Consider the following 57,671-nt stretch of genomic DNA (forward strand, 5'->3'; position numbering starts at 1 on the left):
GGAGCATTCCCTCGTAACGTTGACTTTGGAATTTAGTTAGAAAGTCATCTATGACAATTTCAACAAATTCTGTATTCTTGGGATTGGTATATCCACTAATTTTGACTTTCTTTAAGTAAGCTTTTTGGATAGCTTCTTGTAAGCCAAAAGCATAAACAACTTCTGGGAGAACTGTTTTACCCACATAGGGAGTACCCGTGTAGTTATAGCAAGCAACGACTCGGGTACCTGAGTGCTTAAGGCTAGCTGCTAGCTCGTCTACAGTACGACGGAGGCTGCTAAGCTTTGTCTTTTTGATACCCATGTCGTTAGCTAGCTTGGAACCAAAGGCATGATGGGCTTCATCAATATAAATACCAAGCTGACCAATACGACGGAGGTTATCAAAGCGTTGATTAGTAATCAGAGAGTCTTCATCATCCGGTTCATCTAAAGCATAGAGATCTTCAAATTGGCTATAGACATCACCTCGTTGATAAACCTGCTTACCACTGCCCAATAGCCGTTCTACATGAGTCTTGTCCTTATTTTGGCGTTTGAGAATAATCTTTTGAGTATTGGAAATAATGATATTAAAGCGTGAGCGATCAAGGATGTTGAGGGTAGCTCCTGCTTCATCAAGAAAGTGAAATTTAATGTTACTGGCAAGGAAGTTAACGTACTCAGGAGGAACAACCTGACGCATATCAAAGGTTTGAATCTCACGCAAGGACTGTAGAACAGTCTTATCTGGGGCAAAAACTAGAGCGTTATGGCAGTACTTCTCATCTCTGGGGAATTTATTGGCCAAAATAAATTCATAGAAAATGCATGTGGCCATGAGAATTGTTTTACCAGTTCCCATCGTTAAAGCAAAGATATAGTTGGAATAGGCACGAGCATTACTACGCATCTGCCTATAGAGCGTGTCGTACTGCTCCTTAGTCGCTGTCTGAAAGATATCTAGTTGGGTTTGACCAATACGATCGCTAACAGTTCGCCCTTCAAATCGGCCACTGCTCTCAGCCCAATCCTTGAAAAGCTGATGAACTTGCGCATTTTCTAGAAACTCTTTGAGACAAACATAAATCTCTAATGCCTCGAATTGAGGCTGACGCAAGAAGGTATCACCATTAGTTGGATCATTAAAGTCAAGAAATTTCTTAGTAAGGCCACGGTAATAGGTACGAATTCGCCCTCGATTAGCACTGTAAAACTGCCAGAGCTGGGTAAAAAACGCAAAATCAATATTAACTGCCTGAGACTTCCGCTTTGCTTTAGCCATAAACAATCGCCATCTCTAAAGATTCTGAAAGTAGATCAGTTATTTTGATACGGATAGTACCTGCATCGTCAGGAATAGAATAGTGGCCTTCAACCAACTCACTCTTATCGGGGATATCTACCGTCTTAGGCTCCAAAACCGCCCCATCATAGTTCCAGTCAATCATTACCGACTCCACTAACTCTCGCCAATCTTCAACATTTTCTTGTTGAAGACTAAGCTTTCCAAGTAAGTTCATCGGGTAGAACTGCTTAATAACTAACTCGCCATTTTCAATTTCGATTTGGCCCTCAGAATCACGTTTGAACAGAAGGTCCTGGCGATCTCGCAATACATCAATCACCTCAACATCTATCTCATAGGGCTGTACCTCTCTCTGAAGCACCGCCTTCAAATCCGATTCATGCCCCATACAAACCAGAGTAATAGACTCTACTGGCTTTTTAGGATGCTCCGCCTGACGCTGCTCAAATGCTTTATAGTCAAACCCAGCAATTAACTCATTCAAATCCACCCGCGTAGCAATTCGGTTAATCGGCATAATCTTTACCATCCGACCATCCTTCTCACCATCAAAGAGACGACCTTTCTCCAATCGGTTGATCTCAAAAGCTTCAATAAGAATATCTTTCGCTTCTAAAGGATTGCGAAAGATATCGTAGTGATTAACGTTGTAGACCTCAATTCCTGTAAAATATGGTCTTTTGGAGGATGTATTGACCTGAATTTCTTGTTGAATAGTTTTGGGCCTAAGTTCTTTAGCGATAGACAATAAGCGCTTCGTCGTAATTTGAACTGCCCCAAGATTAATATCTGAGCCAATAAATCGACGCCCCAACTTCATTGCTGCTACTTGAGTGGTTCCACTTCCCATAAAACAATCAAAAACCAAATCACCAGGATTTGATGAAGCTTTTATAATTCGTTCCAACAATTTCTCCGGTTTTTGAGTAGGATAGCCCTCACGTTCTATTGCTTGGCTATTTACAGGATTAATATCAGTCCAAATACTTTGCAATGGACGGCCTTTCAACTCATCCAAAAATTTCTTAATTTGAGGCCTCCTCGATTTACTTTCTGGATACCAAATCCTATTTTCATCGTGAAGCTTCTGCATTGTTTCTTTCTGATATCGCCATCCATTCTCTGGCGGTAAAAACCCCATCCATTCATACTTCATATTCGGTCTAGGGTTAGGACTAGTCATATCAGCTAAACGATAGACTCTCCCATTCTCATCCTTATGTATATATTTACTTTTTATATATTCATCACTATGCTTTTCATATTGTGGGAACCAGGTATGCTCAGAACTCTTTAGACAAAAATAGATTACGTCATGAATATGATTAAAAGTCTTTGAGTCACTTCTTGCAAACGTGCGTTGCCAAACAATTTCATTTTTTATATTTTCAGCGCCAAATACTTCTTCTAATATACAGCGAATATAGTGTCCCTTATGCCAATCACAGTGAATATAAATACTTCCATTTATTGCTAAAAGCTCTTTCAATAATATCAATCTTTCATAAAAGAACTGCAAGTATTCATCATTAGTCCAAATATCTGTATATTGCTTTTCTTCAAAGCTATTCATGTCATTTAAGACATTAGCTCCTTTTAATTTTATTTTTTTCTTATAATCCGCTTTCGAATCAAATGGAGGATCAATATAAATCAGATCAATCTTGCCGCGATAATCCTTCAATAAATGACTCATCACCTGAAGATTATCACCCCAATAAATCTTATTCAGCCAACCATCAGTTTCCTCTCCATGAATTTCTCTCAATTGAGCTGGATAGTAAGACGTTGAAGCAAATGGCCGCTTCCCACGCCAGTTCAACATCGGATAGCCCTTAATTGGCTCAAACTCAAAAGCCTCAACCCGCTCCATCTCACGGGTCTTTGGCAAATCCATCCCCAACTGTTGACTATCGTTCATTCACCACCTCTAAAATTCCAGTTTTTAGCATCACAATAAGGCTGCATATCACATTCCTTACAAGCCTTCTCAGGTCGTTCAGGAATACTAAAGTCTTTCTCCTCGATCCGACGCACAACCTCACCAAACGTCTGAATCGTAGTATCAATTAATCGCCGATCCTTCGTAAAGCTGATGTAGGGATTACCATTTTCCTCGCTCGTATAATAGAGGTGCATTCTGCTTACTGGGGAGCCTGTGCGCTCTTCAACAATATGAGCATAGACTTCAAGCTGACGCCGATAGCGGTCTAGCTTATCCCGATCCTTAGGATCATTCACATCAAGTTTCTTTTCCGACTTGAAATCAACAATCTCAACCGTATTACCCTCCCCCTGAATTAAGTCCACACTCCCGGACAAAATATATTCATCCTTCACCAAAGACACATCTACCTCAGCCTCTTTAACCCGGTTCCAATCATTACCATTGCGGCGGTAATAGCGCAGAACATGCTCTAGAGCAATCTTCTTAACTACAGGTGACAGATATACCCGCTCCCGCTTAGTGAGATAGGCATAATTCGTATCAAACCAAGACTCAATCTGCTCCACCGATAATTTATGCTCCTGGCCCCGGAGAACCGTCTTATGGATATCCTCAATCGTTTGGTGAACCAACGTCCCGAATAAGATTGGACTCTTACGTACTGGAGCAAACTCCAATTCTTTAAAGAATCGATACTGTTCAGCACAGTTCTCAAACAACACCAAATGTGAAGTAAAAGAATAATCTCGCTTAAGATTCACATCCTTAACTCGTGCCAAAGGCAGTGATGTTACATCAAAGCTGAGATCGCGCCAAGCAGGTAGCTCATTGTAGTAGTCAGCAAAATACTTAGAGGGAGTACGCCCACGCCCTGCCTTCTCTACACAAGAGAGCACCAGAAGATTTTGGGCACGGGAGTAGGCCGTGTAATACAGTCGATAAAAATCAAAAAACTTAGTATGGTTCAACGGCTCAAAAACAGGCCGGGAAAGATACCCCTCTTCTAAGATTTCATCCAACTTCGAATGTTGCCTACGCGGAGCAGCATTGAGCGATCCCACAATCACAACAGGGAACTCCAACCCCTTGGATTGGTGAATAGTCAGGAAGGAGACACAACCACTCGGCGCATATTCAGAATCATCCTCATACTCATTAATCCCCCCCTCTGACAGGAATCGAAAAAATTGGTTGAACAGATTACGAAGACTCTTATCAAGGGACTGAGGAGACAGAACACTAAGATGCTGCAAATACTCAAACTTAACTAAAAGCTGAGAAAAAATCGCCAGGTTTCTCATGGAACGGCCATCCTGGACCCCACCCACCATCAAACTCTCATCTAAATAGCGGCTAAATAACGGAAAGCGTAATAACTGATAAAACAGCCCAGAGAAGGCATAGTTAGTGTTGTCCGTTAAATACAGGTGTTGCTTGGCCAGCGATCTCGCCCATTTGAGCAAGTCTTCATTCTCCGGCTTGCGCAGTTCTTGGGCAAATAGGGGAACACATTCTTGGTCATAGTATTGCCAAATACCTAGCTGAGCATCTTCAGCCCACTTTCTGGCCTGGGGAAATTGGGGGAATAGAAAGATAAGCGCCCCTATCATTAACCTAATCTCTTCACGATCAAAGAACTGATTCGAGCGCGGTGAATAGACGGGAATACCATTGGCCTCTAGGAACTGGGCCAGGGCAACAACTTTGTCATTCTTGACCGACCGGAAAAGAAATGCAACTTGGTTCCAGTCAGTAAGATGCCCTTGATTGCGAAGATGAGATAGAAAGTCCAGCATTTCTCGATGCCAGTCTTCTGGTGTGGGACCCGCAACCTTAATCACACAAGGGACATCAGTAAAATCATCATCACGAGCCTCTATTTGCTTATCAAAGCGAAAATCCTGGCCATCAACACTCCAAACCTGATCATTCATCCAGTGGTTATAGAAACGGACAATATCAGGGTGGGAACGATAATTGGTTTTGAGCGTAACTTGTTCACACTGGCCAGGGGAGAACTTATTTTTGAACTGCAAGATATTGCGAATAGTAGCTCCTCTAAAGCGATACAGCCCTTGATCATCATCTCCAACAACGCAGAGATTCGGCTGATCTCCAGCTAAAAGATTGAGCAATTGCTCTTGAACCGTATTGGTATCTTGATATTCATCAACCATGAGATAGGTAATGGTCTGACGCAGCTTTGCTAACACCTGCGGATGGCTCTTCAAGAGTTTTAAAGCTTCATATTGAATAGTTGAAAAATCCAGAGCGTTTTCTTCATCAAGCTGCTGTTGGTAAAGAGTATAGGCATGGCCCAACGCTTTGATCTCACTATGTTCAGCCTGCACTAGAGTTTGAGGATCAAGCGCCTCTTCACTGACTACATTCAGCCATCGCAAAAGGTGAGCTGTTCTATCCCAAGTTTTCTGTCTGGAGTCAGGGTCAATGATATGTTCAATACCAGGTAAATTCTGATAGTGCGAAACACGTTGATAGAGAAAATACTGCTGATCAAACTGATCCATCAACGTGAAGTTCCGTTTGAGACGAGTAAACTCTCGGTATTCTTCTAGCCAACGTAAACAGATTGAGTGGAAGGTGCCTAAATACATCTCATTGAGATTGAAGCGAATATTCAGCTTCAATAAGCGACTCGCAATTCGAGTAGTTAGTTCTTGAGCAGCCTTATCCGTGAACGTGACCACAAAAAGATTTTCAGGTGCAACCTGCCGATGAGTAATCAGGTAAACAATGCGTTCAACCAGGGTGAAGGTTTTCCCAGAACCAGGGCCAGCAATAATCAAAAGTGGCCCATCCGTTTTCTGAATCGCCTCAAGTTGTCGAGGATTCGCTTGACTAGAAAATACAGATTTCTGTACAGCCTCAACCATAATTACCCCCTTGCACTCAGATTCAGCTATTTTGAACTATTTATTTACTTCAAAAAGCCTTGGACACAAAATACACAGCTATTCGCCACAAAATAGAATTATTCACTCTATTTTTATCTATTCAGTCAGAAGTACTCATAGAGGGCTTCAGCCTCTGATGGCTCTGAAGTTTTATAGCTTTGGGGAATGCAATCCAGAAAGCGGCTTGGTGATTTCGGATATCCGCGATCGCAAACTTGGTAGCCGGAGAGATACAACGCCTTCTTAGCTCTCGTCATTGCCACATAGAAGGCACGCTTTTCTTCCTCTAATTTTGGCCCCTTTAAATTTCGAAAATCGGGGAACTCTCCTTCTACTGCTCCAGCAATGAAAACGGTATCAAATTCCAGCCCTTTAGATTGATGCACTGTAATGATCGGGACCAAATTATCCTCTTCAGACATCATGTCAACATTAGTGGAGCAGGCCGAAAGCACCAATAACTCTCTCAAGGCTGTCTCAGAATCAAGAGTGATTGGATCGTGATCGCGAAAGAATTTCACTAACTTCCATAAATTTACGATTCGGTGAGGTTCTCGCTGATAATACGCATCTATCCCAGCCTCCCTAATGATTTGTCGTAGGAATTCAGGAGGGCGAGTGACCGACAATGCACTTTTCCATCGATTCATGTCTAAGGCCAAGTCATCAAACAAAGGCGCATAGGCTTGAACAACTTGGCAACGTTCTGCAATATCATGCTGCACCAAGGGAATCAAACGAACGAGTAAATCGGTTGTAGTTTTCGTATCTTCAAGCGCACTATGAGCCCGCCTTTTTTGCAGCTCAAAAACCTTCGCTAAGGTTTCTAACTTGAAATTTCTTGTTCCTTTAACAAACCGTCGGGCAATCTCGCAGGTGTCAGCATACGGAGGGATAGGAATATCAATATCCAAACGTCGAGCATGAGACCTCAACATTTTGATATCGAAGCCGACATTATGTCCCACCCACACAGCATCTTGTGCAAAGTCGATAAATTCTTCGAACACAACCACTGCGGAACGTCCTTTAAGCGCTAAGTCCTGCTCACTAATGCCATGGATGCGCTCTGATTCTCCTATGGGTACTGTATTTTTGAGGTAAGCATGAAAACACTGTGGCGAAGACTGGCCATTCTCCAACTTAATTGCAGCTAACTCAATCACCTCATCACTACTAGCCAACAATCCTGTCGTCTCAACATCAAAGACGATAACTGTGCCAGAGGACCATGCCTTCAATAACGGCGCAAATGGGTCTCCATCCTGCAACGTATGACATTGGATAAAATCCGTGAGTCTCAAGCCACAAGAGCTGCCAGACGCAATAATTTTGCCCACGGTTGCCGATCCAACCTTCTCGACAAAGCGAAGTAATATTCGTCGCAAACTACCAGTATCAAATGGGTTGCTTAGGAGTTTTAGATATGAGATCGCATCTTTCACTTCCTGACGTCGGAAAAATGCAAATTCCTCAACCGTGACGCAAGGCACCTGTGCTTGGCTAAGACACCTAAACACGGCACTCGCTCTTCTATGGGTACGGGCAAGGACTGCAACTCGGTAATAGGCGAAGTCAGGATCTACAGCGGCTAAGTCCTGAATTCTCTGGGCAATCCATTGGCCCTCGTCTCTTTCTGTATAGCCTTCATAAACCTGAATTTGGGTACCTAACGGGCGATCTTGGGCAGGTTGAGAATGCGTATAACGCTGCAAGAAACAGTCAGCAAAAGCGGAGGCAGCATTAACCAGGATCTGCGTTGCCCGGTAGTTTTTCGTCAAATGATAGGTTTGAGGGGAGAAGCAACTCTCAAAGGACTCCTTTAACTTGATGGGTTCAGATCCTCGCCACTCATAGATGGTTTGATCCAAATCGCCAATCATGGCCAGATTTCTCGAATGTTTGGCCAGCATCCATATCACTTCATACTCCGACCAATGAGTATCCTGAACTTCATCGACTTGAATGAACTCAAAACACTTACACCATCGCTCTCTAGCTTCAGGTTCACAGACCAACAGGGCACGCACGTAGTAGACTAAATCATCAAAATCAATCGCCTGCCGTTGTTGCAATTCATACTGATATTGGCAGGCAATTTTAAAGCCTTTTTCAGTCATCCTCTCATCAAATAAGACTCGTAATCCTTGAGGCCGTTCTAAAGAGCGCTCCATATTCTCCAGAGGTAAGCTCAGTTTACAGGCTTGGATTTTCTGAGTGAGTGGGGAGAGTCTTTTACTATCTGAAATTCCTGATAGTTCTTTGAGTAGATCTAATGAATCTTGCTCATCATAAATAACGAATTCCTGGCTTAAACCTATTTTTGATGCTTCTTGACGAAGAATATGAGCACATAATCCATGAAAGGTTTTGACCGTCAATTGGTTCAGTTGATCACAAGCTTTGAGACCATCTTGCATTTGCTGCGCTGCACGGTTTGTAAAAGTCAGGCACAGCAATTGTTGGGGATGCACTCCCATTCGGATAGCCTGATCGACTCGTGCTGCTAAAACAGAAGTTTTCCCAGTTCCCGCTGGAGCTAAAACTAAAACCGGACCATTTGTATGGCCAATAATTTTTTGCTGTTGGGAATTAGGAAAAACTCTAGCACTAGCAATCAAGATACGTCACCACACAGGCTATTTCTTCCAAAGGATTCCCTCTAAATTACTTATCAACAACTTATTCCATCGAAAAAGTGAAAAGAAAGAATAAAGTTAATATCTTCCTCAAAAAACAAATATTATGTTGCAGTCTTAATTGGTCTCCCAAGGATCACTATGGCCCTAAGTGGTTTAATCAAAGATGAACACAAAGACTATCTACACCTTCCTACTTCCACAGCTCAATAGTGCTAATTGCTAGTACGTTATAGCTATGCGTTTATGGCTTGAAAAGATCTACAACACTACGTTTTTTCCTGCGATCGCATCCCTACAGGACACACCAAAGGACCATGAAATAGCTGACCATTGGACAGCCTGGATGAAACAGCAATGGAAAACCCATGGGTTGGAAACCTTGAATCAGCAAAAGAATCTGATGGTCGAGGTCCGACAAGCTCTAAAGGAAGAGCTTGCAGAGAATCACGTCATTTTTGAGCATATGCGCTTCACCACTGACGAGTGGACGGAGATCAACCTTCAGGCAGGCTCTCAACCTCGTGAAGGCAGCATCCATCTCATCACCAATCCTGATGCCATCGTTGCTAAGGCATCACAACTGCTCAAGAGCTGCCAATGGGCAAATATCATCGCGGGACTTACAGTCATTACAGGCCGCAGATGCGCCGAACTGCTCAAAACAGCCACCTTTTCTTACCAATCTCCTTTCAGTCTTTGGTTTACAGGGACACCAAAACTTCATCCAACTAAACCTCATCCTGCTTTCGAGTTGCCGACTCTTGTACCTGCTGAACAGGTCATGGACTCAATTACACAGATCCGAGATCTGTTAGATACAAAGTTTATGGATAACCGGGAGATCAATCGTCATTATGGAAATGATGTTGCTCTAGCTTGCGATCTCAATTTCGCCGATCTCATCGATTACCAATCAGTAGAGGGAAACTTATACACCCAGCTCTCCAGAACCATCTATGCTCGCATTGCAACCCATTGGTATGCCCCTCCCCAAATTCTAGACATTGACTTTATGGCCGCCATTCAGGGACACTTCATCATCCTGCAAACGAAAGACGTGGAAACGAAGAAATCCCTCGCTAAGAAGCGGCATTATTTTGATTACTTCATTGGCAATGAAATAGGCAAAATCAATAGACAACAAGGGATTCGTTTGCACGATCCAAATGTAAGTGTGCTAGTAGGCTTACACCCGGATGATGGACCTCCACCCCAATCACTCCCGAGTGACCAAGCATCAGATTTTCCAGATCTAGAACAAAGGATCGAACCGTCTCCGAACCTCCAAGCAGCCATCCAACACTTCCTTTCTGCACTTGCAACGCTTGAAACTCCTGAAGATATCAGAGAATTAGTCAAAGGCGAGATTTCAAAATTCAAGCATTACTCTGATTTTTTTGGCGTTTATCAAAGTGCCATTCAAGCAGCAGTCCACTCTGGTGATTTACCTCTAATTGACAGTAAGACTGCATCCTGGAAGCGTTACACCAAAGAAGGGATAAGTTACGAGGAACGACAACATTATGCCTTGGTCTTTTTAACGAACCCAGACATACCTATTGCAACGCCATCTCCACCTCATCCGGTTTCAACTCCACCTCTAAAAAGCCACACTACACCCACCACCGCGAATCAGAGCTTAGACACCATTTCCCATACTCTCTCTGAGTTATGTCAGACTTTGCTCCAACCACAACAGTCTCATGACAATATCGTGCCCAGCCCCTTAGAGCAGAAAATAGATACCTTAATCGCTGCTCTCACTCAGCTATGTCTCGTTTTGCTTCAGCAACAGCAAATTTCTAAGCGCGTATCCAGCCCTTCACCGCCACAAGTTGCACCCCCTATCAAAAAGCGAGGCAGGGGGCGTCTAGATCCCGAAGAAGCAAACGCCAAGATTCACCGCGCCATAGATGCCATTATGGCCTTCAACAACACTCCCAACCGGTCTCATGAGGAAATGTGGCGCATTGGGATTTCTTCACTTAAAAGGCTGACTCATTCGTCACAATCTGTCATTCAAAGAGTACATAAGCAAAGGGAAAAGATATTGATGCCCATCATGAGAAGCATAATTTAGGAAAGTACCATAATCTCCCCATGGACATGCAGGCATAATGATCGATGAGGTTATCAAAGCTCCTGTGAATTCATAAACAGAGGGGCAAAGAGCACCTAATGTTTATCTCCAATACCCTCCAGACCTCTAGTACGTTGTTGAGGGCAGATGCGATCTCAGTGAAGCCTCCCATGCTCTCCACCCCTCATGTCGTAAGGTGGCTTCAGAACCATCATTTCTGGAGCAGCATTCATGGCGACAGATATCCCCAACCGACCGAAGTCATTCAGCAGATGATTGATTTACGGATTCAACTCGCCGAACTAGAAGACCAAATCGAAGCCCTCAAACCGGCTTTCTTTGCAGCCTGTGCAACACAAGGAGACGACAAGTTTGAGCAAGAAGGGGCAATTATCGCGCGACGACTCACACCTGGCAAATGGATATATCCTAACCACATCACTGTCCAAGAGAGACAGCTCAAAATTCTCAAGGAAGAGTTTCGGCAAACCCACGAACCCACAGCAGGCAGGGAGATTATTTGGAGCATCAAATTCCTCTAGAACCTCCCCTTTGATCTATGCGTTTTATCCAATAACACTGGAACCAATTGATATGCCAGACGCCACAATCCTATCCATCACTGAAGCAAGCCAAACGCTCTCCGATCTCGTCGATCAAGTGAACGAGTCTCATGAACCGATTATGATCGCAAGCGCGCAAGGCAATGCCGTTTTAGTCAGTGAACAGATTTGGAACGCATTGCAAGAAACCCTCTATCTCAACTCCATTCCAGGGGTGTGGGATTCTATTGAAGTGGGCATCCAGACTCCCCTTAAAGACTGCTCCGATACTTTAGCTTGGGCAGATCAATATTGAACGTCGCTGGGCCAATCAAGGCGATTTTGCCGCTACCGGTAGCTGATCAGAAGCCATTTCTGCAAACGGTAAATGACAGTATTCACACTCACCAACCTGCCAATGCACTGGCAATTGGAAAGCGTTCCCACATCGGGGACAAGCAGACAACAGTTGACGTTGATGACGATCGCAATGCGATATTTCAGCCATTTGCCAAGTCAATTGATGGGATGGAATTTCGGCATAACATAGCGCACAAAGGCGGGTCTGAAAATAAAGCTGGGTCTCCTCTGAAAACAGCATTAGGCACAGCCGAGCTACTTCCACCCCCGTCAAATCAGACAGGATATTGAGCGCAGCAGCATTCGGTATTCGACGACGAGAAGGCGTTTCCCAATAGGCAACCATATAGGATCTAAGTCTCAGCATGGTAGACAGGTGACCACTACTCAGACAATTGGCTCGACGAAAGCGGCCCAAAAAATGTCCAAAGCTTTCGTCTGGATAGGGTTGAACCTGAAACATCCAAGGTTGTAATGAGGCAATCGATGGGGGCATCACACTCGAACCACAGCGAAGGCCATCATAATGAACAGGATTTGACCACTTGCCTCAGGAGGCTATATTCAATGCGAGTTCGCCCCATCAGTAAAGTTTGAATGGCTGCTTCTCGGAGAATTTGATCTAAGAGCCCTATATATCCTTGGGTTTTCTGAAGGAGCAGATCTTGAGCTTTAGCACTGGTGAGTTTTGAGGGTTCAGGTAGTTGCAGGATATGCTCTTCCCAAAGGGCCGTGGTCTCTCGTAACTCTTCTGAATTTAGACGAGGCATATGATAGGTCAACAGAAATCGATATTTAACTTGCTCATCCCAGCTCAGTACAGCATTAAGACGATCGGTTCCCACTAACACAACTGATATTTCCAACTTGTCGGAAATATCACGGGCCTCAGATATGGCCCGTTCTGTCAGACGTTGCGCTTCATCCAGAATCAGCATCTCAACACCACAGTTGGAGAGAACGTTATACAGCCGTTCTCGTAATTCTGGAATCCGGCCCCCTGTTGCCCGATATTGGAGGAGTTGCAACAGACCTGTAAAAAGCCACTCACTGACAAGTTTTCTGGACAATGCCAATAGGCGACTGGAATGATGGGCGCATAGCCTGGGTTCTGCGTGACGGTATGTTTCAAGTGGTAGGTATCACAGCTAATCGTTTTTCCCGTTCGTGATTCTCCAACCACTCGGCAGGATTGACGGGTCAAACGCTTGGCATCTAGCCAGGTATGAAATCGCGTCATCTGAGGCAGCTCAAGAATACGGCGTTTACCTAATTGCCTAATTTGCTCTTCCACATCGATGGGTTCAGCTTGCTCTTCGATAGGGAGCGCTTTAGTGGACGACTCATTCAGATGCTCTGATGCCATAGGGGTCACTCCATATGTTCAGTGGACTTAGAGGCCATGTTCCCGACGTAGTGTGTCGTAGTCATACACCTGAATCTTAGGCAATGGCTGGGTAACAACGGGTTCATCAGGCGCTTCCTCTTCATTTTCGGTCGATGGTTGAGGGAGCAGGTCAGGTTGCTCTTCAGGCATGGGGAAAGGTTGCTCTAGCAAGTTGTCGATAAACTGGGTGCGATCTCGTACCTCAGCTAAGACGGATTTATTGGTGACTTCTTCTGAGGCTTGGCGCAGACGACGACTGATAGCTTTCGCTTCGGATAAAGACAGACGCTCCGTTTCTAAGTTTTGAGCGCGGGCTCGGGTCAGAAAAACGTCTCTGGGGCCTTCTTGCCGATAAATCAGCAAGCTGGTGATATCACGCGGGTCATAACGAAGAACGACTTGTTGTCCGGCATAGCCTGCTAGATATTCACCTCGATAAATAAGGTTGGAGAAGCGAATATACCCACCTCGATAGACTCGGCGACGATCCTGACGCATCAAGAGAAGGTCTAAGTCTCGCTCTTCAATCAACGGGGGTTGGGCAATACGGCCTTCTTCCCAACGGGCTAAACGACTTTGTTTACCTAGACGCGGATCTGGGAGTTGGTTATACCGATCCACGATGTAGCGCACGAGTAAACGCTCTAGTTGATGGAGGGTCAGACGGGCTTCACTTTCAGCCCGTTTGCGGTGGTTCTTGAGGCAATTAGTGGTGTAGCCGGGAAGGGTTGAGAAAACTCACTATTTAAGGTGCCAAAAGGCCGCTCAACGATCCCGCCATCTGAGGGTTTCCGACGTAAACATAAAACGATGCCTAAGCTGGCAGCGACTTGATCAATATGATGGGACGTAAAGTCACTGCCGCCATCGGTATAGAGGTATTGGGGGACGCCATAGGTGCCCCAGAGGTTCATTAGCTCATACTCAGCTCCGTACTGCTTGGGTAAGATGGCGTGGCGCAGGGCCAAGCAGGTGACGGCGGCACTAGGGTAGGACAGACCTAAGTGAATGCCCATGATGCACCGGGAATAGGTATCAACAATGGTAGTCAGGGTGGGACGACCCAGGATATCACCTTGCTGATCCACAACTAGGATGTCGGCAGGGGTATGGTCGCATTGCCACACCTGATTGCTATATTCGATGTTCAGCTCTATCCCTTTACGAGTGGTGAGCTTTAAGGTTTCTCCATTCCAACCAATCGCTCGACGTTTCTTCTTGAGCGATCGTGACTTCACTTCTGGCTCTAGAATACGGTAGACAGTAGCTCGACTGGGATATTCCGACTGACCGAGTTTTGCAGCCCTACTTTGCACAAGATTAGCAATTTGAGCAGGAGCTGTATGACGCATCCCACGGTTTCCTTTACGGTAGGTTTGCACAATAAACTGATGCCAATCTTCACTCACTTTGAGTTGCCCTTGATCTGAACGAGACTGACGAATGATTCCTTCTATACCTTGCTCACGGAATTGGTGTATCAGGCGACGCAGACTACGATCACTGAGGCTTAACTCTTGAGCGGCCTTTTTCGCTCTTGGACATATCTCTTGCACCCTTCGTAACTCTTTAACCGTTGCAATACCTCTAGACGGCGCTGCAAGTGATACGGAAGCGGTTCTGTATTGTTCAGAATCTTCTGTTCTACCCCGTCAGCTAATCCTTCTGACAAAGGAGTCTCCGATGTTTGTTCTATAGTTGGTAAAAAGTCAGACACGTCGCACTAAACCACTGACAATTTTCAAACATTTTTAGCCCGAGCACGTCTCACGCTATTTGTCCGAAACTCATTTTTAAGACTACGAGACAAAAAGCGGTGAAACCTTCATCGAAAAAGAAATAGATGCAGCTCAGACAAAGTATAAAACGTCTCACGCTATTTGTCCGAAATAGTTAAGCAAAGTGTCTCACGCTATTTGTCCACAATTCCTATAGCCTTTACCCAGAAATAAATACAGCAAAGTAAAGCTTGATTAAAGAAGAATACTTTTGATAAGAAATGAACAGATCAATCAATTAAAGATGTCGCTGTAATGCTTACTGTAAAATCTTTTTAGCTATATCTGGACAAATAGCGTGAGACGATAGGACAAATAGCGTGAGACATGACATAAATACTATTGCTTATGACACCTATAAATTCTTATGGCTTTACACCTATTTATTACACCTAAAATTAGACTTATCGCAGAGGCTATGTTTTTTGCTATAGAAAACAGCGCCTAAAAATAACATTCCTAAACTCTCTATAAATATTCGTATGTCAATAAGGCTAAATAAATACTTACAGGGCATTCCAGCTAAAACTCTTTCTATGAAAGGCTTACAAGTCTATATTTACCTTCAATAAGATATGTACAATAGATCTTTACTGAGAAAATTTTATATTTTAGAAGCAATTTATCTCCCTTTTAAAATACAAACTTGCATAGGATTGTCATAAATTAATGTACCTAAAATTAGGTCGTTTCCATGGAATTTATTTTAGGTGTGAAATCATATATTAAATCATATATTAGGTATACAATTAGCCATGCCATTCCGACAATATCGACATAGGAATATTGAGCAGAACAAGATGTACCATTATTAGCTTCTGGGTTGGCATAAGGGAATACAGGCAAAGACTTAAACCCATTCGCACTCCGTAGAGCTGGCTCAATATTCAAAAGAATAATAGACCTTATCGGAAATAGCTGAAAGCCTTACTGGGAAAGCGTTTTATTTTTGGAGAAAAATCGGCCTCAAAGACTTGCGACATAGGCGTTTGAAGTTATTCTCACCCATTTTATTTCCAATAAGGTCTAATGTCCCTCAATACAAGTATCAGAATAGAGATCGCGCTCTTTACACCTATTAAATACATCATCTAAAACAACTGCGTATTGTTCTATGCTCAAGCTATCTAGGCAAGCTCATTGACTAAAACAGTCTCTATCGAAATGTTCCAGCCCAACTCAATGCCGAGATAATACACCTATTAAATAAATTTCATACCTATAAATTCGAGATTCCCAGTAGCCTATTGGTGGCTACATCAATCAGGCAACGCCACCATGGCAAATATGCAGAGGGCAAGAAGGGCACAGGGCACAGGAGTCATCGGGACGCGAGAACAATACGAAAACCGAAGTAGTTGATCGTGCGGTCGGGATCGAAGTGGTCGCGCGCGGCAGACCGACAGCCCCTCGGATAGCTGATCCAAGACCCACCGCGTAGGATACGATTTGCTTTCTCGTCATTCGTCAACCAAGCACTACCATCCGTTGGAGCCTTGTCGTAGTTCTCATGCCAATGGTCTAGACACCATTCCCCAACATTGCCATGCATATCGATTAGACCAAAGGCGTTACCAATCTGAAAGTAATCAATAGGTGTTGTTTTCTCCCTGAATTCCCCAATTTCTCCAGGGCCGTATGTTTCTTTGGCATAGTAGTTAGAGTACTGGGCAGAGAGGGTGGCACCAAAGTGGAAAGGGGTTGCTGTTCTTGCTCGACAGGCATATTCCCATTCTGCTTCTGTGGGTAAGCGATAGATCTACTAGGACATCTACGAATAAAGGCTTTTAGAGATTTAGTGACACATAGCGTGAGACGTAGTGACAAATAGCGTGAGACACGACATTAATACTATTTATCTCATACCTAAAATACTTGCACTTAAAATCATGTATATTCTATATGCGATCGCAGATCCTTTGCCAAAGATCGCGGATCAGAACAATGCTTTCCTCAAAAACTTCATAAATAGAGTTCTAAACCCCTTTCTATATATAGCTTATAGAATTTAACGACTTGCACAACAAATTCCACATAACCATTCAGCTTTTTCTTATACCTATTCATGCACATATCATACCTATTTATATATATCACACCTAAAATTACTACACTTCACAATACCACTCCATTGCTTATACACCTAAAATGCAAGACCGTATTGCAGGGCTGTTTTAAGTTAGCAGCGAAAAAATAATATCGACCCGATTAGCAAGCTTAGTCATCGCGGTTTTGAGGGATTGATAGTCGTTTAGCCGCAGGATATTAATCCCAATAGTTCTAAGCACTGACCAATTGAGCAGTGCTTGTTCATCTTCGAGTCGATAATCATCTTCGCCAAAAACAACATCCTTCGGCCAATGCAACCGATTTTCAATGCCCCAATGTTCTCGGACCAGAGATTGCCAATGATGGGGTGAGGTGGCAGCTGAACTGATGTAATAGGCCGTATTGTGATACTCCTTTCCTTTGCGAGTACCCCATCGTTGGACACAAAGTACAGAGCGAATTGCTGTCCATTCTTGTAGGGCTATGCCGACAGGCTCATAAACCTGTATACACCGATGTTCATCTCGTCCTCTACTTTGGGCGGAGTGGATGTGCTCAGCCATGGGTTTAAGACACTCAAAGTAAGTCTGGAGGTGGTCGTAAAGTCTTCCCTGGTTGGATTTGACCGCCACGAGATAGTCATTACCCGAGGCCACAATCTTCTCAAGTGTTTTTTGGGCGTGTAAGGCATCCATGGTAATCAGTAAGCCATCGAGTTGAAGGGTTTCCAACAGTGCCTGCACGACTTTGATTTCGCTATTATCCTCCTGAGTGAGGGCTTCGAGCTTGAGGGTGATGCCTGCTTCCACCGCAAATAAACTCACCAAGCCCACAAAACGCTGCTTCCCCTTGGCATCTGTCAGCCCCTGACGAATCCGTTTGCCATCAATGGAGGCTGCATAATTATCGGGAGAGTGAGTCTGGGCTTTCGAGAGCATCCATGCTTCAAATTGGTGGCTCAACGCTTGGAAGTCAAGCCCCTTCATCACTCGACGAAAGGTACAGTGAGACGGAACTTCAAGGCTCTCAAGTCCCAATAGCTCACTTAAAGGCTGGCGATAATCGCTCGTAAAGGTTTCTAAGGGGCGATATCCCTGGTATCCAGCAAGCATACCCATCACCATCAACAGCAACAGAAGCCATAACGGATGAGTACGGCCATGGGCACTGCGGAAATCCGGGACTTGCTTCAAAGTATCAATTAGATGGCTCATCGGTCTCTCTACTGTTGGTCAGTAGAACCATCCTATTTTTTCTAGGAGGAACGTAAAACAACCCTGGACCGTATTGCGCTTTGGAATCACTTTGACATGCAAAACTACTGTTATATAAAGCTTTTAAGCTCTCAATCTTGCACCTATTTTATTTTCATTAGGTATGTATTTCTTGGGCATATCACTCAACGTTCAAGGGCTAAACAAGGCAGAGGTTGCCCTCCAAATGGGTGGAGAAGTTGCTAAGAATATGCCAGTATTCTATGCCGTAAGGTAGCGCCAGACGGACAATGGAACAGCCCATGGCTACAGATAGCCTCACATCAGTGGACGTGATCAATCAAATGATTAATCTGCGAATTCAACTCGCAGATCTAAAGCACCAAATCGATATCCTCAAACCTGCGTTCTTTGCTGCCTGTGCGGAACAGAGCAATAACCAAGTTGAACTGGAACGAGCAATCATCACACGACGGCTCACACCCGGTAAATGGGCCTATCCAGACCACATCACGCAACAAGAGAAACAGCTCAAGCTTCTTAAAGAGGAGTTTCGACAATCTCATGAACCCACTACGGGCCGAGAGATTATTTGGAGCGTCAAACTCGTCTAAGACACCCCCTGAAATCTATGAGTTTTATCCAACCAACTCATTTCGGGTTTTTAACCAGCTAACCTAAAATATTGACTTTTAAATCTAATATGAACAACTGAGAAAGTAGAAACTAGCAATTGAATCGCTTTACTTTGAGAATTCTCCCCATTATTCCATTTTATAGGCATGAAAAAATCGGTCACTGTATTAGAGACCTCTGGAATGATTAGATTTCAAATCGATCCTAACCTTGGCAAAAATGCCGAAGATTGATCATCGTATATGCCAAGCTTTTCAAGGCATAGTGCAGTTTGCTGATCCGTTCGAATCGCAGCAACAAGCGCTTGAATTTATCCTCCCAGGCAAAGACTCGCTCAATGGTATTGAATCTTTCTTGGCTCTCCGGGAATTAGCGTGGTAACCGCTAGATATAGTGTTTAGGTCACAGCAAATGTCTGATACCCATTGAGGTCAAGAGAAATCCTTTGGAAGAGTCTTTCAATATCGAAAATACCGTAGCATCGCCTTTTTAAGACCTTGACTCGGTTATTAAATCCTTCCACAAAGCCACTGGTCCACCCTTCCAGGAAATAGTTGGTCATCTCGTCCATCCAATTATTGATAGTAGTCAGAAAACTATCAAATTCCTTGATATCACTTTTGATTACTTGTTTACACCAGGCTCGGATGGCGCATTTAGCGCCGTGCTTGGTGTACCTGCCCTCAAATATCTACGTGAATTTCTCTCGGAGGTTGTACGCCTGCTTCAGCAGTGGAGAAAAAGCAAACAATCGCTCAAGGAGTTGTTGCTCTGACTCTTTCAGATTCTCTGGTCGTTTTCTAAAAGGCCACATCGCGCCTTTGATGCTGTCATACTCTTGCTTAGAGAGTTCTCGTCGTAGTCGTTTGACCTCACGTTTACGAACCGTATCAGCACAATTACGATAGGCTTTGGTCACATGAAACCGGTCAATGACAATTTTGGATTGTGGGAGATGTTCACGGACCGCACTAACAAATCCTTGGTACATGTCCGTACAGACGCGCTCAATGGTTTGGCGTAAATCGATGGGAATTGATTCAAGGAAATTGGCCACTGTCTGCTGTTTACGGTCGGATAGAACTGCCAATATGTCCACTCCATCCGTCGTAGGAATCGTGACCAAAACCACAAAATCACGATGGCCTCGTTGGAGAGAAATCTCATCAATTCCAATGACTTTGAGGTCTAAATATTCGTTCCAGTCAACTTGAGCGTCAATCCAACGATCAATGGTTCCACTGACGATATCCTCACTAACGCCTAGTTTTCTAGCAACATCTGAAACCGTTGAATTGATCAGGATTCGCAGAAGCCAATGCTCATATGCTTTTGTATTGGGACTGCGAGGTTCGTGCCATTCTAACTGTTGAGTGGTCGTGGGATGGTCATCGCAATACCTGCATCGATAACGCTTGGGCCGGATTTCTAAGTAAACGGGGACTTCAAATAATGGCAGGTGACGAATCCGAAAAGGCTGATCATGACAATGGAGGTCAGTAATCTCACGTCCGCATTGATGACAGGTTGTTCCTTGAAGCGTACTCTCAATCTTGATGAGCCAATCCCCTCTCTCAGTCTTCGTTAGCTCTAGAACTCGAACATCAGGAAGGTTGAGCGGGATGTGAATTGAGTTATCCATGACGCCATTGCTCTGAAGTACTACCTCAGATCATTCCATAGGGATGGAAAAGGACACACACTAAATGTAGGGCTGCTACACGCTAATTCCCAGAGAGCCTCTTTCTTGGAAGATGGATGAATCGAACAGCCTTTTTGGACCTGGCTTTGGCGTCTTTCTCCCACGTAGATTTTTATTGATATTCGGCACCATACCCCGATTAAAAATGGCCTTGCGATTCTCACGACTATCGTACACGCCATCCAAGCTGACGACAGTCCCAATCAAGTCTATGCCTACTGTTCGGGCCGTACTCATCACTTGCGTCAGTGCCGTTTTGAATAGAGGTGACTCGTTCCGGTTACCTGGGGCACTCACAAATGGAGAGATGATATTGCAGTTGCGATGACCGAAGGTCGGTCTTCGACCATCACAGAAAGCAACCACTTTGTCACCCTTCATGTGCTTGTGTCCACTAAATCCCAGATTGTCGCCCCCTTTTTGGCTGCAGTGGTCGTCCCATCCCCATGAATAACGCTGGCATCCAACTTCCCTTTTTCATTAAGCATTGAGACTGACGCTTTGAAAATGTCTTCAAAACACCCATGGGTTTCATAGCGTCGAAAGGCTCGATAAACACTGGAGTGGTGAATTTCCGGTCGCCCATTTTTGTCCTTTTCAATGGGTAACTCACTCCACTGACATCCCAAGTGCAGCAACTTCAAAATGTAGTTGAAGATGGCATGCAAAGAGAGCTTTGGTTGAGGTCCCCGAGTGCCGATGTGCAAATGGGGTAAGACAAATGTCTCAAACTGCTCAAGGGTTAAGAATGTTGGAATCCATTTATGGGACTTAGTTTGAGGCATCTGCACTCCTCACGAACGGTAAACTAAATGACGCCAGTCATTTTAGTCTGTAACGATGAAAGGCTATGCAGGGAATGGGTGTTAGCTGATCTGAACCATGGAATAAAACCCGAAATGAGTTGTAACTATGGTTTCAGGGGCATTTGAAGACGGCGTGAGGAATTACCTCAGTATTTACTGTGGCAATCGGTTTACTGCCTCCTTGTTCCGTCACTTGATAAGTGATGTTTAACAACCGATACGGGTCAGAAGAACTTGTATAATTGGCGGTTCGAGTAAGGGTATAGTATTTCCCACCTAATGCTCTCGGGCCAATGGTTGTGGAGGCTCCCCCTAACCCCGTGACCGAGTCATTGAGAAAGCCTGCTGCAAACCCATCACTGCTGAGGGTGGCTAGGCACCGAGAGGAGTAGGGCTGGGTCGTCATCTCATATTGCGCCGCTTGATTGACGACGGTTTCTAAATCTTCCTGGATCCAACTGACGGCTTCATCATATTGAGTGGCAACTACCCGAAAGGCCGCTGAAGTCACGATGGCCTGCATGGTCATGGACACAAACACAGCGGCAACAATCATCGCCACCAACACTTCGATTAAGGTAAACCCTCTATTAGCCATGGAGGAAGACTTTGAAGAATCTAGCCATGGGGAATTAGTAGGGCTATTTATGAACAGTCTTAACCACTGATGTATCATTACAACCTCACCCGTTGCCATTGCAATACACCACCGAATCGATAGCGGGCTGGCCAGTCCACATATTTGAGAATATCGATTAGACTACTCACATCTTCAGGAACAGCGATACCAGAGGTCGCATTGGGAGTAATGATGGTGTCATAGGGTTCCCCTACCTCCCCGATGAAGTTGACATCTCGATTGCTAGCAGCATTTTTAGAACTGAGGATATCCTCAACCCAGACAACCCCCTCAATATTGGTATTCTGACCGCCTGGACAACCTGGGCCAGAGGTGAGCAATTGAATTTCATCCCGAGCGGACCAAATAAAGGCATTTTGGATACAGGTTTGGTCATATAACAGAATCGTGTCCTCTCCTCCTCTTAAATTCAGACGTAAGCCTCCGACCCGAGGCGGTTCGCCATCGGTACGAATATTAAGGATTTTGGCTGAATCCCGTAAGCTAATGCTTTGTTTTGGGGCACTATTTTTGACAAAATCTAGAACAACTGGGCCATTGGTAGTGTCAATAGTCAACACATCATTACCGGCAAGATCTATTTGCTCAATCTGATATAGCGTTGGCGATGTGGCACTAACGCCATTGAGGGTCTGGCTAGTGGTGATTTTCCCGAAGTTAGTGCCCTTGATCCCATCCGGGATGTTAGGTCTCAACAAGCAGGCAAACAATGTGCCGGAAACAGTGTCACCACTAGCTCCGTCGGATACTGCTGAAGAGAATACTGCATTGAGATATTCCGAACGCGTTGAGTCTCCAGGTGCTGAACTGCCTGTCAAAGAGGGATCGGGTGAAGATGGGGGATAATAGTAGACATTACCTTTACTCCCAAGAATTTGTCTACCTCGAAGGGCTAGCACCCCAACTGCCCCTCCACTACCGGGATTCGGATCATGCAAGACAACCCCTGGAAAACCCTCTAAATCAGGTTTCACCGCAATGGTGATTAAAACCCCTGTGGTCTTCCCATCTCGACTTGCTTCAACAAATAGGGTGCCTTTCTGCTCTTGCGGATTAAAACGATAGGCCCTGAGGGTGTAGCTTCCCGTTGCACCCATAGCCCCTGTTGTAGCAAAATTGGGGCTTCCCCATCCTTTGGATTGGTGACAGGGTTGACTACTAGGGTCATAGCCTGTCCACTCATCAATGGCACTGGTTTCCTCATCTCCGTTGTTAAACATGCCATCTGGGCCAAGATAGGTCTTGCCCGTTTTGGGATTAATTGTATCGTAGTTACGATTGAGCAATACGGCATTATTGGGGATAGTTAATTGGGCTAAGGACCGGGCCATTCCTCCTTCAGCAATGGCTAAACTCGCCCCGGCTTCTTTGCGGTTAAAAGCAGAGATGCGATCGCTTTGGGCAATCATCATCGTCGATAATCCCAAAATGACCATTACAAAGCCCAAACCAAGGGCAAGGGGCAACGCAAACCCCTGTTCCTGTTGTTTGGACTTCAATCGTCGAGAACGATGGATAACTAAGTAATAGAGCAGTGTGGACAATGTCTTCCTTCCAATGTTGCGCCTGCCAAGAGTGAGCCTCCAAACAGCATCAGTATCAAGATTCCTGTCTTAACGGGTGCATAAAAGCCAAGCTTTATGAGAAAAAGCTATTTGCATAGTATGCCTCTTGCAATATTCGTTTCATGATGTGCTACTTACGTAAAAATGTCGCGATCTGACTCGAATTTTAAGTCCTCTACCATATCGTTAGTTGAATTATGCAAGAGGTCTAGTGATACTTGGAAAAAATCAATGCAAAGTAGGCTTATGGACCACGCAATACAAGACAACACTCTCTTAATCGTGGCTTTATCCGTTTGCCACTGGCGACCGGGAATACACTCAATTCCCGGTCAGTGAAGTATATAAGTCCTTGGATGATTCCGTGATCCTATGGAGAAATCAATTCACTGCTAATCAACGTTAGATACCACGAAGGTACCATCCAGCCTAAAGACCTGTAACCTTCCTTGTTACTTTGTATTCCCAACTCAAATTAGAGGGGCAAAATCATTATGCATCAACGATTCTGGACTTATACAAGCCCTATTCGGGCAGGGGCGAAAACTGTTTCAGTTTATAACGATGGCCTCACGGTCTTCCTGTATGATGCCGCTAATGAATCCAAAATCCAGTCAGCCAATCCACCCGTTTTGACCGAAGGCTGCGCTGAAGACACCCTCAACGAGGATTCTAAAGCCCTCGTTGAAGTCGATCTATCTCTATTAGAACCCAATCCTATTGCTGCGCCCCTTTGGACTCAAACTTGGTAAGTCAAAAGGGGATTGCTCAGCAAGCTTTTAATTCTGAGGTTCGCCACATCCTCCCGCCACCCTCGGCACACCCCTCGCGATCCCGTCGTCCTCCCCCCGCGCTCTCAGGGGGCTGCTCCAATCGTTGCGTTGCATCGGGCTGATCTTTTCCGTGCTCCGCACCGAGAAGGGGCATCATGGGTCTGATTGATACTCTCGTTCCCCCCTCGCACCTCTGCCCCTCGGGGGCCTGCTCCAGCAGTGCGCTCCGCGCGGCTACCAACAACAGCGCCGATAAAGGTACCACACAGCGGCTTTCTTGCAACCCCTCCGGTACTCCTGCTCTCCGCTTCGCTAGGTAATAGTTCTGCGATAGTCTTCGACCGGCCTTCGGCCATCGCATTTCAGTAACTGGCTCCGCTGCGTTTAGTCCGTGTCCTCGCAAGCGGTTGGGGGCCGATATCGATGTGCGATCGCACTTTTTCCTTGGGGGCACTCCATACCCCCGACCCAACCGGGGTGGCAACGCCGGGCAACATGTGGTTTCCAGAGAAGCGTTGTTGCTGGTTATTCGCCATGCTTCTTCAGTTGTTTCTATTCGTTTTTATAGAACTCATTTGAGATCTTTTGCCTAATACGCGAAACTGCTAGAAGCGTTCTATTTCAATTGTTATGGCCTACTCAAGCAGTCTGACTGATGCCGAATGGGACATCCTCAAACCACTGTTACCAGAATTTCTACCACCCAAGAAAAAGACAAGGCCTCTGATCTGGAGTTACAGAGAGCTGATTGATGGGATGCTTTATCGACTCAAAATGGCTGCAACTGGGAGGACTTGCCCAAAGACTTTCCTCCCTCCTCAACGGTCTTTTGGCACTACAACGAGTGGCGCAAAGCAGGCTCGATTGAGACATTGATGACGCTGCTGCATGGACAGGTTCGTGAGCAGGTAAAAAAAGTCCAAATGGACAACGTTGATAATGGCAGACTCGCAAGCGGTGAAGAACACCTGCAATGCGAGGGTGGAGTCGAAAGGGTTCTGTTTCTACAAAGCCACCAATGGAATCAAGCGACATCTAGCTGTTGATACCCTTGGCTTTCCATTCTTTACCCTTTGCACACCCACAAATGTCTCAGACGATATGGGCTTACTGATGATGTTGACCCTCAATATTGAGTACTTCAAAGCCAAGCCGGTCAATATCCCTAAAATCACCTTTTTGTTGGACAACGGCTATCACGTGGACACCTTAACTCAGAAGCTTGAGGCTATCTATCCAGCCATCATGAGAAAGATCCGATTTGAGCTGTCGCCGAAGCCTTCAAAAGCAGACAAAGCGGCTCAAGGGAAACGGGATTTGTTCCAGTTGCGACCCGGTGGGTCATTGAGCGTTCCAACGCTTGGATGGAGCGCTGTAAAAGCCTGACTAAGAACTTTGAGCGAACGCTTGTGAATGCAAAAGCGCAAATGGATTTGTGCTTCGTCAGGCTTATGCTGAAGAGACTTGCGGCTAGTTCTTGAGATCTCAAATGGGTTCTATAGGGGTTACCATGCTGACTTTGCTTCGTTCTCCCGCGCCCTTCCGTCCAGTTGGTTGCCTTCAGCCATGCCTTCTGGGGCTTGGTCTTGCTGCTTCTTGCGGTTGTCCGGGTCGGGCTGGGCCGAGTTAGCGGGGGTTCCCGTGGCCTCCGTCGATCCGGCGGTGGCCAAGCTCCAGGCCATGGGGAGTCTCGGGTCTCTGTGGTGTCTTCTGGCCCTCAGTTGTGCGTCATTCGGTGCCAGGCTCAGCGGTCGGTGTTGCTGGAGTTGTCCAATGCATTTCCCAGTGCTTGCCGGGTTGCCTAGTTTACTTGGGTTGGGGTCCTGTGGGGCCTCGACCCTTTTTTATTGGCTGGTATCCATAAAGAAACAAACACCAGAAATGTAGAGTACTTCATTTTGAGGAGAGGATGCATTCAGCCAGCTTATCTCCTCTCAGGCCAATCTTCTTCCAAGCCAACAGCAGCAATATCTTTGAAACCAATGTAGTCTAGAACACGATAGACAACCTACGTTACCGGGAGGTTGGCATCCCTCAGTTACAATCAAGCTAGATTCCAAAGCATGATCTTGGGTCGTGCATCAAAAAGTGTGGGTTTGTTAAACCTATAGGGAGTTGAGTTATCCTATCTTCTGATGCAATGTCCTCTATGTGGTCATCCAAAGACCCACAAACACGGTAAAACCAGTAAAGGCAGCCAACGTTACCGTTGCCCCCACTGTCACCAAACCTTCAGTGAGACCTTTGATACCCTTTATTATCGCCGTCAGATTTCTTCTCAACTCATTTCGGGTTTTATTCCATGGTTCAGATCAGCTAACACCCATTCCCTGCATAGCCTTTCATCGTTACAGACTAAAATGACTGGCGTCATTTAGTTTACCGTTCGTGAGGAGTGCAGATGCCTCAAACTAAGTCCCATAAATGGATTCCAACATTCTTAACCCTTGAGCAGTTTGAGACATTTGTCTTACCCCATTTGCACATCGGCACTCGGGGACCTCAACCAAAGCTCTCTTTGCATGCCATCTTCAACTACATTTTGAAGTTGCTGCACTTGGGATGTCAGTGGAGTGAGTTACCCATTGAAAAGGACAAAATGGGCGACCGGAAATTCACCACTCCAGTGTTTATCGAGCCTTTCGACGCTATGAAACCCATGGGTGTTTTGAAGACATTTTCAAAGCGTCAGTCTCAATGCTTAATGAAAAAGGGAAGTTGGATGCCAGCGTTATTCATGGGGATGGGACGACCACTGCAGCCAAAAAGGGGGCGACAATCTGGGATTTAGTGGACACAAGCACATGAAGGGTGACAAAGTGGTTGCTTTCTGTGATGGTCGAAGACCGACCTTCGGTCATCGCAACTGCAATATCATCTCTCCATTTGTGAGTGCCCCAGGTAACCGGAACGAGTCACCTCTATTCAAAACGGCACTGACGCAAGTGATGAGTACGGCCCGAACAGTAGGCATAGACTTGATTGGGACTGTCGTCAGCTTGGATGGCGTGTACGATAGTCGTGAGAATCGCAAGGCCATTTTTAATCGGGGTATGGTGCCGAATATCAATAAAATCTACGTGGGAGAAAGACGCCAAAGCCAGGTCCAAAAGGCTGTTCGATTCATCCATCTTCCAAGAAAGATTCAATACCATTGAGCGAGTCTTTGCCTGGGAGGATAAATTCAAGCGCTTGTTGCTGTGATTCAAACGGATCAGCAAACTGCACTATGCCTTGAAAAGCTTGGCATATACGATGATCAATCTTCGGCATTTTTGCCAAGGTTAGGATCGATTTGAAATCTAATCATTCCAGAGGTCTCTAATACAGTGACCGATTTTTTCATGCCTATAAAATGGAATAATGGGGAGAATCTTTGGAGATGACAAGGCGCTTCAAATCTAGAGTCAGTAGTAGATGTAGCAGTCTAATTTCAAAGAAAATAGGGTGGTCGAAACGACTACCCTATCCAAAATATGTTGCCAACATGCTACCAAAAAGTACTACGTGCTCACCTGAGCGAAAGCCAATATTTGACCTTGCAACTGTTGATACTGTTATTGCAAAGTCATCGCCAAATCCAACTGGCTCGGCTAGCCAGCATGTTTCCTCAACCGATTCATTACAGCAGTCGCATCCGCAACTTGCAGCGGTTCTTAGTCCTACCCCAGTTGAGTGTACGTCTGTTATGGTTTCCCATTCTTAAGCACTGGCTTTCAGAAGAATTCAAGACAGGCCATGGCAATCGAGCCTATCGCCGAGCCCGCCTCAAACGCACCGTTAATGGCTATGTGGTGATGGCCGTTGACCGCACCCAATGGAAGGGACGTAATCTGATGATGGTGACAGTGGTATGGGGTAAACATGCCTTGCCTGTGTACTGGGAACCCTTGCCTAAATCAGGCAGTAGTAGTCTCAAACAGCAACTCCGTTTGTTGAAAACGGCTCTAAAAATCTTCAAACCCTATCCAGTTGTGGTACTAGCAGACCGAGAATTCCACAGTCCTAAACTGGCTCTGTGGTTGAGCCAACGACAGGTTGAGTTTGTGCTCAGGCAAAAGAAGAGTGCTTATGTTCAACTCCAGGGTGAAGTACTATCAACCCCTCAAACAGAGGGGATTTACCCCAGGCCAGAAAGGGTTCCTTCGCGATGTCTATTGGGGAAAGCGAGACCAGTTGGGACCGTTTAACCTCGCGTTTTACTGGAAGCGACAGTATCGAGGCAAGGGGGGAAAAGATCCTTGGTTTATCATGACGAGTTTACCGACACTGGAGCAGGCTCTCTCGCTTTACGCTTGCCGATGGGGAATAGAGATGATGTTCAAAGACTGCAAGAGTGGGGGATACAATCTCGAACGAACGAAAGTCAATGATGCTCGTTTCCTTGCTTTGGTACTGGTGATGGCGATGGCCTATTGTTTAGCAATAGTCGCTGGCTATGGATTGAAAAATTGAAAGTCAACCACTATGTTGCTCGGCTCAATGAGCACTCTCGGCGGCGGCCTCGACACAGTGATTTTGGCACGGCGTTGTTTGGACATTTATGGTGTTGTGGCATGGAAATTTGGACCTCATTCGCCACTGAATTAATGCAACTGATACCCCATAAACGACTCAATTATCAGAGGGGCATGAGGGCGCTATCACTGATTCAGACTATGTTGTAAAACCCTTGTCATCCCCAAAGGGAGAATTCTCAAAGTAAAGCGATTCAATTGCTAGTTTCTACTTTCTCAGTTGTTCATATTAGATCTAAAAGTCAATATTTTAGGTTATACTGCCAACGGCTGAGGACTTAACATTTCAGATTGAGCTATAACTCTCTCTACCAAGGAATTTTAAACCCATTTAAAAAGTAAACTTTCAATTCGTTCGGAGTATAGCTGGTTAAAAACCCGAAATGAGTTGAGGTGAATCATAATGCTCAACACGCCCTGACCGTGATCGATACCTATGGTGTTGCCGTGGAGTTCGAAACCGTCAACCACTCTTCCCACTAGCCGGACATAACCTGCCGCTGGAGCGACAACGGGTGCCCCCGTAGCGGCAGCGTAATCTACGCCTCGGTGGTAATAGTCTTTAGCAAACACGCCGTTGTAATATCGCCGGACACCAAATTCAGTGCTGACGTAGCCCTGGCTAGGGCGGACCAGTGCGCCTTTCCAGTGACGCTTTGGAATAACGATGCGCTTGAATTTGTCGACGCGGTCAAATCCGTGATCGGTCCCCAAATCACTGCTGCCTGAGGGGAGCCAAATGCGCTAGGTGGTAAAGGAGCGGCCTGCCAGGTTTACGGTTAAGCGACGCGATATGTCTGAGCCAGAAACATTCAATGTTAGCTGTCCAGGTGTATCTAGAGGACTAGTGGGAATCAACGCCCGATAACGATTGCCGGATACCAAAAAGCTGGGATAGTCGGTGCCGTTGACGGAAACAACCGGGGCAGTGCCAGCCGTTGAAACGCTAGAGATCACGACCAAGATGGTATCGCCCAACCTGGGGGTCGTTGGCGAGAGGGTCACCTCGTAGGCATGGGCAACAGGACTCCAAAGGCGACCGCTGGCGACTGTGCTGACCATTGCCCCCACCATCGTGAGAAAAGCCCGACGCCTTATACGAGGGAAAATGACAGGACAAATTTTGGGTTGCTTCATAGCTTATGGGGATTCAAAGCTCAATAGACCTTATCGGAAATAAAATGGGTGAGAATAACTTCAAACGTCTATGTCGCAAGTCTTTGAGGTCGATTTTTATCCAAAAATAAAACTCTTTCCCAGTAAGGTTTTCAGCTATTTCCGATAAGGTCTAATTTCTTGTTTACAAGCGTAACCATTCCAACTTAGGTAATAGAGAAATATCTAACCTTATCCAAAACGTCTTTAATAAGAGTAATCACCAATCCTGAGTCAATCTAATTGTTGGAGCTAATGATACCTATCTATAATCTTGACGTTCGCGTAATCGGATCGCATAAAGATATTCAGCGTATGCTCGTCTAGCAATCAAGCTAGGACAGCGGCATGGCGGATCAACTTACTGTTACGACTGAGCGTATTGATGATGTAGTGCTCCTGCTGCACATGATGATGCAAATGGGTTTACCAGAAGTGCTCAACAAACATCTTCCCCGCCACTGGAAACAGGAAGGCTTGGATTGGGGTTGGGTGATTGTGATCTGGCTTTCCTACATCCTTTCCGAAGGCGACCACCGCAAAGTAGTCGTTCGAGACTGGGTCAAGCAACGCAGCACGATGATTGCCCAAGTCTGTGGTCTGACGTTAAGAGAGACAGACTTTACAGACGACCGTTTAGGCATCGTCTTGAGTAAGTTGAGCCAGCCAGATTACTGGCAGCAAATCGAGGGCGACCTAAACAGTCAAACTCTGCGTGTTTATGAGTTAGACCGTCATTGCATTCGTCTAGATGCGACCACTGTTTCGGGTGTCCACCTGGTCCATGAGGACGGACTCTTCCAGTTTGGCCATAGCAAAGATGATCCGAGCCTTCCTCATCTCAAAGCCATGCTGGCGAGCTTAGACCCACTCGGTATGCCATTGGCAACTCACATTGTTTCGGGGGAGCAAGCGGATGACGGACTGTACCTCCCGATTTTTGAGCAAGTCCGCAAAAGCTTTCCTCGGGTAGGGTTACTGTGGGTAGGCGATTGTAAGATGGGTGCTAAAGCGACCCGAGCACAGATTCATCAGCAACAACATTATTACCTGACACCTTTAGCCAGAGTGGGTTCAGTGCCAGAGTTACTGGAACAAGGACTCATCGCTGCAGTTGCCAACGAGTCTCCTCTATTAGGAGTTCATCGTCTTGATGAGAAAGGACACCCCCAGGAAATTGCCACGGGATATGAGTTCTCCAGAAAGCAGGAGCATCATCAAGCGGATGGCTCCACAATAGAGTGGAGCGAACGGGTATTGTTAGTCCATTCTCCTACCCATGCCCAACAGCAACAGCGAGGTCTTGAACAGCGACTTAAACGAGCAACCCAAAAGTTAAACGCACTGACACCTGCCGTTGGACGCGGTAAGCGACAAATTCGCAGCCTCTCAGAGCTTCAGCGGAAGGCTAACGCCATCCTTAAAGCCCATCGCGTTGAGGGATTGATTGAATATAGCTGTGAGTATCACCTAGCGGTAAAGCAACAGAAAGAGCGCTACCAAATCACCAAAGTTACACTCATAAAAGCCGCAGTTGAGACAACACAACAACGCTTTGGCTGGCGGGTTTACGTCACGAATGCTCCCTTGAAGAGTTGTCATTTGAGGAAGCTGTCTTGACTGTTCGGGACGCTTGGATTCAAGGAAGTGGGTTCTCTCGCTTGAAAGGTAGACCTCTCGGGGCATCTCCACTCTTTGTGCAAAGGGATGACCAAGCCAAAGGATTGATGCATTTACTGAGTCTGGGACTGCGGATCTTGACGTTAATTGAATTCGTTGTTCAACGTCGATTAAAGCAACACAAGGAGAAATTGTTTGGACTCTTCCCGGGAAATCCAAAACGCGCCACTACCCGACCCACTACGGAAAGAATTCTAAGGGCGTTTAAGGACATATCTCTGACCATTCTTGGCGTAAAAGACCAGGACTAACGCATTGACAGAAATTACCCCCAATGTTCAAGAGAGCCATCCCAGCAGTGGTTGTTCAAGAATGAATTGTCGAGCAACCTCTTGATATAACTTGCGTTGTAGGGCATACCAGTTGTCTATCTGTTGGTGCCAAACTTGTAATTCCAGCTCCACAAAAGCCCTAAGAGCACAAAACACATGGGTATGAACAGCCTCAGTTAAACGCACACGAAACCGCTGAAGTCCACACAATTGTTTGCCTGCACGATGAAAGCATTCAATGCCCCAATGGAGTGTGTGTAAATGCTCAAACTCAGCTTTACCTGCAATAGCAAGCTCCTTCGGGTCTGGCGCATACAGAAGGTAATAGCGACACGATTCGTTTTTGAATCGCTGGCAAAAACCTTCACGATGCCCACCCCTTTGAGGTAAACATGTAATCCTTGTTCAGGGATGACAAGGGTATCCACGCGTTGATACTGGCTCTGGCCCAATCGCACCTGTCGATTTTTGGCAACACCAACCAGGAATCCCAATTGCACGTCTTTGAGTAAATTGAGATTGGCCTTGGATGCATACCAAGCATCGCTGGTGAAGGTCGTCGGTCGAAGCCCCCAAGCTAAAACCTCTTGGAGCATTTCCTGGAGATATTGATTCTTGGTTTTGCCCTCCTGTTTGTCATAAATACGATAGTTAATGGGGACTCTCAAGCCATTGGGACTGGTGTAGTACAGGGTGATTAAGGGGATTCCCAAAATCGGTTTGCTATGTTTGCTACTCCAGTAATATCCCAACAGGTCCATTTTCTTGGGGTTGCTGTAGAGTTTCTCAGAACAGTATCATCAGCACTCAAAACGCCTCCGGTCAGCTCAATCCATTCATTGTCTGCAAGTAAATCAAATAGATCTTTGGGCTCATAGCGTTCTCGAAGCAAAAAGCGGTTGATGCTGTCGTGAGAAACATCTTTGAGGATTTCTGCCATATGGCTGCATCCATCTCCTTGGGGTTGAGCTAGGAGATAGCGGACATAAAGGTCTTGGGTGCACTGAGCAGTTGAAGGCTTGCTGGGTATTCGCAACAGAGGGAGAACATTAACGGCCTTTATCTTTCAACCCACAAAATAAAACCCGTGTCAATGCGTAAGTCCTGAAGACGAAGAATATGGACATGTCTCCCCGTTAACTTCACTGCAACAGAGCATCTTAGAACTTCTAGGCTTGGCCCCTGATATCTACTCCAGTCTTGAGTCAAGTACTGATGAGGCTTGAATTACAGGAGGATGAAGCAAGACATTTATTCAGAATTGGATAACGCGAATGCCAAGTAAACAATCTCATCTACTGGCACAGAATTTAGGTTCCTTCGGAAGGGATATTCAGCTTTCGAGAAGGGGTCGGTTCTTGAATCCTCATACCGAGATTGAGAATTCATCCCTATTCGTGAGTGAATTGCTGGGGACGAACCATTTCCTATCAATGAAGGGAACCGATGGGAGTACCAGCGCTGACTGATATCAGCAGGGGGAGCGATTTGGATCTCTAGTCGGACACCAAACGGTTGACCGATATCTTCAGTTCATCTTGCTGCCTAAATTTAATCAGAGGAGAACTCCCCATGCTTAACTGGACACTTACTTTTTTAGTAGTCGCCTTAATTGCAGGCTTTCTTGGCTTTAGCGGTATTGCCGCTAGTGCAGCTGCGATCGCAAAAATCCTTTTCTATATTTTCGTCGCCTTTTTTATCCTCTCCTTTTTATTTGGCCTAACTAGGAGGGTTTAGTGGATCCCCTGGATTCCTTTTAACACGGCCTTATCGTATCGGTGTTGCCTCTATCCCTAGGGGGAGAAATACAAAACCGACAGTTCTCACCTAAGGTGGATGATTCTTACCTCGTAGCCTTCCTACACTGGGATTGAATTTCAAGGAAAAAAAATGAGTCAGTTAGATAGAGAACAAGCTCGTTACGAGCAAGGTTATGCGGCAGGAAGCCGCTCCGGTAATAATAATTCCGCAACAGGGATTATTGTGGGCATCTTGGCTGTTGCTGTACTGGGTGTTGGCGCATGGTTTGTCTTTGCTCAAACCAGTCAAGAACCAACCGGAGATACCGATGTGATTAACGTTCCAGCTCCAGAAGCCCCCAAACCGCCAGAAGTTAACATCAATGTCCCTGAACCAGAAATCAACCTTCCTAAACCTGACATTGATATTCCGAGTCCCGAAAATGGGACTTCCGAGTCAAGCTCCAGTAGCGAGTCCGGTTCGTAATTCCTCACCGTGTTCCCCGCCGAGTGACGCATTACCCTTTAGCAAACGGAAATAAAACTCATGACATATTCATCTTCAGACCGTACCCGTACTAACCCTGTATCAGATAAAGACATCATTGTTGATCAAGAAGTTCGCTACGCTGATGGGTCCGTGCAGAAGCATCGAGAAAAGCTAAGCAGTAATGATCCAGCAGCGGAAGCACGAATCGAGCGTGCCCGGCTAGAAATGGATCGCCAGCTTAAGATTCGAGATAACGACAATGCTGCACGGGGACTTTTGGTGGGCGTCATCGCTACGACGTTCCTTGGATTAGGAATTTTAGCCTGGTATATCCTCACCCATCAACAGGAGACAGAGGTTAATCCAGTGGTGGTGCCTGCCCAACCTGCTGAACCCTCAACACCGCCCGATATTAATATCACTTTACCAAACCCCCCGACAGCCGAAACCACTGAAACCGCACCTGCCCCACCGACCATCATTCAAACCCAGCCTGCTCCCCCTCAGCAGCCCTCGGTGTCAACTCCTCCTAGCAGCGAAACGGCTCCCCCGGCTAGCCCAGAAGCCTCTGCATCAGAACCTACGAATTCTGCAGCTCCCGACCAGCCAGTGAATGTGCCGCCGACTGAGACGACGACTCCTGAAGCCCCTTAGGTTTTTATGGCAGCTCAATGCGCCGATACCGGGCTTGGCACCCCATATAAATCCCATACGCAATCAACCCTATGGCCACCAGTGTTAACAGCCCTGGCCCGTAGGGTTGTTGTTTGATGGTCTCCAGAGCCTCTTCTGAGGAACGGACCGTGTCAGCATCGAACTCGTGAGCTGCTTTAATCACGTAGCCACCAATAATGGCCAAGATAATTCCCCTCGCACAGTACCCAACTCGACCGATGGCCACAATCATCTGTCTTTGCAGAGAATTCAACGTATTGAGCTGTAAGCACTGGCGAAAGTCTGCTTTCCAAGTGCGGTAAAAGAAGGCAATCCCTACCCCTAAAAAGCCGACGCCAACGGTCCCCACTAGCCACTGGCCCATGGGCCAAGACAGTACGCGGGCAGTCCAGAATTCAAAACTTTCTGAGTCTTGTTGGCTGCCTTGAAGGATCTGTACTGCGGTAAAGGCCAAGGCTCCATAGGCAACCCCACTAAGGCCCCTGCCCAGACGTTTGAACCCGTTTTTCAGAGTCTGGGGGTGGGCATTAGGATTCAATCCTGCTTCAACGATCCGCCAAAAAGAATAGCCCGCTAGACCCACTGTAATGGTGATCAACAAAATATTACCAGCTGGCTGGTGTGCGATCGCACGCAGGATTCCTTGGATATCCTGAGCTTGTTGGTGATAGATGAACGCGGCTCGAGCCGCCAGGATACCGAGCAAAATATAGACAAAACCCTTAATCAAAAAGCCAAATCGAATCCAACCTACGAGCCATTTTCTGGTTTTGCCCATGACGTTCGTTTAGTCCTGCTAATTATGGCTGTTCTCAAAGGTTCGGTGTCGAATCGTTCGGAATTATTAGAGGGATTTGGACAGGATATCTCGCATAAGCGACTCACTTCAGGTACCTCTTGAGATAGAGATCAGCTGCTCTACGCTCCCAATCACTATACCTTTAGCAGGATGTAAAGCGGGGGTGGAGTCTCTAGGGTGGAGGAAAGATCGCAGTGTTTTCTGGAGAAATCGTTATGGCAAGCGGAGGAATTCTAGCGATAGCTAGTAGCCCGTTACTTATCGCTCAACTATCCCCTGAGACGACCGCAGAGACAGCAGCAGAAGCAGCCTTTGTTTTTTCTGGTCCTCAGTTTATTGTCACCATTATTTCAGGTGTATTACTCGCCTTCGGGTTCCAGATGCTCCTGACCAACTTGTCCGTGGCCACAGGGGTGTCTTACCTCAGCTTTCAGGCTGGGTCCAGCTCTAATTCTTCTGATGAAGGCGGCCTTAGCCTCCGCACCATTACCCTGGGCATGGGACTGTGGACTTTGGTCAGTGTGACGATTGCGCTATTTGCCGCTTGTCTGCTTGCGATTAAGCTCAGCCTTCTTCAAGAAAATATTCTATTGGGGGCCATCATTGGCCTGGTCATTTGGGCCACCTACTTTTCCTTGCTGGTCTGGTTTAGCTCCACCACCGTCGGTTCCTTGATCGGCTCGGTTGTGAAAACAGCCACCTCAGGCTTTCAGTCTATATTAGGAACCGCCACCTCTGCGATCGCTGCCAAAGGGGCAAGTGATACGGTCGTAGCTACGGCAGAGGCTGCTGCTGCCGCAGTCCGCAGGGAACTCATGGCAGATGTTGATCCAGAAACCCTGCGGGAGAATTTACAGGACTATTTAGCCACCCTCCGCTCTCCTAGTTTTGACTTGCAAGGCATCGAGCAGGAATTTGAGCAGATCATTACCACTTCAGATCTCTCTCAAATGGCAGATCGAGAGGCGCTTAAGGCCATCGATCGGCAGACCTTTGCGGAGTTGGTGCAATCCCGCACCGATTTATCCCGGCGGGAAGCCAAGCAAGTGACTGATCGACTGTACCAAACTTGGCAACGTTTGCTGGTCAATCAGCCGCAAGGTGACCCGATGCGGGAACTGGTGACCTATTTACAGTCTGCTCAGCCCCAACAGCTGATTGCGACGGAAATTGGCCCCCGCCTGGATAAACTCATCGCTCAACTTAAGCAGGATGATCAGCAACAGGACCCTGCCTCTACCGCAGGCGCGTTTGGCATGCTCTCCAGCGTTGTCATGGGTCGGTCGGATTTATCCGAAATGGATGTGGATCGGATTACAGAACAGTTGCAAACTGCCAAAAACCATGTTACGGATCAGGCCAACAAACTGGCGGCAGCGGTTGACCCCAACCAAAGCCAGACCGTCCGCAGTGTCGTTCAGCGAGACGTTGAGAACTACCTGTTGAACACCTATGTCTGGCAGAAGCAGCCAGAACGTTTAGAACATGAGTTTCGAGAAGTGCTCTATGACCCCACGGCTGATCCGGCTGTTTTGCGAGAGCATCTTCGACAACTCCACCGACCCCAATTTAAACAATACCTGAAATCCCGCGGGATCCTTACCCAAACTAAAATACAAGCTTTAGCATCACAGCTTGATGCCGTACGCCACGCAGTGATCCAGGAATTGTCCACCCAGATTAAGGAACAGGTTCGGGTTGATCTGTTTCGACGCATCCAGACCTATCTGGAGTTGACCCCCAAGACTGAGATGCTGTCCAATATGGGAGATCGAGCGTTTACAGCCCTTCTGGAAGATGAACAATTTGATCCGAATGAACGGTATGCTGCGATCGCACAAATCCATCGCGATCTGCTCCTCCAGCCTTTGGTCACCCGAAGCGATCTGACAACGGCTGAAATTGAACTTTTAGTCAATCGCCTGGAACAAATTCACCGGCGAGTGGTTGCAGAAACCCATGCAGACCTACAGTCCAGCAAAAGCTCATTGGAAAAGCAGTCCCAGAGCCTGCAAGATTACCTCCGCAATACCAATAAGGCTGCCCTCAATCCTGAAGGCATCAAGCGAGATCTGAAAAAGCTGTTGGATGAACCTAAAGTCGGGGTACGCCGATTACGTCGACGGATGGCTCAGTTTGATCGAGACACCTTCGTCCAACTTCTGAATCAGCGGCAGGATCTGTCTGAAGGAGAGGTCAATGCAGTTATCGATGACCTGGAGGCTCAGTGGTACGGGCTGGTTAACGCTCCCGATGACCTGACAACAAAGGCCCAAGACAAATTTAACCAAGCGACGAGTGCGGTAGAAAACTACTTGCGCAATACCAACAGAGCTGAACTCAACCCCGATGGAATTAAGCGGGATCTGCAAACTCTGCTGAATGATCCATCTGCGGGGCTGAGCGCCCTGAGAGACCGCCTTTCCCGCATGGATCGAGAAACCTTGGTGCAGTTGCTCAGCCAGCGAGATGATCTGTCCGAACAGGAGGTGAACCGCATTATTGATGATATGCTCCAATCCATCCAGGAGGTTCTCCGCACACCCAGACGGTTTGCGAAACGGACCCAAGTCCAAGTCCAAAGCTTCCAGACTGCTCTAGCAGACTATTTGCGAGGAACGGATAAAGCCGAGCTGAACCCGGATGACATTCAACGGGATTTAACCTTACTGCTTAATGACCCTCGATTAGGTGCTGAGCGATTGAGTGATCGGCTGGCTCAAGTGGACCGGACCACCCTCGTGGCTTTATTAGCACAGCGAAAAGATATGTCGGAGCAAGAAGCTAGGGAGACGATTGATCAAGTCCTGGCGGTTCGTGACCAAATCGCCAGCCAAATACAGCAGGTGCAGCTTCAAATCCAGTCTGTTATTGATCAAATTTTGGCTAAGATTCGCTACTACCTCAACTCCCTCAATCGCCCTGAGCTTGAATACGAAGGCATTAAGCGAGACGTTCGCCAGCTGTTCGACGATCCGCAAGCGGGCCTACAGGCACTCCAGGATCGATTGTCTCAGTTTGATCGCCAAACCTTGGTGGCGGTCCTCAGCTCCCATGACCAAATTTCTGAAGCGGACGTGCATCAAATCATCGATCAAGTTGAGGCGGCCCGAGATAGTGTTCTTCGCCGGGCTCAACGCTTAGAACAACAGTTAAACAACCGCATTAGCGATCTACAGGTCCAAACTCAGAAGCAATATGAGGCCACATGTAAAGCTGCGGCTTTAGCGTCATGGTGGCTGTTTGCAACGGCTCTAATTTCTGCGGGGGCTGCGGCGGGTGCTGGTATCTTAGCCGTTTAATTCAAAGATCAATCCTGCAAATAGGATGAATACCATGAGTCTTCGTTAAGAGGGCTTGTGGTTTTTTCTTGGGGTGAAGAAAGGTGGCGATCTCAAACCTTGTAACTTTATTCATGAAGCATAGCGTAATCCACTTCAGCTTATTTAACGCTCTCTCATTCTCGGTTACATCGTAACTACCCCCCATAGAAAATCACAGTCGCCTATTGTTTTATTAGTTGCGAAATGATAAATTCGGCCAACAAATGCACCAAATGGTTCCCAGTTCTTTATATTTAATTTATAATAATTTCGTATAAAGCTGTAGCTTTGCCGGTTTGAGACGCTCTTTCTCTATTCAGTACCTGTTAGGACAAAGAGCGTGTATCTAGTAGAGCGTGAAGCGAACCAATCTACTCCAAGTGCCGCTTTGCCACTGGTGGAATGCTTCGTTCTCCAATTTCAGGAGATAGGCATTCTGGGTACTGACCTCGGTGAAGCATATGGAATCTTCTTCATTAATTCATAGTCAAAATATCGTTACTCCTTCGGGGGAGCATACTCAACGGAACCGACGTCCGTTAGTCTTAGTAATTGAAGATGACCAAGACAATCTCTTGTTACTGTATCACTTAGTAACTAGTCTGGGGTGTGATGTATTGCTGGCTAGGGAAGGACAAGCTGGACTGGCCATGGTCAAAGATACATTGCCGGACCTGATTCTTCTTGATATTGTTATGCCTCACCTGAGTGGATTTGATATCCTACGGCGTCTAAAGCAACTACCTCAGGCTCGGTCTGTAGCTGTCGTTGCAGTCACAGGCTTGGCAACTTCGGAAGAGAAACAAAAGCTGTTAGAGGCAGGCTGTTGTGACTATGTTTGTAAACCCTATTTGATTGACGTCCTTGAATCCCTTATTTGTAAATATGCATCAATTCAATCTCCACCTCAATTCACTAAACCGACAAGATTACCAGCTAGTGCATAACTATCAGTGTTGATTCAACCCACTTTTAGGATGCATTGGAAGTGCGCACATTTGGAGTCTCTTCTAATACCGCAATTATGCCTGTTAGACCTGATTCCAAAGTTACATCGCTCAGCAGCTCTGTCACGTTAACTCCTGCAACTTCTTCAACTAGACTTTTAAGCTGCGGTTTCATAAAATCGTCTAGATTTGTCCGTACCTCTTCAGCTAAGTCCCCTTGTCCCTCTTGGGCTAAAACTTGTTCGGGCTGAGTTAGGGAATCTTCCAAAATAATAATAAATTTTTCTCCGCAAAGTTGGCAGGTCACTTTACTAGGTTGCTGACCTAATTCATTACGATATAATGCCTGCACTTTTTGAGAAAGCGAACGTTCTAGCTGCCCTTTTGTGGGGGTGTCGGATGCCATTACCATTGTACCTCTGGAGCAGGTTAAGAGTCAGAATATAACTGGCTTTCACAGCACATTTCTCAGGTATTTCCTCTTTAGTTCTTAGAAACAACATTATCATCTTGGGCGTAAGCACAGAATCGGGGATGTATGGCTCAAAGAAAAACGGGTCAAGGACAATAGATCCTGTACCCGAATCAAAAACTTGTCATGAGCCTAACATCGCAATTGCCAACCGTACTAGAGCATCACGAATTTCTAGAACAGGTCGAAGCACTCAAAGAAGCACCCAGCCTGAGTCAGATGGTTTATATCGTTCTGCAAATGGGTTTGTTTTTGGCTCGCTGGCTTCTGGAGGATGAACTCTCACGGCGAGCAAAACAGTATTGGAATGGCCGAGGTGTCCCACTTGCGGAACCCGCTTGCACTCGAAGGGATGGGAATCTCGTCAGATGCAGACACTGGTGGGAAATATTGCCTGAAAGCGACGGGTGGGTCGTTGTCCCCACAGGTGTCCAGGTAGTCTATCCGCTCCTTTGGATCAATCCATTGGGATTACCTCCTATCAGCACAGCAGTGAAGAATTGGTTCGTCTAGGCTGCTTGTTAAGTCTATTTATGCCCTATGAACTGGCCAGTTGGATGCTGAGTCAGTGGAGTGGTTTATCCGTCAGCTCATCAAGCTTGTGGAGTTGGGTGCAAGTCATGGGCAACAAAGCTTATCAGGAGCTAGAGACTCAACTCAAAGCTCAAGCCTCAGGTGACCAGACTCCTTGTGAAGCGATTTCAGAGGTGTTGTCTGCTCTACCTTTGGCCATTGCTGCTGACGGTGTGATGGTGCCCTTTCGCCCCACCCCGAAAACCCCCAAGGGAAAAATCCAGTGGCGAGAAGTCAAAGTTGCTATCTTAGCCCGCCTAGGAACACGGGGCACCCGAGCACAAAAGCGTGTCCCCCAACTACTACGTCGAAGACTGGTGGCAGTATTGGGCGATATCGACCAGTTCATCCCCTTACTGCACCTCGAAGCCCGCAAACAAGACTTTGAATCGGCCCCAAGCGTCATCTGGTTGAGTGATGGGGGGCGAGGCTTCTGGCGAGTCTACCGCACCTTGTTCTCTCACTGTGCTGTGGCAGTTCTCGATTTCTTTCATGCAGCAGGCCATCTTGCACGAGCAACAAAAGCGATGTTTGGGGATGCTCGCTCTGCTCAAGCCCAAGCCTGGTTTCGGCGCTGGCGACACCAATTGCGACATGGGCAACACCTATTAGTATTGCGGTCCTTGACGATGTTGATTCACTCACAATTGTTTACGGGCAAATCTTTTACGACGTTGCTCCAGGTACAGGCTTATTTCCAGCGCTATCTGCGACACATCCAATATCGCCACTTTGAACAACTACAGATACCGCTGGGGTCAGGAATGGTCGAAAGTGCTTGTAAGTGGCTGATTCAACAGCGCTTTAAGGGGGTTGGTATGCGCTGGAGTGAGGATGGTTTCAATCATCTACTCATGCTGCGGCTTGCCTGGGTCAATCAACGGTTTGACTCCCTATTCCCAGGGGTAACCATTCCGAAGTCTAAGGCATCCCCGATCCATTAGCTACGCCCTATCATCTTCGTTCAGTTCTGACTGAGAAGAGTTTGAGGATATTAGATTCACTTCAGCTCGATCTCTCTCTTTAGGTAGATCCAGCAAACTATCTTGCGATAGAGACGCAACCTGTGGGCCGATTGATAGGCTAATAATGTCTCCAAAACCACCGATCATAAAGGCGTTCAACAATGAGTATTGAAGATAGAATTGACGCCACGGTCAAAAATCTGGAGGGAAAAGGTCAGGAAATGATGGGAGAACTCACTGGGAACCCATTGGCAACAAGTTAAAGCTACACCCCAGCTTGCAAGGGTATTTCAGCAGTTGGCTTAAAGAAGAAATTTTCAGACCCTCGTTGACGATCTGGAAAAGGAGCAACAATCAGTTTGACCTTAGGTTTTCGTAGACGTTTGACAATCCCTAAATCCTGATTTTCTGGAGCCGCAACATACTGGACTGGGGCGGTTGCTAACCCCTTTTGGTGCGCCACAGAGAAATGATATAGTCCCCGATAAACCATCTCCAAGGAAATCCGGTCAAAGGGTAAAGCCAACTCGTCTGCAATAGCATCGCCTAAGTCTACTAAGACGGCGTAAAACAACCAAGTTGCCCAGATTTGAAGCTTTACCCCGTTGATAGATCCTGTCCACAGATAGCTCAGTCCCAGTAATCGCTTTACCGTGTTGAATGCTTCTTCAATTCGCCATCTTTTGCCATATAAATCAGCAACGACATAGGGCGGTAAAATCTCTGGATCTAGAACTGAGGTGAGATAGGAATGCCAGGTTTTGCCCACTTTGATTTCAATGAGTCGCAGGGTCACGTTGGGCTGTTTGGGGGTGCCATACCCCATTTGAATTTGCTGGTCGCGGAGAGCATAACTAAATATTGGTAAGCCCCCGGCTCTGCCGGGGAGACTCTCGTAGGTTTGACTGGGTGCAACGGTAGAAAATTCTCCTTGCAGTTTTCTCGCAAGGAGAAAGAAATGTCACCTAAGAAGCTAAATCATACGACTTGGGATTGCAAATATCACATTGTATTCATTCCTAAGCGTCGTCGGAAAGTTATATATGGTAGTCTTCGCAGTCGTTTAGGCATTTTATTTCGGGAGCTGGCGGAACAACGTGGTGTTGAAATTTTGGAAGGTCATTTGTTGCCAGATGGCACTGTTCTAGGATCAATGGCACTGACTTAAGCAGTAAGGAAAGGGCTACAAGTCCTGATAGACATATAATCAAGACTTGCAAGCCATAAATATTCTGCCTTTCACTATGTCTGAGTCAGCCGAAACTCTCAAGCAGCAATTTTCCCAAAGCCTGGGTTTACCGTGGACAGATATCCTTCCAGCCTCAAGGTTAGATGAACTCCTGAAAGAAGAAGCATTCTCCTATCGCAACCGGGTATATAGCCCCATCGTTACGCTGTGGGCCATGCTTTACCAAGTGCTATCAGCCGATAAAAGCCTTCGTAACACAGTCAAATGCATCACGACTTGGTTCACAGCGGCTGGCATCCAACCGCCCTCATCTGATACCGGAGCCTACAGCAAAGCCAGAAGTCGCTTTCCAGAGTCACTGTTGCAACGTTTAATTCCTGAAAGCGCTGAGTGCTTAGCGCAAACCCTCTCCCCAGAGCACCTCTGGTGTGGTCGCCCTGTTAAGGTCTACGACGGGACCACCGTGTTGATGGCTGATAGTGAGGCCAACCAAGCGTCATACCCACAACATGGCAATCAAACAGCAGGCTGTGGGTTTCCCATTGCCCGATTGGTAGTGTTCTTCTGTCTGGTCACCGGGGCAGTGGTCTCAGCCTGTATTGCCCCATGGGACACCAGTGAAATTGTCATGAGTCGTTTGCTCTATCAAGACCTTGAGGTCGGTGATGTGAAGCCTATGGCAGCTATGTTGATCTAGCCATCATTCAACCACACAGGGCTGATGGAGTGTTGCGTAAGCATCATGCCCGCAAGACTGATTTCCGCAAAGGCAACAAGCATGGCATTGGTGATCATCAGGTGACATGGCACAAGCCAGCCCAACGGCCTGAGCACATGAGTGAGCAGGAGTTTGCCCTGATTCCTCAGACATTGGTCGTTAGAGAGGTATGTTTACGCTTATCCCTTAAGGGCTTTCGCGACCAGCATATTATTGTGGTGACGACGTTGCTGGATGCTCAACGCTACAGCGCTGGGCAACTGACTCGCTTGTATGGCTGGCGTTGGCCAGTGGCGGAAGTCAATCTGCGCCATCTCAAAACCACCTTAAAAATGGAGATGCTCAGTGCCAAAACTCCGGATATGGTGCGCAAGGACATTTGGGTACATTTGTTGGGCTATAACCTACTCAGAAGTCTCATGGAACTTGCAGCACCGCTAGCAGATAATGCTAGAACTCAACTGTCTGTGCAAGGAGCACGACAACACTTCAATCAGATGCTTGCTTTGTTGGCGACAGCCAACCGTGCGACCAGAAAGCGGTTGTTTACTCATCTACTTGAGACCATGGCAGCCGATCTATTACCCTCTCGACCGAATCGGCACGAACCGAGAGTCGTCAAACGCAGACCCAAATCTTTCTCGCGAATGCGACAACCTCGCTCTGCTCTCAAAGCTAAGCTAGCTATTTGATTGAGCTTAAGTCAGTGCCATTGAACCATGGGTTTCATAGCGTCGAAAGGCTCGATAAATACTAGAGTGGTGAATTTCTGGCCGCCCATTTTTATCCTTTTCAATGGGTAGCTCACTCCACTGACATCCCAAGTGCAGCAACTTCAAAATGTAGTTGAAGATGGCATGCAAAGAGAGCTTTGGTTGAGGTCCCCGAGTGCTGATGTGCAAATGGGGTAAGACAAATGTCTCAAACTGCTCAAGGGTTAAGAATGTTGGAATCCATTAGACCTGTCCGAAATATAAATGGTGGAGAAAAAAGATGGTAGAACGGAGTTTTACCGCTCTACCAATGATCAAAAATCCCCTTGATTATATTCATAAATATCCCCATCGCAGCAAGCGAGTGTTGGGCATTGAATACCCTCAATTTCTCCAACTGTTGGAACAAGCCGAGTTGAAGCACAACGAGCAAAAAGCCGAGATAGAGCGACATAAAAGCCGGGTCAATGCCAAAGGAGGAGGACGCAAACCGCTGTTATCCGTCGCAGAGGAGGTTTGCCTGTGCCTGTTCTACTTGCGGCACTATCCCACCTTTGAGGTGTTAGGACTCCAGTTTGGGGTGTCCAAGAGTGAGGCAAATGATACGGTTCACTACTGGCTGGCGATTCTACGAGCACTGCTCCCTGCGAGTTTGTTTGAGCAAGTGGAATCCAACCCGAGCGATTATGCCATTGTCCAGGAGTGGTTAACTCAGTTCCAGTTGATTGTCGATAGCTTCGAGCAAGCCAGAGAACGCCCCAGCGACAACGAAGAGCAACGCTTGTATTTTTCTGGCAAAAGAAACAGCACACCTTCAAGTCGCAGATTGTGACCCTGCCTGGCGGCAAAGATATCGTCGATGCTACAGCAGGCGAGACGGGACCCACCAGTGACATTTCTGTGTTTCGAGAGCGACAATCGCAATTTGCTCCAGGACAGGGGTTCGCTGCCGATAAAGCCTATGTGGGAGCACAGCATGTACAAACCCCACACCAAAAGCCACGGGGCAAAGAGCTGACACCGCAACAAAAGGCACAGAACAAGGAATTTTCCAGTACTCGTCGCATCTTTGTCGAGCATGTGATCCGCGTAGTGCGGATTTTCCGAGTTGCTCAAGAGCGATTCCGTCTGCGTCATGAGACTTATGAACAAGTGATTCTTACCGTTTGTGGCTTAGTTCGATTGCGATTGGGCATGATTGTTTTGCCTGGTTTATCTCAGCCTTAAAAAGGGAGGATGCGATGAATTAGCCGACGCTATCTTTTGGGGCTAAACTAACAGGAACTATCTCCGACCCCCATTCCGTCGTTGAGTCTGCTGTCAAAGCAACCATGCTCAAAACCAGACACACTATGGGCTGTAAATTTTCGGACAAGTCTATTTATGGGACTTAGTTTGAGGCATCTGCACTCCTAACGAACGGTAAACTAAATGACTGGCGTCATTTTAGTCTTTAACGATGGAAGGCTATGCAGGGAATGGGTTTTAGGTGATCTGAACCATGGAATAAAACCCGAAATGAGTTGCAGGATATCTGAAGAACTCAAGCTTGAATCCCTATGGTTACTCCGATAAGATTCGCTTTTGAAAGTCTAAGGCTTTTTGAGAATCAGGAATCTGTTGGGCCAAGGCATTGACGAAATCCATCAGCCGTAAATTTGGGTTTTGAGTGAGGGTGCGATCGCAAATCAAGGATGCAATGGGACCAATGATTTCCGCCAACTCTTTTTGACAATAGGCAATTTCAAATTCATCTAAATGAATGGGCAGCGTGGGTGCTGATGAAATGGATGGAACATACGGGGTGGGTTGTGCCCCATTTGAGGTTGGATGAGGAGGGTTGGTATGGTTTGCTGCATGGCTGGAGGCATCTGCTCCATTGGTTGCGGGCGGCACAAGGGTGCCAACCGAGGACTGATTAATTAGCTCCGTTGGTCGGTAGCTTAATTGCACAACTGTTGCATCATGGTCAGGGGCTCTGAGGGATGTCCTTAGCCTGTCCAAATAATGATGAATGTAATGCAATAAATAGCCAGAAGGAACATCTTGGGATCGAATGAGTAAAAAAATGTCTTGAAGACATTGGGTTAAAATTAAGTATCCTTCAAGGGCTTGAATCGTTACCCAATCCACCGCATTCCAGTGGCATTGCTCACTTACACATCCTGCTAACTGCAGCATGGAGCCCGCCATAATGCTAGTTGAGGTTTCAGAGAGGCCAATGGGATGGGTTAGGAGCTGCCCTTGCGGAGAAACCATTACTGCACCTTGAATCTCAGTAGAGGCAGAAACAAAGTCGTTCAGTAATGTCTCAATCGTTACCTTATTCATTCAGTTTTTTTAGGCCCATTCAAATCAGAATCTAGGACCTATTCCCCCCTTATAGCTATCTACCCCGTTTTTGAAAAATTTGCAAATGATCAGGCAATAATTCTCCATGTCATTCATTCTTTAGTGGCCAGTAGTAAGTCTGTTAGGTATACACCGGAATGGATGTAGAGAGTCTGGCACTATCCTATAGTTTTATTTTTTTGTGTTTGAAGTATCAATTTTTCCTGATTTTACCTTCTTGGCATACCTTGGGTGATGCATCGTCATTTGTTCTTGTTAAGAATAGAACTAAGTCTAAAAATTGGCATATAAATAGTACTGAATTATTGATTTTAATTAATCCTAGAATCTTTAACTAACAGAAATATCAATAGTAAGTAGAGTTGGCTTAAAAAGATCAACTAAGTTTCATTTTATGCACTAATCTGAAAACCTTTCTCTTTATGAGGTTTGATTGAATTTACATTTCGAAATCTACAGCAACTTTTCAAGCCTTACCTACTTAATTGATTGGATTGCTGTCGGCCCGATTTTTACATTCTTATTTGATGCTTTCTAGCCGGATCGAGTAATGATATGCTGCCTCAATGGCGATATAGTAAATCTAAGATCTGAGTGCAGTAGTCTAGGCCGTAATGATCAAGCATAAAGTCGTAATGTTAGGAATGTGGGGCGTTGGTAAGACCAGTTTGGTCCAACGTTTTGTCAATAGCATTTATGATGATAGATACCACTCAACTCTTGGGGTTAAGGTAGATAAAAAAGTAATCTTACTGGGCGGAGAACAGGTCACACTTTTGCTTTGGGATATTGCAGGAGCAGAGGATCAGTTTTCAGTCCCGCTTCATTATTTGCATGGAGCATCAGGATATTTAATTGTGATCGATGGGACACGAAAAGCTTCCCTTGAATGTGCTCTGGAACTTGTAAGAATCGTTGAAGAAAATTTAGGCAAGGTTCCTTATGTACCCATCATCAATAAATCTGACTTAACTTGGGAAGTGAGCTTAGATGAGGTGATTTTTCATTTTGGTCAAGGGAGGCGAGTGTTTGAAAGTAGTGCCAAAACTGGAGATCAGGTTGAAGATGCCTTTCTTGAATTGGCTCGAGCCTTGTAAAAAATGTCTAGAGATCAATAACGGTTTCTGCTCTAGCTAGCTCAAAATTAAGCCCTGTCTGTTTGCTTTTGCGTTGTAATGTTTCATCCAGCCAATTTCGTTCCGACCAATCACGATTGGGATCATGATGACCGATGTAGGTCTGTTTGACCCGACAGCGTGTGGCCATATCCAACACATCTTCAATACAACTATGTCCCCAGTCCAAGCGTGAAACACCATGGGGAGAGCCAACTCCTAAGTCGCCGTCATACTCAATTCTTAAAAATTGACCATCTCGATACAGGATGTCCGCATCCATGCTGTGTTGGCATAATCGTTCTTCAGCTTCTAGGCTGGCAATTTGTAAGGGATGTTCAGGCTCCTGACCTCGGCGGAGTTCATGATCCGTACAGAAAATAAAGACTTTGCCACCCCGCTCAATTCGATAGGCTAGACAAGGGCTGGGGTGAAATACTTCAAAGGGTTGTAAAATCGTCTCCCCCAGGCGGATGGGATGATCTAGATCTTGATATTGATCAACGAATTTATCTGGAGTATCCGGAGGCGGATCAATTTGAAAGTCTCGAATCTCGCAGGAATGGAACTGGGCAGGCATTAATTCATAACTTAAGGGAGTTTGTACCCCCTTGAGCCGATAATCCACCTGGTGGGAAAAGATCCCTAATATTTGATCGAGGGCTTGGAGATATTGGCGGTTGGCATACACATGAATATGGTTGCGAGGGTCAAAACAAACGGCAGCCTGGTCAAATCCTTCTGTATGGTCAAAGTGGGAGTGGCTACCGAAGATGTATAGGTGACGGCCTATTCCTGATGGATGTTCTGAGGGGAGTGAGGATTTTGCTTGCTCCTCTGTTCCCCACTTTTGCATGATGTCCTTGGCACAAATCCGAAATCCAGTTCCGCAATCTAAAACGATATCGTATTGGTCTGCGGTTTCTATTCGGATACAGGTGGTCCATCCCCCATAAATGCGTGCTTGCGAACGTTCCAAACGGTTTCGATAGGCTGCAAGGGTTGCCTTATTGAAGGGGCCACCCAGTAGCTCTTCTATCGTTGTATTTAAGCGACCATCAGGACCAGCCCGTTTCTGTAGATCTTCAAATACCTGCTTAAGTAAATCTTGATCCGTCAGGGCTTGATATGCTCTTCGTTCTTGAAAAGAAGGATAGATTGATCCACTTCCTTGCACACCATAAAAGTGAATTCTCAGATTTTCAATGTCGCTCATGGCCGTAGTTTACCCAGATGGCGCTGAGGGGTTAGCTGAAAGACTATTCTTAACCTGAAGGATAAAGAAAAAGAATGGTAGAAATTTATACTCAGCCCTAACGCATACTAAGCAGATATTTCAGCTCTCAGTCTTTAAGTTAGGACAGGGGTACAAACTTAAACCCTTAATCTATGACCTCTAGGTGCAAAGGGAGCCAATCAACATCCACAGAATTTACATTAATTGTATTGAAACTTACTCAATAATTTGTGATCAAGTCTTGAAATTATACTCCGAACGAGTTGAAAGTTTACTTTTTAGATGAGCTTCAAATTCTTTGGTAGAGAGAGTTATAGCTCAATCTGAAATGTTAAGCCCTCAGCCGTTGGCAGTATAAGTCTCCTAGAATTTTGGAGATGGATCAATCATGTCTAGAATTTAGTGCTTGCTCTGGTTAAAGCTGTTTATGTTATCTGGGGGGCTTCCACAATCCAATTGCTTTTTTACAGCAAGAAGTGCACACCAAAGTTAGCCTCATCAAAGGTGATTGGATGACGCAAAACTTCTATTTTTTATGAAAAAAGAGAGCAAATACTTATTCTTGCTCTCTTTTTGTAAATGGTGAATATAAGCTCAAATGCGAGCTTTTTATAAGAAAATTAGGTTCTAAGCAGGAATTGCTAATAATTGATCAGCTTGCTTGACCGTTTCGAAGAAAAAGGCGGCATTTTCTTCTGGTGTTGTTGGCAAAATACCATGACCTAAATTCATGATGTGGCCTTTGTTGCCAGCTTTGCGAATTGTATCTAGGATGCGATCGCGAATAAAATCCTGGGACCCAAATAGCACGCCTGGATCCATATTCCCCTGCACATGTAGATTCGGTCCCAAACGCTTACGGGCATCGGCCATATCGACCGTCCAATCTACACTGATGATGTCTGCACCAGACTGAGCCATCCGTTCTAACAAGCCCGCACTGCCGCTCGCCAAGAGAATAAGTGGGGTATCGGGATGCGTTTCTTTCACCTGACGAAACACCCGCTGCTGATAGGGAAGCGCGAAGGTTTCAAAGTCAATGGGACTCAGCTGCCCCGCCCAAGAATCAAACATTTGAACCACCTGGGCGCCACAATCAATTTGGTGCCTTACATAGGTTGCGATCGCATCCGAGATCTTCTCCAAAAAGGCATGAAGAATCGTCGGATCATCAAACGCCATGCCCTTAATAACGGAATAATGCTTGGAGCCTTTACCTTCAATGGCATAAGCTGCCAACGTCCAGGGCGCGCCGACAAACCCTAAAACCGTCGATTGATTACCGACTTCTTGTCGCAGAGCCGTTAAAATTTGGCGAATAAACGGCAGAGACTCATCTGGCTCCAAATCATGGAGGTTATTTACCTGTTCCATGGTTCGGATCGGCTCTTCGATGATCGGCCCCTTGCCTTCTGCTACATCCATTTTGATGCCGATTCCAGGCAAGGGCGTCACAATATCCGAAAAGAGAATGACGCCATCTGGCTTAAAGGCACGCCAGGGTTGTAGAGAGATCTCAATTGCCACCTCAGGAATTTCAGAGCGCTCCCGAAAAGAAGGGTACTTTTCCCGTAGGTCTCGGTAGGCCTTCATATATCGACCCGCCTGTCGCATCATCCATACGGGGGGACGATCCAATACTTCCCCACGGGCAGCCCGCAAAAGACGTGGGACATCTTGGGTAGATCCAGCCATCTGTACGTTTTACTCCTAACTTAGTCAAAAACAAGGGAACCCAATTGCATCCATCGCTCAATCCGAAAGCAATTGGCACCCTACCGCTTCAATCTGCTTGCTGGATCTAGTTTAGGATTAATTGGCTACATTTTTGGATTTGAGTGGCGATAAGCAAAGAAGTCCACTCGATAATCTGAGATGGTTACGCCTGCCTGCTCTTCGATTTGAGCAATCAGCTCTGGCGGTAGCTCAACTTGAATATCAATAATTTGATCTGTATCTAGACAATTAATATGGCTGTGAGAATGGCTTAGGTTGCCATATAAGCGTCCATCTGATCGCTCTACACATTCAATAATTCCTTGTTGGGACAAAGCCTCTAAATTTTGGTAAACCGAGGTATGGCCAATCTCTTTACCCGCCTGATTCAGTCGATCATAGATTTGTCGAGCAGAAAGATGTTCTTCCGCTTGCCAAAGCAGCTCTAAGATCGATCGCCGTTGTCGGCTTAGCCGCATTCCCAAAGCTTGGCATTGGTCAATCGCGTCTTCTAAGGAAGTGATTGGTTCGGTGGGGGTCTCAGGCTCAACGTCCAACACTCGGTACATCCCAACACTAAACAACGGTTTCGAGCTTTAATAGGTCAAGGTAAACCTAATCAAAATTTATTAAGTTCAAACCAAGCTGAATATCACTTGTGTTTGACAGCCAGTCATACTCAACCCCAGCTCAATAGCACAGGCGGAACAGAGCCGCATTGCTATTCTTCTCTATCATACCTAAACCCGAACCGATTCCGTTTTACTGACCGCCCCCATCCTTTGCAAACTGAACCAGAATCATGACCGAAACGATTGCCATCAACGCTACTCATATTGATAGCCTAGACTTATCCCCCATTCGTCCCCTCCTGGATGCTTGGCTGGCTAGCGATATTTTGGCCCATGAGCAAGAACTGACCTTTCAGATCAACTATCCTCAACCAGCCGATGCCCAGCAAGAATGGTCCGAGATACCGGAGGTACGTTTATGGTTTATTCGCTTAGATAGTCTCTATCCTTGGTTACCGTTACTGTTGGACTGGCGTTCGGGTGAGCTGGTCCGTTATGTTGCCATGCTTGTCCCTCACCAGTTCAGTGAGCGAGAAGGTATCCTCTTCAATCCCCAGGCCTTAGACATCCTGATCATGCATAAAGTTTTCACGATTACCCGTTGGCTGCGCTCTTTAGGACAGGATAGTAATGCCAAAGTTATCCAAATGGCGGAGATGTTTGGTTATGAACTGGACAGCACCATTTTTGATCTGATCCAAGCCCACCCCGATTAATGGCTAGTAGCTATCCCCGTCGTTTGCAGTTTGCAGTCCGAGTTGACGATTGGCTTGGTTGAGACGTTCTGCGATCGCTTCTCGCCATTGCAAACTTACCTCTGGGTCCGCCAAAATATCTTGGGCCATCTGACGATATTGGGCGCTACTCACTTTGTCGACTTGCTCAAGCAAATTGAGATTGTCGTAAACAGTTTGTGGAGAAGGTTTCATGTCGTGTTAATGGTTAAGGACAGTCATTCTCTAAAGCAAATATTATAGCTAAGGCAAATCCGTTTGCCCCATCAGGTAGCGATCGCATTCCCGTGCTGCGCCTCTCCCTTCATTAAAGGCCCACACCACCAGGCTTTGACCCCGTCGGCAATCTCCCGCTGCGAATACCCCTGGGATACTCGTCGTGTATTGCTCATACTCAGCTTTGACATTTCCCCGGGGATCAAGATCTAAGTTCAACGAATCTAGAAGGGGTTGTTCCGGTCCTAAAAAGCCCATGGCCAACAGAACCAGTTGAGCTGGAATCACTTTTTCAGATCCAGGAACGTGAACCGGCGTAAAGCGGCCTTGGTCATCCTTTTCCCAAGTTACCTGAACCGTGTGCAAAGCTTTAACATGACCCTGTTCATCCCCTTCAAAGCGGGTAGTCATGGTCAGATAACCCCTTGGATCATCCCCAAAGACAGCAGCAGCCTCTTCCTGACCATAGTCGAGTCGATAGACCTTCGGCCATTCGGGCCAAGGGTTATTGGCAGCCCGCTCCTGGGGAGGTTTGGGCATAATTTCTAGCTGCACTAAACTCTGACAGTTATGGCGAATGGAAGTCCCTACACAGTCTGTCCCCGTATCTCCGCCCCCAATCACGACGACATCTTTACCTTGGGCTGAGATCACCTGGTCATTCAGGCTAGCATCCATAACCGCCTTAGTATTGGCTGTTAGAAAGTCCATGGCAAAGTGAATCCCTTGCAAATCTCGACCTTCAATGGGGAGATCCCGGGGACGAGTGGCCCCGGTACAGAGAACAACCGCGTCAAAATCCTTTAGCAAAGAGTCAGCCGGGAGGTCTTTACCCACTTCAGTGTTACAAACAAACTTCACCCCTTCTTCTTCTAGAAGTTGGAGACGGCGCATTACCACCTGTTCCTTCTCCAATTTCATATTGGGAATGCCGTAGGTCAGCAGCCCACCCGGTCGATCGGCCCGCTCCAGCACTGTCACCCAATGCCCTGCCTTATTGAGTTGGGCGGCAGCACAAAGTCCCGCGGGTCCCGACCCCACCACGGCAACCTTCTTGCCCGTCCGTTTTTCAGGCGGTTGGGGGGTAATCCACCCCTCTTTCCAGCCTCTATCAACAATGGTCTGTTCGATATTTTTGATGGTTACGGGAGGGTTCGTTATTCCCAATACACAGGAGCCTTCACAGGGGGCTGGACAGACACGTCCAGTAAATTCTGGAAAATTATTGGTCTTATGGAGCCGATCAAGGGCTTCTCGCCACAGTCCTCGATAAACCAAATCATTCCACTCTGGTATCAGGTTATTAATGGGGCACCCACTAGCCATATTGCTAATGACCGTGCCTGTATGACAAAACGGTGTCCCACAATCCATACAACGGGCCCCTTGGTTTCGGAGCCTTTCTTCAGGTAAGTGCTGATGGAATTCATCCCAGTTCTTAATCCGTTCCAACGGGGGACGATCTGTTGGAATTTCGCGGACGAATTCTATAAAACCAGTCGGTTTACCCATAGTCGTATCTTTACCAATTAGTCTTGAGCTAAGTCAGCACCACAGAAACCCTAGCTTTCCCCCTTTCACTAGCGAACCAGGATGCCAAGATTCTTATTTTTTTCTCCAAACCTCTGCAAAGTCAAGAGGAGGACTTATATTCAACAACTTAATCCCTATAGTTTAAATCGAGACATAAGATCACAATTTTTCCTAGATCGCCTCTTATAAAAGGGTGGCCTAAGTCTCAAGATGTAAGCGATTACACCAACAGAAACATGTGTTTCAGGCAAAACAGAGCAGGGCTGTTTTAAGTTAGCAGCGAAAAAATAATATCGACCCGATTAGCAAGCTTAGTCATCGCGGTTTTGAGGGATTGATAGTCGTTTAGCCGCAGGATATTAATCCCAATAGTTCTAAGCACTGACCAATTGAGCAGTGCTTGTTCATCTTCGAGTCGATAATCATCTTCGCCAAAAACAACATCCTTCGGCCAATGCAACCGATTTTCAATGCCCCAATGTTCTCGGACCAGAGATTGCCAATGATGGGGTGAGGTGGCAGCTGAACTGATGTAATAGGCCGTATTGTGATACTCCTTTCCTTTGCGAGTACCCCATCGTTGGACACAAAGTACAGAGCGAATTGCTGTCCATTCTTGTAGGGCTATGCCGACAGGCTCATAAACCTGTATACACCGATGTTCATCTCGTCCTCTACTTTGGGCGGAGTGGATGTGCTCAGCCATGGGTTTAAGACACTCAAAGTAAGTCTGGAGGTGGTCGTAAAGTCTTCCCTGGTTGGATTTGACCGCCACGAGATAGTCATTACCCGAGGCCACAATCTTCTCAAGTGTTTTTTTGGGCGTGTAAGGCATCCATGGTAATCAGTAAGCCATCGAGTTGAAGGGTTTCCAACAGTGCCTGCACGACTTTGATTTCGCTATTATCCTCCTGAGTGAGGGCTTCGAGCTTGAGGGTGATGCCTGCTTCCACCGCAAATAAACTCACCAAGCCCACAAAACGCTGCTTCCCCTTGGCATCTGTCAGCCCCTGACGAATCCGTTTGCCATCAATGGAGGCTGCATAATTATCGGGAGAGTGAGTCTGGGCTTTCGAGAGCATCCATGCTTCAAATTGGTGGCTCAACGCTTGGAAGTCAAGCCCCTTCATCACTCGACGAAAGGTACAGTGAGACGGAACTTCAAGGCTCTCAAGTCCCAATAGCTCACTTAAAGGCTGGCGATAATCGCTCGTAAAGGTTTCTAAGGGGCGATATCCCTGGTATCCAGCAAGCATACCCATCACCATCAACAGCAACAGAAGCCATAACGGATGAGTACGGCCATGGGCACTGCGGAAATCCGGGACTTGCTTCAAAGTATCGATTAGATGGCTCATCGGTCTCTCTACTGTTGGTCAGTAGAACCATCCTATTTTTTCTAGGAGGAACGTAAAACAACCCTGCAAAACAGGGTGTTCGCATGAAACGAAAAGATGAAGTTAAATCGAGCAGAATCTGAAACAGTACTAGACCCAATCCATCACGGTCAACATCAGCCTTCGCCTATCCTGTTGCCTTTACATTATCGATGAGCGCTTATTATTCAGCTTTAATGAGTTCTTGAGGTAAAGAAATCAGAAATTTAGTCCCTTCCCCAACCTTGCTGTCCACTTTAATATTGCCGCAAAAGGACTGAGTAACGAGATTATAGACAATATGTAATCCAAGCCCTGTCCCACCCCGATCGCGAGCAGTCGTATAAAAGGGTTCAAAAATTTTGCGTTGTTTTTCCGACGAAATACCACAACCATCATCACTATAAATAAGTTGTATTCCATCAGGTTCCTTCTGAATATCCACCTTCATCAGCCCTGGTTCAGAGGGTTGATAGGCATGGATTAAAGAATTAGTGACCAGATTGGTCACGATTTGAGCAAGGAGTCCAGGGTAGCTCGTGATTACAAGCGAATCATCTCCAGTTAAAAGTAATTGATGCTTGCTATTTTTGAGCTGTGGTCGCAGGCTATTTACAACTTCATGTAAATAGGCTTTAACATTAAATTCCCGTTGTTCCTGATGAGATTGGTCAACTGCAACAAGCTTAAAACTACGAACTAGATCTCCCGCCCGATGTAAATTGCTGAGGACCAATTTGGAGCTGCTTTGTGCGACATGGATATAACGGCTAAGAACAGATCGTTTAACTTGTCCCTGCTCCACTGCCTTTAGAAACGTATGGGTTTCATCGGCTAAGGTTGAGGCAGCCGTGATACTGGTGCCAATAGGTGTGCTGATCTCATGGGCAACACCGGCGACTAAATTCCCTAAAGCCGCCATCTTTTCGGACTCTATCAGTTGGTTCTGGGCATTTTGGAGTTGGTCGATGGTTTCAGTCAGGGTTTTTTCTGTGGAGATGCGCTGTGCAATCTCAGCTTTCAGCTGATGATTCTGAGCTTGTAAGGTTTGATTTAACGCATATATCTGAAGGTGAACCTTAACCCTTGCCAGAAGCTCATCTACATAAATTGGTTTTGTTATATAGTCAACAGCTCCGACTTCTAAGCCTTTAACTTTGTCATTGTTAGAAGTCAGGGCTGTCATAAAGATAACTGGAATTGGTTCCGTTTGCGGATTAGCCTTTAAACGTCGGCAAGTTTCATAACCATCAATATCTGGCATCAAAACATCTAAGAGAATGATGTTGGGCTGAGCAAAGGCAGCCCGTTGTAAACCACTCTCCCCCGAACGTGAGACTAAAACAGTGGCACCAAACCCTTCGAGAGCCGATAGTGCAACCCCTAGATTATTAGGATTGTCATCGATGATTAAAACGGTGTAGTTGCGAAAATCAATATCGCCAGACATTAGACACACACCAGATAAAATAAATCATTCAGAGAAAATGGCATAGTTGAAGATGTTCGTTGTTCAGCCTTCCGTGTCTATTGAGAGCAAGAACATCATCAGCCCTTGGCAAACCATCATCAAAATTTGAGTGCTAGCCCTCCCAATACCAACTTAGACAAGACAATAGTATTGAAGCTACTCATGGGGTAAATAATGTTGGAGAAACACCATGATTTTTTCATCCTCAAAATTGTGAGCTAGAGAGATTAATTGATTAGCGAAGGGTGCTAACTGTGGTTTGGAGGCCACCAGGTCAGACGCCTCTCGACGTATTTGAGTCATGTTTCCAAGCATGGCAAGCTCGAACAGCCGCTGTAAACAGCCTTGATCTGGGACAATCAGTGCTGTTAAACCGCTGTCGTTAGTGGTTTGAGCCGCCGAACTAGACGCAAAATTCCATTCCAACTGTAAATACTCAGCTAGCAGATCATACAAAGTTATATCTTCTACAGGTTTAGGAATAAAAGCATCACACCCAGCATCTTGGCTTTGTTGTTGATCTACTGCTTGCACACTAGCAGAAATCGCAAAAATAGGAATGTTTTTTAATTCAGGAATCTGCCGGATTTCCTTGATCATTGCCCAGCCATCTTTATTAGGCATGACTAAATCACTTAAAATAAGCTCTGGTTTACATTCAATCGCTTTTTCTAGACCTTGTTGTCCATCCTCCGCCAACTCAAGGAGAAAACCTAGAGGTTCTAGCATTGCCACCAAAACGGTTCGGTTGACCGCACTATCATCAACAATTAATAACCGGCGTGGGGGGCCGTCAT

The 57,671-nt window shown here is 46.2% G+C and carries 47 protein-coding genes and 12 pseudogenes (1 of these 59 running past the window's edge); 26 read left to right on the top strand and 33 right to left on the bottom strand.

Annotation, left to right across the window (positions count from 1 at the left end; all coding sequences use genetic code 11):
- From ON05_RS00005 to ON05_RS00020, 4 genes are all read right to left on the bottom strand, one after another.
- Nucleotides 1–1,264, bottom strand: a 1,264-nt coding sequence (locus tag ON05_RS00005; protein ID WP_262560951.1) for a DEAD/DEAH box helicase family protein, incomplete at its 3' end; no start/stop codon positions are given.
- The gene (locus ON05_RS00010; protein WP_010469770.1) at nt 1,257–3,209 is read right to left on the bottom strand and encodes a site-specific DNA-methyltransferase; all 1,953 of its coding nucleotides are present in this window, start codon (nt 3,207–3,209) and stop codon (nt 1,257–1,259) included. The genes ON05_RS00005 and ON05_RS00010, both read right to left, overlap by 8 nt.
- The gene (locus ON05_RS00015) at nt 3,206–6,130 is read right to left on the bottom strand and encodes an ATP-dependent DNA helicase (RefSeq protein WP_010469768.1); all 2,925 of its coding nucleotides are present in this window, start codon (nt 6,128–6,130) and stop codon (nt 3,206–3,208) included. The genes ON05_RS00010 and ON05_RS00015 overlap by 4 nt, the downstream gene beginning before the upstream one ends.
- Nucleotides 6,131–6,255: 125 nt before the next feature.
- The gene (locus ON05_RS00020; RefSeq protein ID WP_010469767.1) at nt 6,256–8,772 is read right to left on the bottom strand and encodes an ATP-dependent helicase; all 2,517 of its coding nucleotides are present in this window, start codon (nt 8,770–8,772) and stop codon (nt 6,256–6,258) included.
- 256 nt (nt 8,773–9,028) lie between these two features.
- Here ON05_RS00020 and ON05_RS00025 point away from each other — a divergent pair, with 256 nt between their 5' ends.
- The 3 genes from ON05_RS00025 to ON05_RS00035 all read left to right on the top strand — a co-directional run bounded on the left by ON05_RS00025 (nt 9,029) and on the right by ON05_RS00035 (nt 11,731).
- Nucleotides 9,029–10,873 (top strand): telomere resolvase, encoded by a 1,845-nt coding sequence (locus ON05_RS00025; RefSeq protein ID WP_262560953.1) that lies wholly within the window; start codon nt 9,029–9,031, stop codon nt 10,871–10,873.
- 98 nt (nt 10,874–10,971) lie between these two features.
- A complete protein-coding gene (locus ON05_RS00030; protein WP_262560955.1) occupies nt 10,972–11,415 on the top strand; it encodes a hypothetical protein in 444 nt (147 codons plus the stop codon).
- Nucleotides 11,416–11,467: 52 nt separating this feature from the next.
- On the top strand, nt 11,468–11,731 hold the full coding sequence (locus ON05_RS00035) for a type II toxin-antitoxin system Phd/YefM family antitoxin (protein ID WP_010469762.1): 264 nt from the start codon (nt 11,468–11,470) through the stop codon (nt 11,729–11,731).
- Between the two features lie 15 nt (nt 11,732–11,746).
- On the opposite strand, the gene ON05_RS00040 is transcribed toward ON05_RS00035, so the two are convergent.
- The 6 genes and pseudogenes from ON05_RS00040 to ON05_RS00070 all read right to left on the bottom strand — a co-directional run bounded on the left by ON05_RS00040 (nt 11,747) and on the right by ON05_RS00070 (nt 18,203).
- Complete coding sequence (locus ON05_RS00040; RefSeq protein ID WP_010469761.1) at nt 11,747–12,271, bottom strand: TniQ family protein; 525 nt, start codon at nt 12,269–12,271, stop codon at nt 11,747–11,749.
- Between the two features lie 25 nt (nt 12,272–12,296).
- Nucleotides 12,297–13,141: pseudogene (locus tag ON05_RS38280) on the bottom strand (TniB family NTP-binding protein).
- A gap of 27 nt (nt 13,142–13,168) precedes the next feature.
- Nucleotides 13,169–13,795 (bottom strand): Mu transposase C-terminal domain-containing protein, encoded by a 627-nt coding sequence (locus ON05_RS00055; RefSeq protein WP_262560958.1) that lies wholly within the window; start codon nt 13,793–13,795, stop codon nt 13,169–13,171.
- A 26-nt stretch (nt 13,796–13,821) separates the two neighbouring features.
- Nucleotides 13,822–14,718, bottom strand: coding sequence for a DDE-type integrase/transposase/recombinase (locus ON05_RS00060; RefSeq protein WP_262560959.1), 897 nt, complete (start codon nt 14,716–14,718; stop codon nt 13,822–13,824).
- 1,543 nt (nt 14,719–16,261) lie between these two features.
- Nucleotides 16,262–16,699 carry a formylglycine-generating enzyme family protein gene (locus tag ON05_RS00065; protein WP_085945167.1) on the bottom strand — a complete coding sequence of 146 codons (438 nt, stop codon included), beginning with the start codon at nt 16,697–16,699 and terminating at the stop codon, nt 16,262–16,264.
- 415 nt (nt 16,700–17,114) lie between these two features.
- On the bottom strand, nt 17,115–18,203 hold the full coding sequence (locus ON05_RS00070; protein WP_262560960.1) for an ISAs1 family transposase: 1,089 nt from the start codon (nt 18,201–18,203) through the stop codon (nt 17,115–17,117).
- 302 nt (nt 18,204–18,505) lie between these two features.
- Here ON05_RS00070 and ON05_RS00075 point away from each other — a divergent pair, with 302 nt between their 5' ends.
- Nucleotides 18,506–18,817 (top strand): hypothetical protein, encoded by a 312-nt coding sequence (locus tag ON05_RS00075; protein WP_139025599.1) that lies wholly within the window; start codon nt 18,506–18,508, stop codon nt 18,815–18,817.
- A gap of 419 nt (nt 18,818–19,236) precedes the next feature.
- Here the strand turns inward: ON05_RS00075 and ON05_RS00080 are convergent.
- The 5 genes and pseudogenes from ON05_RS00080 to ON05_RS00100 form a co-directional block, all read right to left on the bottom strand.
- Nucleotides 19,237–20,481: pseudogene (locus ON05_RS00080) on the bottom strand (ISL3 family transposase).
- A 75-nt stretch (nt 20,482–20,556) separates the two neighbouring features.
- Nucleotides 20,557–20,922, bottom strand: coding sequence for a hypothetical protein (locus tag ON05_RS00085; RefSeq protein WP_262560961.1), 366 nt, complete (start codon nt 20,920–20,922; stop codon nt 20,557–20,559).
- Nucleotides 20,919–21,326, bottom strand: a complete 408-nt coding sequence (locus tag ON05_RS00090) for a transposase (RefSeq protein ID WP_262560962.1) — start codon at nt 21,324–21,326, stop codon at nt 20,919–20,921. The genes ON05_RS00085 and ON05_RS00090 overlap by 4 nt, the downstream gene beginning before the upstream one ends.
- Before the next feature lie 133 nt (nt 21,327–21,459).
- Complete coding sequence (locus ON05_RS00095) at nt 21,460–21,945, bottom strand: type II secretion system protein J (protein WP_010482128.1); 486 nt, start codon at nt 21,943–21,945, stop codon at nt 21,460–21,462.
- Nucleotides 21,946–22,022: 77 nt separating this feature from the next.
- Nucleotides 22,023–23,531 (bottom strand): hypothetical protein, encoded by a 1,509-nt coding sequence (locus ON05_RS00100; protein WP_010482129.1) that lies wholly within the window; start codon nt 23,529–23,531, stop codon nt 22,023–22,025.
- Nucleotides 23,532–24,046: 515 nt separating this feature from the next.
- Between ON05_RS00100 and ON05_RS00105 the strand changes: the two genes are divergently transcribed.
- A complete protein-coding gene (locus tag ON05_RS00105; RefSeq protein WP_010482141.1) occupies nt 24,047–24,304 on the top strand; it encodes a hypothetical protein in 258 nt (85 codons plus the stop codon).
- 16 nt (nt 24,305–24,320) lie between these two features.
- Here ON05_RS00105 and ON05_RS00110 read toward each other — a convergent pair whose 3' ends face one another.
- Complete coding sequence (locus ON05_RS00110) at nt 24,321–24,686, bottom strand: hypothetical protein (RefSeq protein WP_010482142.1); 366 nt, start codon at nt 24,684–24,686, stop codon at nt 24,321–24,323.
- Between the two features lies 1 nt (nt 24,687).
- Nucleotides 24,688–24,861 carry a hypothetical protein gene (locus ON05_RS00115; protein ID WP_175307317.1) on the bottom strand — a complete coding sequence of 58 codons (174 nt, stop codon included), beginning with the start codon at nt 24,859–24,861 and terminating at the stop codon, nt 24,688–24,690.
- 94 nt (nt 24,862–24,955) lie between these two features.
- On the opposite strand from ON05_RS00115, the pseudogene ON05_RS38285 reads away from it, so the two are divergent.
- The 7 genes and pseudogenes from ON05_RS38285 (at nt 24,956) to ON05_RS00145 (ending at nt 28,992) form a co-directional block, all read left to right on the top strand.
- A pseudogene (locus tag ON05_RS38285) lies at nt 24,956–25,371 on the top strand (transposase).
- Nucleotides 25,265–25,806: pseudogene (locus ON05_RS00120) on the top strand (transposase). Before ON05_RS38285 ends, ON05_RS00120 begins: the two co-directional pseudogenes overlap by 107 nt.
- Nucleotides 25,807–25,911: 105 nt before the next feature.
- Nucleotides 25,912–26,130, top strand: coding sequence for a hypothetical protein (locus ON05_RS00125; protein WP_262560963.1), 219 nt, complete (start codon nt 25,912–25,914; stop codon nt 26,128–26,130).
- 330 nt (nt 26,131–26,460) lie between these two features.
- Nucleotides 26,461–26,613 (top strand): annotated as a pseudogene (locus tag ON05_RS00130) (IS1 family transposase); the annotation flags it as partial.
- Nucleotides 26,614–26,726: 113 nt separating this feature from the next.
- Nucleotides 26,727–27,116 carry a hypothetical protein gene (locus ON05_RS00135; protein WP_262560964.1) on the top strand — a complete coding sequence of 130 codons (390 nt, stop codon included), beginning with the start codon at nt 26,727–26,729 and terminating at the stop codon, nt 27,114–27,116.
- A 13-nt stretch (nt 27,117–27,129) separates the two neighbouring features.
- Complete coding sequence (locus tag ON05_RS00140) at nt 27,130–27,483, top strand: hypothetical protein (protein ID WP_262560965.1); 354 nt, start codon at nt 27,130–27,132, stop codon at nt 27,481–27,483.
- A 318-nt stretch (nt 27,484–27,801) separates the two neighbouring features.
- A pseudogene (locus ON05_RS00145) lies at nt 27,802–28,992 on the top strand (IS4 family transposase).
- A 171-nt stretch (nt 28,993–29,163) separates the two neighbouring features.
- Here ON05_RS00145 and ON05_RS00150 read toward each other — a convergent pair.
- Both ON05_RS00150 and ON05_RS00155 read right to left on the bottom strand, forming a co-directional pair.
- Nucleotides 29,164–29,556, bottom strand: coding sequence for a M23 family metallopeptidase (locus tag ON05_RS00150; RefSeq protein ID WP_050857557.1), 393 nt, complete (start codon nt 29,554–29,556; stop codon nt 29,164–29,166).
- Between the two features lie 30 nt (nt 29,557–29,586).
- Nucleotides 29,587–29,979, bottom strand: coding sequence for a hypothetical protein (locus ON05_RS00155; protein WP_050857558.1), 393 nt, complete (start codon nt 29,977–29,979; stop codon nt 29,587–29,589).
- A 366-nt stretch (nt 29,980–30,345) separates the two neighbouring features.
- Between ON05_RS00155 and ON05_RS00160 the strand changes: the two genes are divergently transcribed.
- Both ON05_RS00160 and ON05_RS00165 read left to right on the top strand, forming a co-directional pair.
- Complete coding sequence (locus tag ON05_RS00160; RefSeq protein ID WP_262560969.1) at nt 30,346–31,617, top strand: hypothetical protein; 1,272 nt, start codon at nt 30,346–30,348, stop codon at nt 31,615–31,617.
- Nucleotides 31,614–31,928 carry a hypothetical protein gene (locus ON05_RS00165; RefSeq protein WP_262560971.1) on the top strand — a complete coding sequence of 105 codons (315 nt, stop codon included), beginning with the start codon at nt 31,614–31,616 and terminating at the stop codon, nt 31,926–31,928. Before ON05_RS00160 ends, ON05_RS00165 begins: the two co-directional genes overlap by 4 nt.
- A 27-nt stretch (nt 31,929–31,955) precedes the next feature.
- On the opposite strand, the pseudogene ON05_RS00170 reads toward ON05_RS00165, so the two are convergent.
- A pseudogene (locus ON05_RS00170) lies at nt 31,956–32,985 on the bottom strand (transposase).
- Between the two features lie 536 nt (nt 32,986–33,521).
- Here ON05_RS00170 and ON05_RS00175 point away from each other — a divergent pair.
- The 3 genes from ON05_RS00175 to ON05_RS00185 all read left to right on the top strand — a co-directional run bounded on the left by ON05_RS00175 (nt 33,522) and on the right by ON05_RS00185 (nt 34,832).
- Complete coding sequence (locus tag ON05_RS00175; protein ID WP_010471230.1) at nt 33,522–33,686, top strand: DUF1328 domain-containing protein; 165 nt, start codon at nt 33,522–33,524, stop codon at nt 33,684–33,686.
- 153 nt (nt 33,687–33,839) lie between these two features.
- Entirely contained in the window at nt 33,840–34,175 is a 336-nt protein-coding gene (locus tag ON05_RS00180) for a hypothetical protein (RefSeq protein ID WP_010471229.1), read from the top strand.
- 60 nt (nt 34,176–34,235) lie between these two features.
- The gene (locus ON05_RS00185; protein ID WP_010471228.1) at nt 34,236–34,832 is read left to right on the top strand and encodes a hypothetical protein; all 597 of its coding nucleotides are present in this window, start codon (nt 34,236–34,238) and stop codon (nt 34,830–34,832) included.
- Between the two features lie 4 nt (nt 34,833–34,836).
- Here the strand turns inward: ON05_RS00185 and ON05_RS00190 are convergent, their stop codons facing one another.
- The gene (locus ON05_RS00190) at nt 34,837–35,631 is read right to left on the bottom strand and encodes a DUF1206 domain-containing protein (protein ID WP_010471226.1); all 795 of its coding nucleotides are present in this window, start codon (nt 35,629–35,631) and stop codon (nt 34,837–34,839) included.
- A gap of 236 nt (nt 35,632–35,867) precedes the next feature.
- Between ON05_RS00190 and ON05_RS00195 the strand changes: the two genes are divergently transcribed.
- Complete coding sequence (locus ON05_RS00195) at nt 35,868–38,954, top strand: MFS transporter (protein WP_063825625.1); 3,087 nt, start codon at nt 35,868–35,870, stop codon at nt 38,952–38,954.
- Nucleotides 38,955–39,436: 482 nt separating this feature from the next.
- Nucleotides 39,437–39,922 carry a response regulator gene (locus ON05_RS00200; protein WP_010471223.1) on the top strand — a complete coding sequence of 162 codons (486 nt, stop codon included), beginning with the start codon at nt 39,437–39,439 and terminating at the stop codon, nt 39,920–39,922.
- A gap of 25 nt (nt 39,923–39,947) precedes the next feature.
- On the opposite strand, the gene ON05_RS00205 is transcribed toward ON05_RS00200, so the two are convergent.
- A complete protein-coding gene (locus ON05_RS00205) occupies nt 39,948–40,328 on the bottom strand; it encodes a DUF2294 domain-containing protein (protein WP_010471222.1) in 381 nt (126 codons plus the stop codon).
- A gap of 192 nt (nt 40,329–40,520) precedes the next feature.
- Between ON05_RS00205 and ON05_RS00215 the strand changes: the two are divergent.
- Nucleotides 40,521–41,911, top strand: a pseudogene (locus ON05_RS00215) (ISKra4 family transposase).
- Nucleotides 41,912–42,197: 286 nt separating this feature from the next.
- On the opposite strand, the pseudogene ON05_RS00220 reads toward ON05_RS00215, so the two are convergent.
- Nucleotides 42,198–42,788 (bottom strand): annotated as a pseudogene (locus tag ON05_RS00220) (IS4 family transposase); the annotation flags it as partial.
- A 102-nt stretch (nt 42,789–42,890) separates the two neighbouring features.
- Here ON05_RS00220 and ON05_RS00225 point away from each other — a divergent pair.
- A pseudogene (locus ON05_RS00225) lies at nt 42,891–43,067 on the top strand (IS200/IS605 family transposase); the annotation flags it as partial.
- Between the two features lie 72 nt (nt 43,068–43,139).
- Nucleotides 43,140–44,531 (top strand): annotated as a pseudogene (locus ON05_RS00230) (IS4 family transposase); the annotation flags it as partial.
- Between the two features lie 6 nt (nt 44,532–44,537).
- On the opposite strand, the gene ON05_RS00235 reads toward ON05_RS00230, so the two are convergent.
- Entirely contained in the window at nt 44,538–44,741 is a 204-nt protein-coding gene (locus ON05_RS00235) for a transposase (protein ID WP_010472334.1), read from the bottom strand.
- Between the two features lie 121 nt (nt 44,742–44,862).
- On the opposite strand from ON05_RS00235, the gene ON05_RS00240 reads away from it, so the two are divergent.
- Nucleotides 44,863–45,384, top strand: a complete 522-nt coding sequence (locus tag ON05_RS00240) for a transposase family protein (RefSeq protein WP_262562125.1) — start codon at nt 44,863–44,865, stop codon at nt 45,382–45,384.
- Nucleotides 45,366–45,779 (top strand): annotated as a pseudogene (locus ON05_RS00245) (transposase family protein); the annotation flags it as partial. The gene ON05_RS00240 and the pseudogene ON05_RS00245, both read left to right, overlap by 19 nt.
- A gap of 336 nt (nt 45,780–46,115) precedes the next feature.
- Here the strand turns inward: ON05_RS00245 and ON05_RS00250 are convergent.
- Nucleotides 46,116–46,883, bottom strand: coding sequence for a hypothetical protein (locus tag ON05_RS00250; protein WP_010468670.1), 768 nt, complete (start codon nt 46,881–46,883; stop codon nt 46,116–46,118).
- 635 nt (nt 46,884–47,518) lie between these two features.
- Between ON05_RS00250 and ON05_RS00255 the strand changes: the two genes are divergently transcribed.
- Nucleotides 47,519–48,001 carry a Rab family GTPase gene (locus tag ON05_RS00255; protein WP_029314957.1) on the top strand — a complete coding sequence of 161 codons (483 nt, stop codon included), beginning with the start codon at nt 47,519–47,521 and terminating at the stop codon, nt 47,999–48,001.
- Between the two features lie 7 nt (nt 48,002–48,008).
- Here ON05_RS00255 and ON05_RS00260 read toward each other — a convergent pair whose 3' ends face one another.
- From ON05_RS00260 to ON05_RS00270, 3 genes are all read right to left on the bottom strand, one after another.
- Nucleotides 48,009–49,235, bottom strand: coding sequence for an MBL fold metallo-hydrolase (locus tag ON05_RS00260; protein ID WP_010468665.1), 1,227 nt, complete (start codon nt 49,233–49,235; stop codon nt 48,009–48,011).
- 648 nt (nt 49,236–49,883) lie between these two features.
- Entirely contained in the window at nt 49,884–50,951 is a 1,068-nt protein-coding gene (hemE, locus tag ON05_RS00265; protein WP_010468663.1) for a uroporphyrinogen decarboxylase, read from the bottom strand.
- A 125-nt stretch (nt 50,952–51,076) separates the two neighbouring features.
- Nucleotides 51,077–51,541, bottom strand: coding sequence for a Fur family transcriptional regulator (locus ON05_RS00270; protein WP_050857419.1), 465 nt, complete (start codon nt 51,539–51,541; stop codon nt 51,077–51,079).
- 233 nt (nt 51,542–51,774) lie between these two features.
- On the opposite strand from ON05_RS00270, the gene ON05_RS00275 reads away from it, so the two are divergent.
- Nucleotides 51,775–52,260: a CRR6 family NdhI maturation factor gene (locus ON05_RS00275; RefSeq protein WP_010468660.1), complete on the top strand. Its 486-nt coding sequence runs from the start codon at nt 51,775–51,777 to the stop codon at nt 52,258–52,260.
- 3 nt (nt 52,261–52,263) lie between these two features.
- Here ON05_RS00275 and ON05_RS00280 read toward each other — a convergent pair whose 3' ends face one another.
- The 5 genes from ON05_RS00280 to ON05_RS00300 form a co-directional block, all read right to left on the bottom strand.
- Nucleotides 52,264–52,473, bottom strand: a complete 210-nt coding sequence (locus ON05_RS00280; protein ID WP_010468658.1) for a hypothetical protein — start codon at nt 52,471–52,473, stop codon at nt 52,264–52,266.
- A 48-nt stretch (nt 52,474–52,521) separates the two neighbouring features.
- Nucleotides 52,522–54,006: a glutamate synthase small subunit gene (gene gltD / locus ON05_RS00285; RefSeq protein ID WP_010468656.1), complete on the bottom strand. Its 1,485-nt coding sequence runs from the start codon at nt 54,004–54,006 to the stop codon at nt 52,522–52,524.
- Between the two features lie 289 nt (nt 54,007–54,295).
- Nucleotides 54,296–55,385, bottom strand: a protein-coding gene (locus tag ON05_RS00290; RefSeq protein WP_262560960.1) for an ISAs1 family transposase whose coding sequence is annotated in 2 segments (ribosomal slippage) — nt 54,296–54,844 and nt 54,846–55,385 — 1,089 coding nt in all. Because the reading frame shifts where the segments join, the coding sequence is not laid out codon by codon here.
- Nucleotides 55,386–55,587: 202 nt separating this feature from the next.
- Entirely contained in the window at nt 55,588–56,853 is a 1,266-nt protein-coding gene (locus ON05_RS00295) for a hybrid sensor histidine kinase/response regulator (protein WP_010470027.1), read from the bottom strand.
- Between the two features lie 177 nt (nt 56,854–57,030).
- A protein-coding gene (locus ON05_RS00300) for a PAS domain S-box protein (protein WP_029315025.1) crosses the window boundary here: on the bottom strand, nt 57,031–57,671 show its final stretch. It continues 4,342 nt past the right edge of the window; 641 of the gene's 4,983 nt are visible here — the last part of the coding sequence; the start codon falls outside the window, past its right edge; its stop codon occupies nt 57,031–57,033.

It is taken from the genome of Acaryochloris sp. CCMEE 5410 (genome assembly GCF_000238775.2).
Classification (GTDB): Bacteria; Cyanobacteriota; Cyanobacteriia; order Thermosynechococcales; family Thermosynechococcaceae; genus Acaryochloris.

What these genes read in the sequence shown, in the direction of transcription:
- ON05_RS00260 (WP_010468665.1), bottom strand. Translation starts at nt 49,235, where the DNA reads ATGAGCGACATTGAAAATCTGAGAATTCACTTTTATGGTGTGCAAGGA.
- ON05_RS00160 (WP_262560969.1), top strand. Translation starts at nt 30,346, where the DNA reads ATGGCGGATCAACTTACTGTTACGACTGAGCGTATTGATGATGTAGTG.
- ON05_RS00025 (WP_262560953.1), top strand. Translation starts at nt 9,029, where the DNA reads ATGCGTTTATGGCTTGAAAAGATCTACAACACTACGTTTTTTCCTGCG.
- ON05_RS00115 (WP_175307317.1), bottom strand. Translation starts at nt 24,861, where the DNA reads ATGGCGAATAACCAGCAACAACGCTTCTCTGGAAACCACATGTTGCCC.
- ON05_RS00035 (WP_010469762.1), top strand. Translation starts at nt 11,468, where the DNA reads ATGCCAGACGCCACAATCCTATCCATCACTGAAGCAAGCCAAACGCTC.
- ON05_RS00085 (WP_262560961.1), bottom strand. Translation starts at nt 20,922, where the DNA reads ATGAAGGGTGACAAAGTGGTTGCTTTCTGTGATGGTCGAAGACCGACC.
- ON05_RS00195 (WP_063825625.1), top strand. Translation starts at nt 35,868, where the DNA reads ATGGCAAGCGGAGGAATTCTAGCGATAGCTAGTAGCCCGTTACTTATC.
- ON05_RS00295 (WP_010470027.1), bottom strand. Translation starts at nt 56,853, where the DNA reads ATGTCTGGCGATATTGATTTTCGCAACTACACCGTTTTAATCATCGAT.
- ON05_RS00205 (WP_010471222.1), bottom strand. Translation starts at nt 40,328, where the DNA reads ATGGCATCCGACACCCCCACAAAAGGGCAGCTAGAACGTTCGCTTTCT.
- ON05_RS00250 (WP_010468670.1), bottom strand. Translation starts at nt 46,883, where the DNA reads ATGAATAAGGTAACGATTGAGACATTACTGAACGACTTTGTTTCTGCC.
- ON05_RS00135 (WP_262560964.1), top strand. Translation starts at nt 26,727, where the DNA reads ATGCCTCAAACTAAGTCCCATAAATGGATTCCAACATTCTTAACCCTT.
- ON05_RS00075 (WP_139025599.1), top strand. Translation starts at nt 18,506, where the DNA reads ATGGCTACAGATAGCCTCACATCAGTGGACGTGATCAATCAAATGATT.
- ON05_RS00110 (WP_010482142.1), bottom strand. Translation starts at nt 24,686, where the DNA reads ATGCGATGGCCGAAGGCCGGTCGAAGACTATCGCAGAACTATTACCTA.
- ON05_RS00095 (WP_010482128.1), bottom strand. Translation starts at nt 21,945, where the DNA reads ATGGCTAATAGAGGGTTTACCTTAATCGAAGTGTTGGTGGCGATGATT.
- ON05_RS00155 (WP_050857558.1), bottom strand. Translation starts at nt 29,979, where the DNA reads ATGAAGCAACCCAAAATTTGTCCTGTCATTTTCCCTCGTATAAGGCGT.
- ON05_RS00270 (WP_050857419.1), bottom strand. Translation starts at nt 51,541, where the DNA reads ATGTACCGAGTGTTGGACGTTGAGCCTGAGACCCCCACCGAACCAATC.
- ON05_RS00175 (WP_010471230.1), top strand. Translation starts at nt 33,522, where the DNA reads ATGCTTAACTGGACACTTACTTTTTTAGTAGTCGCCTTAATTGCAGGC.
- ON05_RS00240 (WP_262562125.1), top strand. Translation starts at nt 44,863, where the DNA reads ATGATCAAAAATCCCCTTGATTATATTCATAAATATCCCCATCGCAGC.
- gltD (WP_010468656.1), bottom strand. Translation starts at nt 54,006, where the DNA reads ATGGGTAAACCGACTGGTTTTATAGAATTCGTCCGCGAAATTCCAACA.
- ON05_RS00070 (WP_262560960.1), bottom strand. Translation starts at nt 18,203, where the DNA reads ATGAGCCATCTAATTGATACTTTGAAGCAAGTCCCGGATTTCCGCAGT.
- hemE (WP_010468663.1), bottom strand. Translation starts at nt 50,951, where the DNA reads ATGGCTGGATCTACCCAAGATGTCCCACGTCTTTTGCGGGCTGCCCGT.
- ON05_RS00190 (WP_010471226.1), bottom strand. Translation starts at nt 35,631, where the DNA reads ATGGGCAAAACCAGAAAATGGCTCGTAGGTTGGATTCGATTTGGCTTT.
- ON05_RS00010 (WP_010469770.1), bottom strand. Translation starts at nt 3,209, where the DNA reads ATGAACGATAGTCAACAGTTGGGGATGGATTTGCCAAAGACCCGTGAG.
- ON05_RS00280 (WP_010468658.1), bottom strand. Translation starts at nt 52,473, where the DNA reads ATGAAACCTTCTCCACAAACTGTTTACGACAATCTCAATTTGCTTGAG.
- ON05_RS00200 (WP_010471223.1), top strand. Translation starts at nt 39,437, where the DNA reads ATGGAATCTTCTTCATTAATTCATAGTCAAAATATCGTTACTCCTTCG.
- ON05_RS00140 (WP_262560965.1), top strand. Translation starts at nt 27,130, where the DNA reads ATGAAGGGTGACAAAGTGGTTGCTTTCTGTGATGGTCGAAGACCGACC.
- ON05_RS00105 (WP_010482141.1), top strand. Translation starts at nt 24,047, where the DNA reads ATGCATCAACGATTCTGGACTTATACAAGCCCTATTCGGGCAGGGGCG.
- ON05_RS00030 (WP_262560955.1), top strand. Translation starts at nt 10,972, where the DNA reads ATGTTTATCTCCAATACCCTCCAGACCTCTAGTACGTTGTTGAGGGCA.
- ON05_RS00180 (WP_010471229.1), top strand. Translation starts at nt 33,840, where the DNA reads ATGAGTCAGTTAGATAGAGAACAAGCTCGTTACGAGCAAGGTTATGCG.
- ON05_RS00015 (WP_010469768.1), bottom strand. Translation starts at nt 6,130, where the DNA reads ATGGTTGAGGCTGTACAGAAATCTGTATTTTCTAGTCAAGCGAATCCT.
- ON05_RS00040 (WP_010469761.1), bottom strand. Translation starts at nt 12,271, where the DNA reads ATGCCCCCATCGATTGCCTCATTACAACCTTGGATGTTTCAGGTTCAA.
- ON05_RS00090 (WP_262560962.1), bottom strand. Translation starts at nt 21,326, where the DNA reads ATGCCTCAAACTAAGTCCCATAAATGGATTCCAACATTCTTAACCCTT.
- ON05_RS00275 (WP_010468660.1), top strand. Translation starts at nt 51,775, where the DNA reads ATGACCGAAACGATTGCCATCAACGCTACTCATATTGATAGCCTAGAC.
- ON05_RS00185 (WP_010471228.1), top strand. Translation starts at nt 34,236, where the DNA reads ATGACATATTCATCTTCAGACCGTACCCGTACTAACCCTGTATCAGAT.
- ON05_RS00255 (WP_029314957.1), top strand. Translation starts at nt 47,519, where the DNA reads ATGATCAAGCATAAAGTCGTAATGTTAGGAATGTGGGGCGTTGGTAAG.